The organism is Streptomyces sp. NPDC093225, assembly GCF_044753805.1.
Lineage (GTDB): Bacteria > Actinomycetota > Actinomycetes > Streptomycetales > Streptomycetaceae > Streptomyces.
The window spans coordinates 133279-187823 of record NZ_JBIVNX010000005.1; the positions used below are offsets into that span (position 1 = coordinate 133279).

The 54545-nt window shown below is 75.4% G+C and carries 57 protein-coding genes (1 of these 57 running past the window's edge); 29 read left to right on the plus strand and 28 right to left on the minus strand.

Going from position 1 to position 54545, the window contains the following annotated elements; translation table 11 throughout:
* The first annotated feature begins 242 nt into the window (after positions 1-242).
* Both ACIQCH_RS07500 and ACIQCH_RS07505 read left to right on the plus strand, forming a co-directional pair.
* Positions 243-1019 (plus strand): hypothetical protein, encoded by a 777-nt coding sequence (locus ACIQCH_RS07500; RefSeq protein WP_402578944.1) that lies wholly within the window; start codon positions 243-245, stop codon positions 1017-1019.
* Positions 1020-1387: 368 nt separating this feature from the next.
* On the plus strand, positions 1388-2878 hold the full coding sequence (locus tag ACIQCH_RS07505; RefSeq protein WP_402578946.1) for a cellulose binding domain-containing protein: 1491 nt from the start codon (positions 1388-1390) through the stop codon (positions 2876-2878).
* A gap of 173 nt (positions 2879-3051) precedes the next feature.
* Here the strand turns inward: ACIQCH_RS07505 and ACIQCH_RS07510 are convergent, their stop codons facing one another.
* From ACIQCH_RS07510 to ACIQCH_RS07520, 3 genes are all read right to left on the minus strand, one after another.
* Complete coding sequence (locus ACIQCH_RS07510) at positions 3052-4356, minus strand: serine hydrolase domain-containing protein (protein ID WP_402578948.1); 1305 nt, start codon at positions 4354-4356, stop codon at positions 3052-3054.
* 168 nt (positions 4357-4524) lie between these two features.
* Positions 4525-5412: a serine protease gene (locus ACIQCH_RS07515; RefSeq protein WP_402578950.1), complete on the minus strand. Its 888-nt coding sequence runs from the start codon at positions 5410-5412 to the stop codon at positions 4525-4527.
* A gap of 186 nt (positions 5413-5598) precedes the next feature.
* The gene (locus ACIQCH_RS07520; protein WP_402578952.1) at positions 5599-6489 is read right to left on the minus strand and encodes a peptidoglycan recognition family protein; all 891 of its coding nucleotides are present in this window, start codon (positions 6487-6489) and stop codon (positions 5599-5601) included.
* 353 nt (positions 6490-6842) lie between these two features.
* Between ACIQCH_RS07520 and ACIQCH_RS07525 the strand changes: the two genes are divergently transcribed.
* The 4 genes from ACIQCH_RS07525 (at position 6843) to ACIQCH_RS07540 (ending at position 11628) form a co-directional block, all read left to right on the plus strand.
* Positions 6843-8456, plus strand: a complete 1614-nt coding sequence (locus ACIQCH_RS07525) for an MFS transporter (protein ID WP_402578954.1) — start codon at positions 6843-6845, stop codon at positions 8454-8456.
* A 338-nt stretch (positions 8457-8794) separates the two neighbouring features.
* Positions 8795-10312: an NAD(P)/FAD-dependent oxidoreductase gene (locus tag ACIQCH_RS07530; protein WP_402578956.1), complete on the plus strand. Its 1518-nt coding sequence runs from the start codon at positions 8795-8797 to the stop codon at positions 10310-10312.
* 357 nt (positions 10313-10669) lie between these two features.
* Positions 10670-10909 (plus strand): DUF6296 family protein, encoded by a 240-nt coding sequence (locus tag ACIQCH_RS07535; RefSeq protein WP_402578958.1) that lies wholly within the window; start codon positions 10670-10672, stop codon positions 10907-10909.
* A gap of 56 nt (positions 10910-10965) precedes the next feature.
* A complete protein-coding gene (locus tag ACIQCH_RS07540) occupies positions 10966-11628 on the plus strand; it encodes a nucleoside/nucleotide kinase family protein (RefSeq protein ID WP_402578960.1) in 663 nt (220 codons plus the stop codon).
* 12 nt (positions 11629-11640) lie between these two features.
* Here the strand turns inward: ACIQCH_RS07540 and ACIQCH_RS07545 are convergent, their stop codons facing one another.
* Complete coding sequence (locus tag ACIQCH_RS07545; RefSeq protein WP_402578962.1) at positions 11641-12024, minus strand: VOC family protein; 384 nt, start codon at positions 12022-12024, stop codon at positions 11641-11643.
* A 276-nt stretch (positions 12025-12300) separates the two neighbouring features.
* Here ACIQCH_RS07545 and ACIQCH_RS07550 point away from each other — a divergent pair, with 276 nt between their 5' ends.
* Both ACIQCH_RS07550 and ACIQCH_RS07555 read left to right on the plus strand, forming a co-directional pair.
* Entirely contained in the window at positions 12301-13500 is a 1200-nt protein-coding gene (locus tag ACIQCH_RS07550) for an alpha/beta hydrolase family protein (protein WP_402578964.1), read from the plus strand.
* Positions 13501-13688: 188 nt separating this feature from the next.
* Positions 13689-14063, plus strand: a complete 375-nt coding sequence (locus tag ACIQCH_RS07555; RefSeq protein WP_402578966.1) for a VOC family protein — start codon at positions 13689-13691, stop codon at positions 14061-14063.
* Between the two features lie 50 nt (positions 14064-14113).
* On the opposite strand, the gene ACIQCH_RS07560 is transcribed toward ACIQCH_RS07555, so the two are convergent.
* Positions 14114-14653 (minus strand): NUDIX hydrolase, encoded by a 540-nt coding sequence (locus ACIQCH_RS07560; RefSeq protein ID WP_402578968.1) that lies wholly within the window; start codon positions 14651-14653, stop codon positions 14114-14116.
* Between the two features lie 22 nt (positions 14654-14675).
* The gene (locus ACIQCH_RS07565) at positions 14676-15278 is read right to left on the minus strand and encodes a hypothetical protein (protein ID WP_402578970.1); all 603 of its coding nucleotides are present in this window, start codon (positions 15276-15278) and stop codon (positions 14676-14678) included.
* A gap of 282 nt (positions 15279-15560) precedes the next feature.
* On the opposite strand from ACIQCH_RS07565, the gene ACIQCH_RS07570 reads away from it, so the two are divergent.
* Both ACIQCH_RS07570 and ACIQCH_RS07575 read left to right on the plus strand, forming a co-directional pair.
* The gene (locus ACIQCH_RS07570) at positions 15561-16382 is read left to right on the plus strand and encodes a class I SAM-dependent methyltransferase (protein WP_402578972.1); all 822 of its coding nucleotides are present in this window, start codon (positions 15561-15563) and stop codon (positions 16380-16382) included.
* The gene (locus tag ACIQCH_RS07575; RefSeq protein WP_402578974.1) at positions 16379-16876 is read left to right on the plus strand and encodes a DUF3052 domain-containing protein; all 498 of its coding nucleotides are present in this window, start codon (positions 16379-16381) and stop codon (positions 16874-16876) included. Before ACIQCH_RS07570 ends, ACIQCH_RS07575 begins: the two co-directional genes overlap by 4 nt.
* A 72-nt stretch (positions 16877-16948) precedes the next feature.
* Here the strand turns inward: ACIQCH_RS07575 and ACIQCH_RS07580 are convergent, their stop codons facing one another.
* On the minus strand, positions 16949-17452 hold the full coding sequence (locus ACIQCH_RS07580) for a hypothetical protein (RefSeq protein WP_402578976.1): 504 nt from the start codon (positions 17450-17452) through the stop codon (positions 16949-16951).
* Positions 17453-17756: 304 nt separating this feature from the next.
* Here ACIQCH_RS07580 and ACIQCH_RS07585 point away from each other — a divergent pair, with 304 nt between their 5' ends.
* The 4 genes from ACIQCH_RS07585 to ACIQCH_RS07600 all read left to right on the plus strand — a co-directional run bounded on the left by ACIQCH_RS07585 (position 17757) and on the right by ACIQCH_RS07600 (position 20077).
* The gene (locus tag ACIQCH_RS07585) at positions 17757-17945 is read left to right on the plus strand and encodes a DUF1272 domain-containing protein (RefSeq protein ID WP_402578978.1); all 189 of its coding nucleotides are present in this window, start codon (positions 17757-17759) and stop codon (positions 17943-17945) included.
* Between the two features lie 223 nt (positions 17946-18168).
* Positions 18169-18603, plus strand: a complete 435-nt coding sequence (locus tag ACIQCH_RS07590; protein WP_402578980.1) for an Ig domain-containing protein — start codon at positions 18169-18171, stop codon at positions 18601-18603.
* A gap of 271 nt (positions 18604-18874) precedes the next feature.
* Positions 18875-19570: a PP2C family protein-serine/threonine phosphatase gene (locus ACIQCH_RS07595; RefSeq protein WP_402578982.1), complete on the plus strand. Its 696-nt coding sequence runs from the start codon at positions 18875-18877 to the stop codon at positions 19568-19570.
* A 321-nt stretch (positions 19571-19891) separates the two neighbouring features.
* Positions 19892-20077 carry a hypothetical protein gene (locus ACIQCH_RS07600; RefSeq protein WP_402578984.1) on the plus strand — a complete coding sequence of 62 codons (186 nt, stop codon included), beginning with the start codon at positions 19892-19894 and terminating at the stop codon, positions 20075-20077.
* Between the two features lie 45 nt (positions 20078-20122).
* On the opposite strand, the gene ACIQCH_RS07605 is transcribed toward ACIQCH_RS07600, so the two are convergent.
* From ACIQCH_RS07605 to coaD, 12 genes are all read right to left on the minus strand, one after another.
* Entirely contained in the window at positions 20123-20740 is a 618-nt protein-coding gene (locus ACIQCH_RS07605; RefSeq protein WP_402578986.1) for a GNAT family N-acetyltransferase, read from the minus strand.
* A 431-nt stretch (positions 20741-21171) separates the two neighbouring features.
* Positions 21172-22512, minus strand: coding sequence for an MFS transporter (locus tag ACIQCH_RS07610; RefSeq protein ID WP_402578988.1), 1341 nt, complete (start codon positions 22510-22512; stop codon positions 21172-21174).
* Between the two features lie 255 nt (positions 22513-22767).
* The gene (locus ACIQCH_RS07615) at positions 22768-23739 is read right to left on the minus strand and encodes a TauD/TfdA dioxygenase family protein (RefSeq protein WP_402578990.1); all 972 of its coding nucleotides are present in this window, start codon (positions 23737-23739) and stop codon (positions 22768-22770) included.
* A gap of 88 nt (positions 23740-23827) precedes the next feature.
* Positions 23828-24637, minus strand: a complete 810-nt coding sequence (locus ACIQCH_RS07620) for a hypothetical protein (RefSeq protein ID WP_402578992.1) — start codon at positions 24635-24637, stop codon at positions 23828-23830.
* 91 nt (positions 24638-24728) lie between these two features.
* The gene (locus tag ACIQCH_RS07625) at positions 24729-25082 is read right to left on the minus strand and encodes a hypothetical protein (protein WP_402578994.1); all 354 of its coding nucleotides are present in this window, start codon (positions 25080-25082) and stop codon (positions 24729-24731) included.
* 111 nt (positions 25083-25193) lie between these two features.
* Positions 25194-26579, minus strand: a complete 1386-nt coding sequence (locus ACIQCH_RS07630) for a histidine-type phosphatase (RefSeq protein WP_402578996.1) — start codon at positions 26577-26579, stop codon at positions 25194-25196.
* Positions 26580-26839: 260 nt separating this feature from the next.
* Positions 26840-27652: an ammonia-dependent NAD(+) synthetase gene (gene nadE, locus ACIQCH_RS07635; RefSeq protein WP_402579161.1), complete on the minus strand. Its 813-nt coding sequence runs from the start codon at positions 27650-27652 to the stop codon at positions 26840-26842.
* Positions 27653-27794: 142 nt separating this feature from the next.
* Positions 27795-28712 (minus strand): isocitrate lyase/phosphoenolpyruvate mutase family protein, encoded by a 918-nt coding sequence (locus ACIQCH_RS07640; protein ID WP_402578998.1) that lies wholly within the window; start codon positions 28710-28712, stop codon positions 27795-27797.
* 14 nt (positions 28713-28726) lie between these two features.
* Complete coding sequence (locus ACIQCH_RS07645) at positions 28727-29332, minus strand: disulfide bond formation protein DsbA (protein WP_402579000.1); 606 nt, start codon at positions 29330-29332, stop codon at positions 28727-28729.
* 102 nt (positions 29333-29434) lie between these two features.
* Positions 29435-29593: a DUF6126 family protein gene (locus ACIQCH_RS07650; protein ID WP_199922705.1), complete on the minus strand. Its 159-nt coding sequence runs from the start codon at positions 29591-29593 to the stop codon at positions 29435-29437.
* 403 nt (positions 29594-29996) lie between these two features.
* Positions 29997-30509, minus strand: a complete 513-nt coding sequence (locus tag ACIQCH_RS07655; RefSeq protein ID WP_402579002.1) for a GNAT family N-acetyltransferase — start codon at positions 30507-30509, stop codon at positions 29997-29999.
* Between the two features lie 361 nt (positions 30510-30870).
* Entirely contained in the window at positions 30871-31299 is a 429-nt protein-coding gene (gene coaD / locus ACIQCH_RS07660) for a pantetheine-phosphate adenylyltransferase (protein ID WP_402579004.1), read from the minus strand.
* 396 nt (positions 31300-31695) lie between these two features.
* On the opposite strand from coaD, the gene ACIQCH_RS07665 reads away from it, so the two are divergent.
* Positions 31696-32286, plus strand: coding sequence for a DinB family protein (locus ACIQCH_RS07665; RefSeq protein WP_402579006.1), 591 nt, complete (start codon positions 31696-31698; stop codon positions 32284-32286).
* A gap of 46 nt (positions 32287-32332) precedes the next feature.
* Here ACIQCH_RS07665 and ACIQCH_RS07670 read toward each other — a convergent pair whose 3' ends face one another.
* Complete coding sequence (locus ACIQCH_RS07670; RefSeq protein ID WP_402579008.1) at positions 32333-33523, minus strand: FAD-dependent monooxygenase; 1191 nt, start codon at positions 33521-33523, stop codon at positions 32333-32335.
* A 287-nt stretch (positions 33524-33810) separates the two neighbouring features.
* Here ACIQCH_RS07670 and ACIQCH_RS07675 point away from each other — a divergent pair, with 287 nt between their 5' ends.
* Together ACIQCH_RS07675 and ACIQCH_RS07680 are read left to right on the plus strand one after the other, a co-directional pair.
* A complete protein-coding gene (locus tag ACIQCH_RS07675) occupies positions 33811-35223 on the plus strand; it encodes an MFS transporter (RefSeq protein ID WP_402579010.1) in 1413 nt (470 codons plus the stop codon).
* 14 nt (positions 35224-35237) lie between these two features.
* Positions 35238-36476, plus strand: a complete 1239-nt coding sequence (locus tag ACIQCH_RS07680; protein ID WP_402579163.1) for an anhydro-N-acetylmuramic acid kinase — start codon at positions 35238-35240, stop codon at positions 36474-36476.
* A gap of 18 nt (positions 36477-36494) precedes the next feature.
* Here the strand turns inward: ACIQCH_RS07680 and ACIQCH_RS07685 are convergent, their stop codons facing one another.
* Complete coding sequence (locus tag ACIQCH_RS07685; RefSeq protein ID WP_402579012.1) at positions 36495-37025, minus strand: hypothetical protein; 531 nt, start codon at positions 37023-37025, stop codon at positions 36495-36497.
* 236 nt (positions 37026-37261) lie between these two features.
* On the opposite strand from ACIQCH_RS07685, the gene ACIQCH_RS07690 reads away from it, so the two are divergent.
* Positions 37262-38566, plus strand: a complete 1305-nt coding sequence (locus ACIQCH_RS07690; RefSeq protein WP_402579014.1) for an alpha/beta hydrolase — start codon at positions 37262-37264, stop codon at positions 38564-38566.
* Between the two features lie 25 nt (positions 38567-38591).
* On the opposite strand, the gene ACIQCH_RS07695 is transcribed toward ACIQCH_RS07690, so the two are convergent.
* Both ACIQCH_RS07695 and ACIQCH_RS07700 read right to left on the minus strand, forming a co-directional pair.
* Positions 38592-39578 (minus strand): calcium-binding protein, encoded by a 987-nt coding sequence (locus tag ACIQCH_RS07695; RefSeq protein ID WP_402579016.1) that lies wholly within the window; start codon positions 39576-39578, stop codon positions 38592-38594.
* A gap of 204 nt (positions 39579-39782) precedes the next feature.
* A complete protein-coding gene (locus ACIQCH_RS07700) occupies positions 39783-40211 on the minus strand; it encodes a hypothetical protein (protein WP_402579018.1) in 429 nt (142 codons plus the stop codon).
* A gap of 188 nt (positions 40212-40399) precedes the next feature.
* On the opposite strand from ACIQCH_RS07700, the gene ACIQCH_RS07705 reads away from it, so the two are divergent.
* Positions 40400-40999: a hemerythrin domain-containing protein gene (locus ACIQCH_RS07705; RefSeq protein ID WP_402579020.1), complete on the plus strand. Its 600-nt coding sequence runs from the start codon at positions 40400-40402 to the stop codon at positions 40997-40999.
* A 3-nt stretch (positions 41000-41002) separates the two neighbouring features.
* Complete coding sequence (locus tag ACIQCH_RS07710; protein WP_402579022.1) at positions 41003-42055, plus strand: NAD-dependent epimerase/dehydratase family protein; 1053 nt, start codon at positions 41003-41005, stop codon at positions 42053-42055.
* 82 nt (positions 42056-42137) lie between these two features.
* On the opposite strand, the gene ACIQCH_RS07715 is transcribed toward ACIQCH_RS07710, so the two are convergent.
* Positions 42138-42494 (minus strand): hypothetical protein, encoded by a 357-nt coding sequence (locus ACIQCH_RS07715; protein WP_402579024.1) that lies wholly within the window; start codon positions 42492-42494, stop codon positions 42138-42140.
* Between the two features lie 144 nt (positions 42495-42638).
* Positions 42639-43364, minus strand: a complete 726-nt coding sequence (locus ACIQCH_RS07720; protein ID WP_402579025.1) for an HAD family hydrolase — start codon at positions 43362-43364, stop codon at positions 42639-42641.
* A gap of 131 nt (positions 43365-43495) precedes the next feature.
* Here ACIQCH_RS07720 and ACIQCH_RS07725 point away from each other — a divergent pair, with 131 nt between their 5' ends.
* Entirely contained in the window at positions 43496-44266 is a 771-nt protein-coding gene (locus tag ACIQCH_RS07725) for an SDR family NAD(P)-dependent oxidoreductase (RefSeq protein WP_402579027.1), read from the plus strand.
* A gap of 40 nt (positions 44267-44306) precedes the next feature.
* Here ACIQCH_RS07725 and ACIQCH_RS07730 read toward each other — a convergent pair whose 3' ends face one another.
* From ACIQCH_RS07730 to ACIQCH_RS07740, 3 genes are read right to left on the minus strand one after another with little or no spacing between them, the layout of a single operon-like run.
* Positions 44307-45137 carry a dienelactone hydrolase family protein gene (locus tag ACIQCH_RS07730; protein ID WP_402579029.1) on the minus strand — a complete coding sequence of 277 codons (831 nt, stop codon included), beginning with the start codon at positions 45135-45137 and terminating at the stop codon, positions 44307-44309.
* Positions 45138-45139: 2 nt separating this feature from the next.
* Positions 45140-46795, minus strand: a complete 1656-nt coding sequence (locus tag ACIQCH_RS07735) for an FAD-dependent oxidoreductase (RefSeq protein ID WP_402579031.1) — start codon at positions 46793-46795, stop codon at positions 45140-45142.
* A 15-nt stretch (positions 46796-46810) separates the two neighbouring features.
* Positions 46811-47773 (minus strand): diiron oxygenase, encoded by a 963-nt coding sequence (locus ACIQCH_RS07740; protein ID WP_402579033.1) that lies wholly within the window; start codon positions 47771-47773, stop codon positions 46811-46813.
* A gap of 184 nt (positions 47774-47957) precedes the next feature.
* Between ACIQCH_RS07740 and ACIQCH_RS07745 the strand changes: the two genes are divergently transcribed.
* The 8 genes from ACIQCH_RS07745 to ACIQCH_RS07780 form a co-directional block, all read left to right on the plus strand.
* Positions 47958-48191, plus strand: coding sequence for a hypothetical protein (locus ACIQCH_RS07745; RefSeq protein ID WP_402579035.1), 234 nt, complete (start codon positions 47958-47960; stop codon positions 48189-48191).
* Between the two features lie 304 nt (positions 48192-48495).
* Complete coding sequence (locus ACIQCH_RS07750) at positions 48496-48861, plus strand: amphi-Trp domain-containing protein (RefSeq protein ID WP_402579036.1); 366 nt, start codon at positions 48496-48498, stop codon at positions 48859-48861.
* Positions 48862-48954: 93 nt separating this feature from the next.
* Positions 48955-49167, plus strand: coding sequence for a hypothetical protein (locus ACIQCH_RS07755; RefSeq protein ID WP_402579038.1), 213 nt, complete (start codon positions 48955-48957; stop codon positions 49165-49167).
* 150 nt (positions 49168-49317) lie between these two features.
* Positions 49318-50901 carry a N,N-dimethylformamidase beta subunit family domain-containing protein gene (locus ACIQCH_RS07760; RefSeq protein ID WP_402579040.1) on the plus strand — a complete coding sequence of 528 codons (1584 nt, stop codon included), beginning with the start codon at positions 49318-49320 and terminating at the stop codon, positions 50899-50901.
* A gap of 73 nt (positions 50902-50974) precedes the next feature.
* The gene (locus tag ACIQCH_RS07765) at positions 50975-52330 is read left to right on the plus strand and encodes an LCP family protein (RefSeq protein ID WP_402579042.1); all 1356 of its coding nucleotides are present in this window, start codon (positions 50975-50977) and stop codon (positions 52328-52330) included.
* A gap of 145 nt (positions 52331-52475) precedes the next feature.
* Positions 52476-52874: a BlaI/MecI/CopY family transcriptional regulator gene (locus tag ACIQCH_RS07770; protein ID WP_402579044.1), complete on the plus strand. Its 399-nt coding sequence runs from the start codon at positions 52476-52478 to the stop codon at positions 52872-52874.
* Positions 52875-52880: 6 nt separating this feature from the next.
* A complete protein-coding gene (locus ACIQCH_RS07775; protein WP_402579046.1) occupies positions 52881-53822 on the plus strand; it encodes a M48 family metalloprotease in 942 nt (313 codons plus the stop codon).
* Between the two features lie 80 nt (positions 53823-53902).
* A protein-coding gene (locus ACIQCH_RS07780) for a CHAT domain-containing protein (protein ID WP_402579048.1) crosses the window boundary here: on the plus strand, positions 53903-54545 show its beginning. 2141 nt of this gene lie beyond the right edge of the window; 643 of the gene's 2784 nt are visible here — the first part of the coding sequence; the start codon lies at positions 53903-53905; its stop codon lies beyond the right edge, outside the window.

Consider the following 54545-nt stretch of genomic DNA (forward strand, 5'->3'; position numbering starts at 1 on the left):
TCGCCGCCCGCCCGGCCCTGCCGTGCACCCACCGAATGGCCGCGTGCCCGCAGGCCCCGCCCCCCACCCCCCCCGGGCCGGACCCGCGGCGATCGGGCGGGAGCGGCGGTGGGCGGCCGTCGGGGGGCGGCCGCCCACCGCGCAACCCCTCATTCGCCCCGGGCCGCGTGCCCCCGGCCCCTCGGGCCGGGCCCGCGGTCCGGCCACGCCGGAGTTCCATCCCGGAGAGGACAGCGACACCCATGCGCATCCGAAGAACCGTTTCCGCTCCGTCCGCCGCCTCCACGGGCCCCGTCCGCGGCGGGAGCGTCCTCCCGACGCCCGGACCGTCCCTGACCGTGGTCGTGGCGCTGTTCCTCGCCCTGATCCTCGGGGCCGGTCCCGCGCACGCCCACGGCGACACCCTGAAGATCACGCTCACCGGTCAGCGCCAGGGCCACGTGACCACCACCGTCACGTGGGAGAACGACGGCGACGCCCTCGACGAGGAGGTGGCCGCCACCGTGTTCGCCACCAGCCCCGACGGCTCGCGCACCGCGGGCCCCTGGAAGCTGGTCCGCGACGCGGGCACGCCCGCCGGCTGGACCACCGCCGAGACGCTGCCGCCCGGCACGTGGCAGGTCACGGTCGAGGCGGGATTCCCGGCCCTCGGCCGCGCGGCCGGTCGGGTCGACGTCCCGGTCGTCGACACGACCGCGGTGACCCGCCCTTCGGCGGGCGCGACCGCCGCCGCATCCGCCGGTGCTTCCGCGGGCACGTCGACCGGCGCCGCCGGCGGCCCGGGCGTGCCGCCCGCGACGGGCTCCGCGGCCTCGCCCGCCGCGTCCACGCCGCAGGTGCCCGCCACCGCGGCCCGCACCTCGCGGACCGGTGCCGACACGGACGCCGACGCCGAGGCCGACTCCGGCCGGGGCGCCGCCTGGTGGACCACCGCGGGGGTGGTCGTCGCCGCCCTGATCGGTGCCGCCGCGGGCGCCGCCTGGCGCCGGCGCCGGGGTGACCGGGCCGCCCGCGGCTGATTCCCGGCGCCGCTCGCACGCGGGCCCCGAACCCGGGGCCGCCCCGGGCACCCCACCACGTGCCAACCCGTCCCGCCCCTGCGGCCACGAGCCGTTCGGAGGCGGGACTGGCGTTTTCCGGGGGCGGACGACGGAGCCGAACGGGGCGCCCCTCCCGCACGGGGAAACGCACCCCCGCACGACGGGTCACGCACGCCGTGCGACGGCCAACGCACCCCGCGCGACCGGCGGTTAATCCGCCCCGATGCCCACCTTAAGCCAGCCTCAAGATCCCGGCCGGTGCAGCTGTACGACCGTTTTGCCGGATTCCGCGCCGCTAGCGTGCTGCTCCTGTCCCCACCACCGCACCGCAGCAGAGGCAGGCACTCATGGCTCCGAACTCACACCGCCGCAAGGCGAGCGGCAAGGCCAAGGCGGCCGGCGCCCTCGCGGTCGTGGCCGCCGTCGGCGGCACCGCGATCGTCCTCACGGGCACCGCGAACGCCGCCTCGGTCGGCGCGACCTTCACCCGGTCCAGCAGCTGGACCACCGGCTACACCGGCCAGTACGCCGTCACCAACAACGGCGACAAGCCGCTGAAGGACTGGACCCTGGAGTTCGACCTGCCCGCCGGCACCTCCCTGGCCTCCCTCTGGAACGGGGAGCAGACCGTCAGCGGCCGCCACGTCACCGTCCGGCCGCCCCGCTGGGACACGGCGGGACTGGCCCCCGGCGCCACCGCCACGGTCGGCTTCGTCACCTCGGCCGCGAGCGGCCCCGGCAACCCGACGGGGTGCCTCATCAACAAGGAGCGCTGCTCGGCCGATTCGGGCACCACCCCGCAGCCCACCGGCCGCCCGACCACCCGGCCCACCGCCAAGCCCACCCCGACGGCGACCACGCGCCCCACCGGCAAGCCGACGGCCACCGCCAAGCCCACCGCCACCCCGCGGCCCACCTCCACCTCGACCGTGCCGCCCGGCGGCGGCACGAACGCCGCCTTCGCGCCGTACGTGGACACCTCCCTCTACCCGGCCTTCGACCTGGTCGGCACCGCGGCGGCGACCGGCGTCAAGGAGTTCAACCTCGCCTTCGTCACCTCCGGCGGCGGCTGCAACCCGCTGTGGGGCGGCGTCAGCGCCCTCGGCGACGACCGCGTGGCCTCCCAGATACCGGCCCTGCGCGCCAAGGGCGGCGACGTGCGCGTCTCGTTCGGCGGCGCGGCCGGCTCCGAACTGGCCCTGGCCTGCTCCTCCGCCGCGGACGTCGCCGCCGCGTACGGCAAGGTCGTCGACACCTACCGCCTCACCAAGGCCGACTTCGACATCGAGGGCGCCGCGCTCCCGGACACCGCGGCCAACACCCGGCGCGCCCAGGCCATCGCCCAGCTCCAGCGCAAGCACCCCGGCCTCAAGGTCTCCTTCACCCTGCCGGTCATGCCCGAGGGGCTGACCCAGCCGGGCATCGACCTGCTGGCGAACGCCAAGCGCAACGGCGTGGACATCGACGCCGTCAACATCATGGCGATGGACTACGGCCCGGCGTACAGCGGGGACATGGGCGGCTACGCGATCCAGGCCGCCACGGCCACCCAGGCCCAGATCAAGGGTGTGCTGGGGCTGTCGGACGCGGCGGCGTGGAAGACGGTCGCGGTGACCCCGATGATCGGCGTGAACGACGTCGCGAGCGAGGTCTTCACGGTCGAGGACGCCACCCAGCTGGCGAAGTTCGCCCGCTCCAGGGGCCTGGGCTGGCTCGCGATGTGGTCCGGCGCCCGCGACAAGCAGTGCCCGGGCGGCGCCAAGAACTCGGCCGACCCGACCTGTTCGTCGATCCTCCAGTCGCCGCTGGCCTTCACGAAGGCCTTCGCCGCCCGCTGACCCGCACTCCGGGGAGGACGACGCGACCCCCCACGCGTCCCGCCCCGGTCCCCGGCGCCACCCGGCGCCCCACCCCGCGCCCGTACCGCCCGTCCCCCCTCCGGGCGGTCCGGGCGCGGGGCGTTGCACCGCCCCCGGCCGGGGGCCGAGGGCGGTGGGGGGAGCGGGTCGGGCTATCGGGGGCCCGGCGACTTCGGCGTGGTCGGGCTGGCCGAGGCGCTGGCGGCGTTGCCGGCCGGGAGGAAGTAGACGTGGTCCGGCGTCACGACCTGCGTGATCGCCTGGCCGAAGAGCGTGCTCGGCTCCTGGACGCCGTCCACCAGGATGTCGGTGTTGAGGAGCACCACCAGCGTGGCGTCCGCCTCCGGCAGGTACATCGAGAGGGCCTCGTAGCCGGGCAGCGAGCCGTTGTGCCCGATCCAGCCCTGGACGTTGAAGATGCCCAGTCCGTAGCCCGCGCCGGGGATGGTCGTGGGCGGGAAGGTGAGCCGCTGCTTCTGCGTCTCCTTGCTGATCAGGCGGTTGCCGTTGGGCAGGACGCCCGTGGCCATCACCTTGGCCCAGGTGTGCAGGTCGTCGAGGGTGGAGATCATCGCGCCGGCCGCCCAGCCCCAGGAGGGGTTCCAGTCGGTCGAGTCCTCGACCTGGCCGCTCAGGGTCTGGTTCGTGTAGCCCTGCGGGTGCGGCGAGGGGAAGGCGGCGTCGGTCGGGAAGATGGTGCGGTTCATGCCCGCCGGGTCGGTGACGTCGTCCTTGATGACGTCCTGCAGCGGCCGGCCGGTGAGCTTCTCGACCACCAGGCCCAGCAGGATGAGGTTGGTGTTGCTGTAGAAGAACTCCTTGTTCGGCGGGGACATGACCGGGTGCTTCCAGGCGTAGTCCAGGAGCTCCTGCGGGGTGAACGGGCGGTCAGGGTTCGTGAAGAAGGCCTGCTGGAAGCCCGGGTCGAACGAGTAGCTGTAGAGGCCGCTGCGCATGCCCGCGAGGTCCCGGATCGTGATCTTCTCCAGGTCGGCCATGGTGGTCTTGGAGCCGGCCGGCAGGTCCGTGTAGTACTTCGAGATCGGGTCGTCGAGCGAGATCTTGCCCTGGTCCACCAGCTCCAGCAGCGCGGTGACGGTGAAGGTCTTCGTCAGGCTGCCGATGCGCGAGTAGAAGTCGGTCGACATCGGCTCAGGGGTCGCCGCCGGGGCCGCTCCCGGTGTCCGGCCCGAGGGGGGCGGGACGTTGGAGAAGCCGAAGGTCTTGACGTAGCTGCCCTTGCCGGGGGCCCAGAGGCCCACGATCGCACCGGGCACCTTGGTCGTGCGCATCGTCTCCCGCAGGACCCGGTCGAGCTTGCGCGCGACCTCCGGGGTGAGCTGGGGGAATCCGGTGTCGTCGGCGTTCTGGGAAGCCGATGTCGAAGGGGACGGGGTATCCGCCGCGTACGCCGCCTGCGCCGACAGGGGCGCGATCAGCAGGCCGGTTGTCGCCAAGGCCGCCAAGGTGCGGCGCGATCGCCTGTTCCAGCAGCTCACGGCGGTCCTCCTCCCGCAGGGGTCAGAAATCCACCCACCAGCGTAGGCATGCCGGAGCCGGGGTCGCGCGCCGAGTGCGTGGCGGCCGGGGATCCCGCGGGCCCCGGCCGCCACGCGCTCAGGGCACTACGGGCGCGGGAGCGTGCAGCCCGGGCGGGTCAGGTCGATCTGGCTGCCCGCGCCGATGCAGGGCACGATGATGTACGTCTGCTGGGCGTAGTTGATGCCCTGACGCACCGTCACCACGCCGTTCTCGTCCACCTCGCACGGGTTGTTGACCGTGCACCGCTGGCCGTCCTCGTTGCCCGTGTTGTTGACGGCCACCACCTTGCCGGTGGCGGTGTCGACGACGGGGGAGCCGGACGTGCCGCCGATGGTGTTGCAGGCGGAGGTGTAGCGCAGCGAGTCCTTCCAGGTCCAGTCGCCCTCCTTCAGGCGGTAGACGAACCCGTCGGCGTTGCAGCTGTAGATGCGCTTCCAGTAGCCCGAGACCACCTTGATGGCGGTGCCCTGCACGGGGTGCGCGTCGTTGAGGGTGAGGGCGCCGATCCCGTACTGGCTCTGGATCTGGGCGTACGTCTTGGTCAGCTGGTAGATCGAGATGTCCGTGTCGGTCATCGTGCCGTACGAGATCTTGTTGGCGCGCAGCGTCGCGACCCGGGTGCCGGCCGAGTTGAGCAGGCCGAACGACCGGCTGGACGAACGGTTCACGACGACCTGACCGGCGCCGGGCATGCCGGTCTCCAGGCAGTGGCCGTTGGAGAGCACGAGCGCGGGGTCGGAGGCCAGCGAGTTCGGGGTGCGGACCAGCGAGCCGGAGCAGTTGCTGAGCGAGACGGTGCCCGCGAAGTCGACCGCGCGCACGGCCGCGGCCTTGGTGGCGGTGGCGGTGGCGGTCGTGGCCGTCCGCCCGGCCTGCGGGGCCTGGTCCCGGGGTACGGAGGCCATGGCCGGGGCGCCGGCCGCTCCCACGAGGAGCAGGGAGAGCAGCGCGCTGGCGAGAGGCTTGTTCATGTGGGGGTTCCCCTCTGATGGCGGTGCAACCGAAGATCCTTCGATTGTCATGCGCATTGTTGGGGTGTACGCGTCAAGTCACAAGGGGGCCGGGGGGTTGACGCGAGCGGTCCACTTGGTGTGCCAACAGCCGCGCCGACAGCGGCTGTTGGCGATCGCGCCGGCCCCGTGCGGGGCGGGCCTCCCCTACGGGGCGGGGTGCGGTGCGAGCCCGCTCAGGGGCCGGATGAACTGCCGGGTCAGCTCCCGCTCGACGGCCTCCGTCGGCGGGTACTCGGGTCGCCCGATCCAGGGGGTCAGCTCGGGCCATGCCAGTTGGACCAGCGGTTCGCCCAGGGGCTGGCCGAGCGCGTCGGCGACGTCCTGCCGGAGCTTCGGCAGCATCGCGTACAGCTTGTCGCCGGGGCAGTCGGTGCTGTTGAAGTCCCGGTGGCCGTAGATCTCGGACGGGGCGATGCCGTACTGCGAGCAGATGTAGGCGCACAGCTCGGTCAGGGTCCGGTACTGCGCGGCCGGGGGCGAGACCGTCATGTACGTGCCCTCGTTCTCGATGCCGATGGCCGTGCTGTTCTGTCCCACGCAGTGGGCCGCCCGCACCTGCCGCTCCCCGTCCTCCAGTTCGCCCAGGCTGCGGTGCCGCCCCTCGGTGACGAACGCCCCCCGGCTGATCGTGAAGTGCTGGCCGGTGTCGATCCAGCCCTGGGTGTCCATGTGGTAGTTCTGGATCGCGCGGGAGAGGGCGAACGCGCGCTCCTTGGAGTAGTCGGTCACGTTCGACGTCGAGGTGTGGTGGACGACGATCCGCTGCGGGGGAGCGGACAGGATCGTGACCGGCTCGGCCGACTCGCGCGCTCCCCAGGCCTCGCAGTCGTGGATCTCCGGCGGGGCGCCGGGCACCCACCCGCCCGCCGGTGGCGCCGCGGCGCGCCCGGCCTCCCGTACGCCGCTCCGTACGCCCGCGTCGCCGGGCGGCGCGGCCGCCAGGGCCGCCGGAGCGGCGGTGACCGCCACCCCGAACCCCAGCGCACCGGTGAGCAGCCTGCGCCTGCTGACCTGCGGTTGACCGTACGACCCCATGGGTGAGCCTCCTCGGACGTCGGGGCGTATGAGGCGCTCATTGGACGGTCGGGCCGGCCGCCCGGCGTGACGCCACTCCGCTGCGCGGGCCAGAGCAACCGCTTCGTACCAGCGCGTTTCCCGCCATCGGCGGTCCCGGGACCGCCCGAGTGGGGTGGGTGTGCGGGGTCGTTCCCCAGGGAAGGTCAAGGAACCTTCAAGCCCTGAACCATTTACTTGACTAAGTGAACTAACCTCGCCTACCTTCGTGAAGTACTTAAAGCGATGAAACATATCTGTCGTGAAGCAAGTAGCCGGAAGACCGCGGGCCCGCCCCGCGCCCCGGCACCGCAATCGAGAAGGTCATGCCTCCCATGAGTCACCCCGCCCCCTCGGCCGCCGCCGCAACGGCCGCCACCGACCGCGGCGCCACCGCCGCGCAGACCGGCACCGCCGGGCGCCGCAACGAGACGGTCATCGTCTTCGCGCTGAGCCTCGCCGCCATGGTCGTCTCGATGATGCAGACCCTGCCGGTGCCGATCCTCGGTCTGATCCGCGCCGACCTGGGCACGACGACGGCCAACGTCAGCTGGGTGACCACCGCCACCCTCCTGTCGGCCGCCGTGTTCACCCCGCTCCTCGGCCGCTTCGGCGACCAGCACGGCAAGAAGCCCACCCTCGTCGGCGTCCTCGGCGTGATGGTCCTCGGCTCGGTGCTCGCCGCCGTCGCGAACTCCCTCCCGCTCCTCCTCGTGGGCCGCGTGCTCCAGGGCGCCGCCACCGCGATCTTCCCGCTCGCCCTCTCGGTGCTGCGCGAGGAGGTCCGCCCGCAGAAGCTCCCCGGCGCCATGGCGCTGGTCAGCGGCACCCTCGCGTTCGGCAGCGGCCTGGCGCTGGTCGCCACCGGCCTGCTCACCTCCGGCTCCGACGCCGACTACCGCAACGCCTTCTGGATGGCCACCGGCTTCGCCGTGCTCGCGCTGCTCGCCGTCCTGTTCCTCGTTCCGGCCACCCGCACCAAGACCGGCGGCCGCACCGACGTCCTCGGCGCCCTGACCCTCGGCCTCACGCTGCTGCTGCTCCTGCTCGGCATCTCCCAGGGCCACGAGTGGGGCTGGTCCTCCGGCCGCACCCTCGGCAGCTTCGCCGGCGCCGTCGTCATGGCCGGCCTGTGGGTGTTCACCGAGCTCAAGGTCCGCGAGCCGCTCGTCGACATGCGCATGTTCGTCCACCGCCCGGTGCTCATGGCCAACCTGGCCGGCATCCTCGTCGGCTTCGGCATGTTCGCGAACTTCCTCGGCATCTCCTACCTCGTCCAGATGCCCGAGGCCCTCACCGGCTACGGCTTCGACGCCTCGATCCTGCGCGCCTCGGTCGAGTTCCTGCTCCCCGGCGCGATCGTCTCGCTGCTCGCCTCGCCCATCGGCGGCCAGCTGGTCCGCCACCGCGGCCCGCGCGCCGCGCTCGGCCTGGCCGCCGCCCTCGGCGCCGCCGGCTTCGCCTGGCTCGCCCTGGACCACGGCCACACCTTCTCGGTGATCGGCGCCGGCGTGATCACCGGTGCGGCCGTGAGCTTCGGCTACGCCGCCATGCCCGCGGTGATCATGTCGAGCGTCCCGCCCCACCAGAGCGGCATCGCCAACGGGATCAACTCCATCTCCCGCTCCACCGGCAGCGCGATCGGCAGCGCCGTGGTCACCACGATCCTGGCCTCCAAGACGATCGAGCACCTGCCCGCGGGCGTGCCCCCGCTGCCCCAGGAGTCCGGCTTCACCCTGACCTTCGTCGTCGCCGCCGTGGCCTTCGGCCTGGTCGCCGTCATCGGCGGGGTGGGCCTGCGCGCCCGCCACGCGGCCACCGCGACCGTCGCCGGCGCCCCGGCCGCCACGAGCGGGCCGGCCCCCGCCGGGGCCGCGGACGCCGAGACCACCGCCGACGCGGAGCCGACCGCCGAGCCGGAGACCGCCGGCGCCGCCAAGTCCGCCTGACCCCCGGCCGGCCGGGGCGAACCGCCCGGCCGACCACGACACCGCCCGCCCCGCACCACGGGGGCGGGCGGTGTCGTCGTACGGACCGGTGGCGGGTCGGCTGCCCGGCGCGGGCGGCCGACGCCCGGGTGGCCGGCGTCGCGGCCGGGGTCCCGGTGGCCGGCGTCGCGCTGGCCGGCGTCCGTCACACGGCGGCAGCCGCCGGCCCGACCCGTGGCCGGTGCCCCCGCCCGTTCCCCCGTCCGCCCCCGGAGCGCCCCCGGTCCGCCTCCGGGCGCCCTGCGTGCTCCGGCGTGCGCACTGGCAGGCCGTTCGCGGCGGACTGGAGACTCGCCGCCATGACCACGATCAACGCCATGAACGGCGGCGGAGGCACGGAGCCCGCGCCCGGGCCCGTCCCTAGCGCCGGGCAGCAGCCTGCGGCCGGTGCCGGCGCCGCCGACCGGGCCGCCGACCACGCCGTCGTGCTCGGCGCGGGCATGGCCGGCCTGCTGGCCGCCCGCGTGCTCGCGGAGCGCTTCCCGCACGTCACCCTGGTCGAGCGCGACCCCCTCGACGGCGAGGCACCCGGCTTCCGCCCCGGCGTCCCGCAGTCCCGCCACTGCCACGTCCTGTGGTCCCGCGGCATCCACCTGCTCGAGTCGCTGCTGCCCGGCATCCGAGCGGAGCTCGAGGCGGCCGGCGCCCGGGAACTCCAGACCCCGCGCGACTTCCTGTGGCTGAGCCCCGCCGACTGGTTCGCACCGGTCCCCGGCGCGACCGTGCTCAGCGGCAGCCGCGAACTGCTCGACTGGACCGTGCGCCGCGCCGTCCTGCGGGACGGCCGGGTCCGGCTGCTGGCCGGAGCCGAGGCCACCGGCCTGCTCGCCACCCCGGACGGCCGCGCCGTACGGGGGGTGACGCTGCGCGCCCGCCGCGGCGCCCCGGACGTGCCGGCCGAGCTGCGCGCCCACTTCGTGGCCGACGCCAGCGGCCGCACCTCGCGCGCGCCCGACTGGCTCGCCGCCCTGGGCCACCCCGCCCCCGCGGTCACCCGCTACGACTCGCACCTCGCCTACTCCAGCCGGTGCTACGAAGGCCTGTCCGAGACCGGCCGCGGCTGGCAGGGCATGTACATCCAGGGCCGGCCGGACACCCCGCGCGGCGGAGTGCTGCTGCCGCTGGAGGGCGGGCGCTGGATGGCCACCCTCATCGGCAACGGCCGGCACGCCCCGCCGACGGCCGACGGCGCGTTCCTGGACTACGCCCGGAGCCTGCGCAGCGCCGCCCTGTACGAGGCGCTGCGCGAGGCGAAGCCCCTGTCCTCGGCCACCGCCTTCCGCGCCACCGCCAACGAGTGGCGCCACTACGAGCGGCTCGACCGGCAGCCCGACGGGTTCGTCGTCCTCGGCGACGCCGCCTGCCGCTTCAACCCCGTCTACGGCCACGGCATGACCGTGGCCGCCACCGCCGCCGAGGCCCTCGGCGCCGCCCTGCGCGGGCTCCCCGTACGGGAGGTCCCGGCCGCCGCCGGGCGGATCCAGCGCGCGATCGCGGCCACGGCGGAGGTGCCGTGGCAGATCGCCACGAGCGAGGACCTGCGCTATCCGGAGACGGAGGGGCCGCCGCCGGACCGCGCCACCAAGGTCATGCAGCGCTACATGGCGCGCGTGACGGCCGGCGCCAACCGCGACCCCGAGATCGCCGGCCGGTTCTTCGGGGTCCTGTCGCTGACCGCCCCGCCGCAGACCCTGCTCAGCCCGGCCACGGTGGTGCGGGTGCTGGCGAACTGGCGGCTGCCGACGGCTCCGGCGACCCCCGACTACCCGCCCCACCACCGGCCGCCCGCCCCGCGCCCACCGGCACCGGTCGACTGAGCCGGCCCGACCGGTCGACCGGGCCGGCCCGACCGTGCCACCGGGCCGCACCGACCGGTTGACCGCGCCGCCCCGACCGACCGTCCCACCGGGCCGCCCCGACCGGTCGACCGGGTCGGCCCGCGCCGGTCGACCGGCCCCCCGCCGCACGGTCGTCCGCCCGCCTGCCGGACCCGCCCCGTACGCCGTGCTCACCCGGACGGCGGACGGGCGCGGTCCGCGCGCCCCCGCCGACAGGCGCCCAGGTCACCCGGTCGGGCTCGGCCGCACCGGGACGGGCGGCCGGGCACCGGGGAGCCGCCGCGTGTGGCGGCCCCGGCACCGGCGGCGCACGATCGTCTGGACGGGAGGCAGCGGATGACGGTGCAGCGGTACGAACTGATCTTTCCTGACGGGGACGACGCGGGCGAGGACATCGTGGTCGTCACCCGGACCGAGCTCAAGGGCCCGGGCGGCCACCCGGTCTACCAGGACCCCACCGGCATCGTGCGCGCCGAGATCGCCGTCATCGGCGACCGCCCGGAGGTGCGCATGCTGGCGTCGGGCGGCCACCAGAGCCCGGCGGCGGGCGTCCAGGCCCGCCCCCTCCCCGACTGACCGGCCCCGACCACGGGTACCGGACGAGCTGACCGCCGGTACCGGATGATGGGGGCATGGACATACCAGACCTGGTGGCCCGGGCCCGCGCACTGGCGACCGCGGGGGGCCGTCGCGTCCTCGGCATCGTGGGCCCGCCGGGCGCCGGCAAGTCCACGCTGGCCGCCCGCCTCGCCGGGGCACTGGGCCCCGGGCTGGCCGTGGTCGTGCCCATGGACGGCTTCCACCTCGCCCGGGCGGAGCTGGTCCGGCTCGGCCGCGCCGACCGCAAGGGCGCGCCCGACACGTTCGACGCCGCCGGGTACGCGGCCCTGCTGCGCCGCCTGCGCGAGCCCGCCGCACCGCCGTACCCGTCGGACTCCGCCGTACCCGCGTGCGCGCCGGACTCCGCCGCACCGGTGTACGCGCCGGCCTTCGACCGTGCGCTGGAGGAGCCCGTCGCCGGGAGCATCGCCGTCGGCCCGGACGTACCGCTGGTGATCACCGAGGGGAACTACCTGCTGTACGGGGCGGGGGAGTGGCGGCACGTCCGCCCCCTGCTCGACGAGACCTGGTACCTGGCCCCCGACGACTGCGTCCGGGTCGAGCGACTGGTGGCCCGGCACGTCCGGCACGGCCGCAGCCCGGACGAGGCCGCGGCGTGGGTCTCCCGTTCCGACGAGGCCAACGCCCGCCTGATCGCCGCGACCCGCCGCCACGCGGACCTCGTGGTGCGCTGACCGGGCGGTCCGCTACTCGGCGTCCTCCGGGTACCAGCGCAGCTCGACCGTGTTGCCGTCCGGGTCGCGCACGTAGATCGACTGCGCGCTGCCCCGGGCACCGTAGCGCGGCACCGGGCCCTCCAGCACGGTGAAGGCCCCCGAGTCGATGACCTCCTGCCAGTCCAGCGGGTCCACCGTGAGGCAGATGTGGTCCACGTTGGACTCGCCGCGCGGCCGGCTGAACAGGTCGATGATCGTGGCCCCGTTGACCCGCACCGACGGGAACGGGACCTTCCCCGCCCGCCACTCCTCGACCCGGACCCCCTCCAGGCCGAGCGGCCCGGTGTAGAACTCCAGCGACTTCTCCACGTCCTGCACGTTCAGCACCAGGTGGTCGAACGCCTTGACCCGCATGCTCCCCATCCCCCGTCGTCTCGTGTTCCTCGCACGTCGCGAACGTTCGCGGTGCGAAATGATCTGATCAGGTGTCGGCGGAATCGGTCAAGGGTGCGGATCGCGGGGGGACCCGGTGCGGCCGGGGCGCCGGCGCGACCGCGGCGGGCGGTCGGGGTGCGACCGTGAACACCCCGTCTCAGACCGGAAGATGATCTGGTGTCAGCACAGCGGACGAGGCGGTGTCCCCCTCGACGACGATGCCCCCGCCGTCGTCCTCCGCCTAGCGTCCCCGTCATGCAGAAGATCCGACGTACCGTCCTGGTCACCGCGACCGCGCTGGCCCTGCTGCTCCCCGCCGCCGGTGCCGTCCCGGCCCTCGCCGCGGACGCCCCCGTCACCGGGGCGGCAGTCACCGCGGCCGCCGTCCGCACCGCGGCCCCGGACGGCGCTCCCTACACCGCCGCCGCCCGACTGCCCCGCCCCACCGGCCCGTTCGCCGTCGGCCGCGACGTAGTCGAACTGACCGACCGGCACCGGACCGACCCCTGGGTGCCGGCCGCCGGTCCGCGCCGGCTGATGGTGTCGATGTACTACCCGGCCCGTCCCGGCACCGGCAGTCCGGCCGCGTACATGACCGAGGCCGAGGCCCGGTCGATGCTCGAGGGCAAGGCACCCGGCTCCACCACCCCGCCCAGCCGGATCAGCGGCATCCGGACCTGGTCGCGCACCGCGGCCCGGCCCCTCCACGGACGCTTCCCGCTGGTGGTGCTCTCGCCCGGGTTCACCCTGCCCCGGGCCACCCTGACCGGCCTCGCCGAGGACCTGACCAGCCGCGGCTACGTCGTCGCGCTGGTCGACCACACCTACGAGAACACCGGCACCACCTTCCCCGACGGCACGACGCTGCCCTGTGCGATCTGCGAGGAGGGCCCCGGCCGCACCCCGGACGTCGTCGCCCGCAGCCGCGCCAAGGACGTCCGCTTCGTCCTCGACCGGCTGACGGGCCGCCGCGCGGACTGGAAGCGTGCCGACCTGATCGACCGGAGCCGCATCGGTATGGCGGGCCACTCCCTCGGCGGGACCGCGGCGGCCGCGAGCATGGCCACCGACCGACGGATCCGGGCCGGCGTGAACATGGACGGCGGCTTCTTCGTCCCGGTCCCGCGCGACGGGCTGGACGGCCGCCCGTTCCTGCTCTTCGGTCAGCAGGACTCGGCCGAGGACGCGTCCTGGAAGCGGGCCTGGTCGCGCCTGGACGGTTGGAAGCGCTGGCTGACGGTGACCGGCGCCAACCACCTCACGTTCACCGACGGGCCGCTCCTGGCCGACCTGGCCGGCATCCCGTTCCCGGACGACATCGGCCCGCAGCGCTCGGAGCGGCTCACCCGCACCTACGTGGCCGCCTTCTTCGACCGGCACCTGAAGGGGATCGCCCGGCCGGTGCTGGACGGCCCCTCGACGTCCTTCCCCGAGGTCCACGTCCGCCGGCCCTGAGAACCGGTCCGAGACCCGGTCCCGCGCGGGCCGTCCCGTCACACCGTCGCCGCGCCGGGCATGCGTGCCCGCCGCGGCGACGGCACGATGGACCACGGCAGCGTACGACCACCGCCGCGCGCGGGGTGTACGACCACCACCGGGCGTGCCGCGACCGTGCGGGCCCCAGGAACCGGAGGCGATCGGCCATGCTGGGAGACAGTCCTGCCTTCAGCGGCTACTCGGTCGGCAGCATCGAGAGCGTGAAGGGCTTCTACAGCGACACCCTGGGCCTGCGGGTGACCGAGGAGAACGGGATGCTTTTCCTCGAGCTCGCCGGGGGCAACCGGGTGCTGCTCTACCCGAAGGACAACCACGAGCCTGCGACGTTCACCGTGCTGAACTTCCCGGTGCCCGACGTCGACCGGGCCGTGGCCGACCTCGGTGCGAAGGGGGTCGCCTTCGAACGGTACGAGGGGTTCGCCCAGGACGACCACGGCATCGTCCGCGAGGAGGGCGGCCCCGCCATCGCCTGGTTCAAGGACCCGGCCGGCAACGTCCTCTCGGTGCTCCAGGAGGCCTGACCCGCGTCGGCCCCGCTCCGGCGTCAGGAACCGCCGGCCCCGTCCCGGCGTCAGGAGCCGCCGGACCGACCGGACGCGGTGCGCAGGGTGGCCGCGACCAGGTCGTGGATGAAGTACTCGCCCGGGGCGCAGTTCTCCTTCAGTCGCGGCAGCTCGGCCCGGCCGAACCAGTCGTAACCGCTGTGCTTGGCCCACTCCAGCGCGGGCCGGTCGAGGTCGCCCGCCACCTCGACCAGGTAGTCGGCCTCGTGCCGCAGCCCGCCGCCGTCGTCCCCGGTCCACGTCGAGACGCCGAGCAGCCGCCGTACCCGGCGCAGCCGCCACCCGGTCTCCTCGCCGATCTCGCGGGCGAGGGCGTCCAGCAGGGCTTCGCCGGGCTCGACGTGCCCGCCGACGATGTCCCAGCAGTCCGGGAACAGCCGCCGGTCAGGGGCCCGGCGCTGGGCGAAGGCCCGGCCCGCCGGGTCGAGGATCACGGCCCCGACCGCCCACACCTCGCCCGCGCGCGGCACCGGCACCTCCACACCGGGGTCGACGGCCACCTCGTACGCGTCCGGGGACGCACCCTCGTGCGCGGGATCGCTCGGCATGCTCCGAGCCTACGTCGGCGCCTCAACGGCCGTACGCCGCACGGCACAAGCGGCTGACGGACGGGTCCGCCACGCCCTCGGCGGCCCGGCACAGCCCCCGCATGTCGACGGACCGGGGCGCGGGCGTCCGCGCGGCCGGCGGCTTGCGCTTCCGGTGCCGCGGCGCGGGGCGGGAGGCGGGCGGGCGGACCGTGTGGGGCGGCCGGACCCGGGTGGTGCCCCCCGGCCGGGCGGGTGCACGGTGGTCCGGGCGGGCCCGCCCGGAGGCTTCCTCGGAGTTCGACCCCGAGCCCGAGCCCGACTCCGCCCGCGAGCCCGAGTCCGAGCGCGCGTTCGTTCCGGTCGCCGGTCGGCCGGGGGCGTCGGCTCCGGCGGGCGGTCGGGCGTCCCCCGCCGCCCGGGAGGTGCCGGTCGACCCGCCCGGCCCCGCCGCGGGATCGGGCACGGGCCCCCACTCCTCCCGCGGGCGGTCCGGCCGCACGGTGGCCCCGTACCCCGCGAGCGGCCGCTGCCCGGCCGGGGCGGGAGCGGGGGCGGGCGCGGCGGTGGGGGAGAGGCTCACACAGCCGGGCAGGACGAACAGGGCGACGAAGAGGGCCACCAGGCCCGCGGTACGACGTGGCACCCGCCCCACTGTGCCGCAACCGGACCGGCGCGGGGCCCAGCCCGGGCGGGCTTCGCACGGAAGGGTGGTCCCGCGCCCCCGCACCCCGGCCCGACCCGCTCGGGGCGAGCCTCCGCCGGTGTCCCACGAAAGGGTGGTCGGAGTGCCGAGGACGCCGTCGTGCGCCGGTGGTCCCAGTGCCGAGGACGCCGTCGTGCGCCATTGGTCGCAGGGCCGCGGACGCCGCCGTGCCCCCGTGTCGTGCGGGCCGCGGCCGGGGCCCCGGCCCGATAGTGGGGAGCTGTGAGCAGTGACGACGTTTCCTACGAACAGGCCCCGGAGGACCGGGCCGACGCCGGGCGCCCGGCCGCGGACCGGGGCACCGACTGGACCGGCGCGGCCGGTGCCCGCGCCTTCGCCGCGGTGACCGCGGACACGGACTGGCTGCTCGGCTACCCCTTCGTCTTCGAGGCGCTCGCCCGTCGCGTCCGCGAGGGCGACGTGCTCGTCGACTTCGGGTGCGGACCCGGCCGGGTGGCCGACCGCGCCGCGGCGCGGCTCGGCGTCCGGCTGGTCGGCGTGGACACCAGCTCCGAAATGCTGGCGCTGGCCCGCGGACTGGGCACGCCCGGGGCCGAGTACCACCTCGTCGAGAACGGCCGGGCCACCGGCCTCCCGGACGGCTGCGCCGACGCGGTCATGTGCAACCACGTGCTCGCCTCGCTGCCCTCCGAGGACGCGGTGCTCGGGGTGTTCGCCGAGGTGCGGCGGCTGTTGCGGCCCGGCGGCCTGTTCGTGCTGCTGAGCACCGACCCCGCCTGCGCCGGCCGCCCGTACGCCTCGCTCCGGATCGGCGACCCCGGCCGGGCGTACCGGCCCGGCGAGGAGCTGACCCTGCGCCTGCTGCGCACGGACGGCACCTGGCAGGAGGCGCACAACCGCGCCTGGCCCGTCGAGGTCTTCCCGCGCCTGCTCGAACGCGCCCGGTTCCGGGAGGTGGTCCAGCGCCGGCCCACCGTGGACGAGGCGGTCGGCGTGTCCGAAGCGGCGCTCGTGCAGGGCCGCACCTGGGAGGCGGAGCGGGCCTGGCCGCCCCTCGTGGTCACGTCGGCGGTCGCGACATGAGTCGCGACGGCGGGGCGGGCGGCGTAGCGGCCGGCGGGGCCGCTCCGGGCGGTGCGGCCGGCGGCGGTACCCCGTTGGCCAGGAAGCTCGGCATCGGGCCGGGCGCCGAGGTGCACCTGCGCGACGCCCCGGACCCGTGGCCGATCCCCGGTCTCCCCGCGGACTGCACGGTGGTGGCGGGGGACCCGCCCGGCGCGGACGTGACGGTGGTCTTCCACCGCAGCCGCGCCGAACTCGCCGCCGACGCCCCGGCGCTGGCGGCCGCCCTGGCCGATCCGGCCGCGCTGTGGATCGCCTGGCCCCGCCGGGCCGCGGGCCACGACAGCGACATCACGGAGAACGACCTGCGCGAGGCGTACCTCCCGCTCGGCCTCGTCGACGTCAAGGTCGCGGCCCTCGGCACGGACTGGTCGGGCCTGAAGTTCGTCCGCCGCACCGAGCTCCGGGACGGCGGCGGGCGTCGGGCCTCCGGGCCGCGCCGCGCCCGCCGCTGACGCGGCCCGGCCCGGGGGGTCGGGCCCTGCCCGAGGGTGGGCCGTGCCTGCGAGCCGGCCCCGGGACGCGGCTCAGTGGAAGAGCAGAGAGGCGTCCCCGGCCGCCGTGGTCACCGACCCCGGGCACAGGAAGCTGCCGGAGGTCTTCGTGGCGGTGAAGGCCTGGTTGACGTACTTGCGGGTGGCGCCGTCACGGTTCCAGACGACGTTGGTCACGCGGTAGCGGCAGGAGATGAAGCTCTGCTTGCCGGTGATGTCGATGGCGTCGGCCTTGGCCGTGCCGGCCGCGTCGTCGAACGTCACGGCGGGGTTGTTGTTCAGCGACGCGGTGATGCCGCCGCCGCAGGCGAGGTTGCCGCCGGGCCTGTTGATGGTGGCGCGGTCGATCGTCAGTGCGCTCGGGGGGTTGGCGCTGGTGCGGGCGTTGGTCCACGTACAGGTGTTGCCCGCCACCACGATGACGCCGTCGACCTGCTGGTCGGCCGTGGGCCCCAGGGCGCTCGCCGCGGTGGCGGCGCCGGCGGTGGCGGCGAGGAGCAGGGCGGTGACGCACGACAGCTTCGAGATCGTCCTCATGTCGCTCCTTCTGGACACGTCCTTGTGGGGGTGTGCGGAGCCCGGACTCCGAGTCCGGCGGGCGGAGCCGTGCGCGGATCCGGGTGCGTCAAGGAAGGTCCCACAGGGGTCCGTAATTGTCAGGGCCTCGTCAAGTCATTGGCCGGAAGGAGCCGTGCCGCGCGGGCCGGTGGCAGGATCGGTGGGGAGCCCGGCAGGACCCGCGCTGTTCCTCCAAGATCGAGTGACCGAGAATCGAGGGGTCGAGTCCGGTCCGGCCCGCCGAGGGCGGCCGCCGACCGGTGACCCACCGGTGAGGAGAGTCATGGCCCTGGAGATGCGCACCCTGTGCGAGAAGTGCACGAGCACCGAACTGGCACCGGACGGGGCCGCCTTCATCTGCTCGTACGAGTGCACCTTCTGCGTCCCGTGCGGCGAGGCGATGCACCGCACCTGCCCCAACTGCGGCGGTGAACTGGTCCCCCGCCCGCGCCGCGGCACGGCCACCGCCTGACCCCGTCGCCCCGGCCCCGAACCACGCGCCCGCCCCCGGCGCCCGTGGCCGGGCCCGGGCACGGGCGCGGGGGAGGCCGGCACGGTCGGCGGGGCCGCGCAACCCCCCAGTTCTGCGGGGATCCGCCGCTCTGGTGAGGGGTCTGGCCGGATTCCTATGCTGCGGGCGCAAGCCGACGTACCACCGCACGTCCACCCGGCACGAGCCCGACTCGGAGGTCATCTTGAGTACGTCCCCGCGCACCCGCCGGCGGTTCGCCGCCCTGTTCGTCAGCCTGTCCGCGACGGCCGCCCTGCTGGGCGCGACGGGCGGCACCGGCAACGCCGCCACGCTCACCGAGGCCACTGCCACGGCCCCCACCGCCCACCGCGCGCCGCTGGGCGTGGTCGTCGTGGGCAACCCCGGTACCCAGACGAATCTCCAGTACGACGACGTCTACCTGCAGATGACGGTCGGCGGCGGCACGTACCCGTACACCTGGTCCGCGTCGAACCTGCCCCTCGGCACGTCGATCAACGCGAGCACCGGCCTCATCACCGGCCTGGCGCGCGGCTCCGGCACGCGCACCGTGACCGTCACGGCCACCGACGCCGCAGGCATCCCCGGCAGCACGACCTTCACCTGGCGCGTCATCCGCGACGCCTGCCCGCGCTGCTGATCGGCGGCACCGGTTCGCGAGGTCGTGAAGTCGCGAAGTCGTGAGGTTGCGGGGGGTGGGCGTCGGCGAGCTCCCACCCCTCGTGTGCCGACCGGGTGTCCTGGGTCGTCCGTGCGTGCGTCCGAGCGTCCGTGCGTCCGTGCGTGCGTGCCTCCGGAACTGCGCCGCCGGGGTGGGCGGGCGCGGTCCGCTCCGGCGATCTTCGGGCGAGCCTGTCGCCCCGGCGCCCGTGCCGGGCCACTATCGGTACTCCGCCCCGACAGGAGACCGCATGCCCGGCCACGCCACCGCCCAGCTGATCGGCGACCGTTCGCACCAGTGCGACGCCACCGCCACCTTCACCCACGAGGGCAGGCGGGCGTACGTCCTGCTGGACGGCATCGGCAGCAACGACGAGGTCCGGGCCTGGACGCGCGGCACCGCCCGCCGGCTGGCGGGCTCGGCGGCCCGCTCGGGCGCCGGGGCGGGGTTGCGCGCGGTCCACGCGGCTCTCGCGGCCGAGCCCGCCCGCCGGGCCGAGGGCGCCGAACCGCCCTGCGCGGTCGCCGTGGTGGCCACGACGGAGGCCGGCGGCGAGCTGGAGGTGGCCTGGTGCGGCGACTCCCGCGCGTACCTCCTCGCGCCGGACGCGGTGGCGGCCGTACGCCTGACCACCGACCACAACATGCGCCGCCACCTGCTGGAGATGGGCATGGACCCCGGCCCGTACGCCCGCAACGTCGTGACGTCGTTCCTCGGCGACCCGCGGCCCGACCCGCTCATCGACGTCGTCCGGGTGCCGGCCCTCGGACGGCTGCTGCTGGCCAGCGACGGGGCGTACGAGCCCCTCGAGGACGCGGGGCGGGGACTGGAGGAGTACCTGCGGGGTCCGGTACGGCGCGTCGCCCGCGAGCTGGTCGCAGCGGCGGTCGGCCTCGGGACGGGCCATGCGGACAACGCGACCGTCCTGGTTGCGGACCTCGGTTGAGGTTGAACCTCGGGTGCCGGCCGTCGGGTGAGGCCGACCCTCGGCTGGTGCAGCGCGAGACCCCGGGAGACGACGACGGATCCCGGGGTCTCTTTTGCACTTCGCTTGACCGGACTGTTCAACGACGGCCGGCCGGGGAGGTCACGGCCGCTGCGCGGAAATCTTCCCGCGCAGCGGCCTGCGGCGTCCGGTGGGGTCCGCTCGGGACCGCTGGGCATGCGGGTCGGTGCGCGGGGCCGCACCATGGCGGAGGACCCTACACGCGTCCGACCCGGCCCCCGCTCCCCGCGGCGGGCCGCCGGACATGGGAGGTGCGTGGGCATGTACGAGATACACGCGGGCCTGGCCGAGGGCGGCCAGCCGGTCTGGCACCTGGTGGTGGCGGGCCAGAACGTGGCGGCCCTGTGCGGGGGCCTGCTGGACGCCGGTGCCCCCGACGCCGGCCAGACGTACTGTTCGGTCTGCGTGGACGCGGTGGCCGCCCCGGCCCCTGGCCGCGCCCGCTGACGCCCCGCCCCCGGCCCCTCTGCGGGGCTCGCCCGGGTACCTACCTCAGAGGGCCCCGGTGGCCTGCTCCGGCCGGCCCCGGTGCCGGGCCCATTCGGGTGCCAGGACGGACATCACCGTGGCGTCCACCCGTTCACCCTCCCAGAGCAGTGCGTGGCGCAGGACGCCCTCGGCGACGAAGCCGACCTTCTCGTACGCGCGGCGGGCGCGCGGGTTGAAGGCGTACACCTCCAGCGAGACCCGGTGCAGGCCGAGGCCTTCGAAGGCGTGGCCCACGATCAGGCGCGTGGCCTCCGTGCCGAGGCCGCGTCCGAGGGCGGCCGGTACGAGGCTGATGCGGAATCCGCAGCTCTCGTTGTCCGGGTCCCAGTCGTTGAGCACGGCCTCGCCGACGACGCGGTCGGACGCCCGGTCGACGACGGCGAGGTCCAGCCGGTCGTCCTGGTCGCCGCGCGAGCCGTACCAGGCGCGCAGCCCCTCCGGGTCGGCCGGGTGGTCGCCGTGACTGCCGGTCAGGCGGGTGGCCTCCGGATCGAGGAACATCGGCAACAGTGCGGGGACGTCCTCCGCCGTGACCGGGCGGAGCTGGACAGCCTTGCCGGTGAGGGTGGGTTTGGTGCGGAAGTCGGGGGCTGCGGCGGAGTCGAAGCCATGATCGTTCATGGTGGCATTCTCTCCGGCCGGGGGGTGGGTGTCCCGTGGATTACGGGGGCGGGGGGAGGGGGCGGGGGGAGGGGGCGGGGTGGGCTTGCTTTCGGCTGGCTTCGTGGGGGACGCGGGTGTGGGGGTGGGCTCGCTTCGGGCGAGCCGCCGTGGTGTGGGGGCCGGTGTCGGGGTGGGGTGGGTGGCGGGCCGTCCCGTGGTGTGTGGGTCCCCTCGGCGCTCGACAGGGGCGGCCTGCAGGCCCTGCGGCAGGCCCACCCCGAGGGCTTCGGGGCCTTCGGCCCTGGCCTTCGGCCCTGGCCTTCGGCCACCTCCGGCCCGGGCCTGCCTCCGGTCCAGCCTGCCACCCCTGTCAAGCGCCTCCCCCACACACCACGGGACGGCACTCTCGTGAGTTGGCGGCCCGGGTGTCCGCACCGGTGCGCCCCCCTTTACGGCCGGGAGCTTGCCAGCGTGTCCGGGGAACCCGCGTCCGTGGGGCCCGCGCTCGCGGGTCCGGCGGACGCCTTGGCGGCGCGGCGCGCCAGTGCGTCGGCGTCGGTCCGGGCGTCGTACGTGAAGAGCTTCGGCAGCAGCGCGGCCAGCACCGCCACCGACGCCACGCACGCCACCCCGCCCGTCCAGAAGGCGGCCCGCGTACCGGTCCAGCCCGCCATCGTGCCCGCGCGCACCTGGCCGAGCTGCGGTCCGACGCTGTACGACAGCACCTCTATGCCTGCGAGCCGCCCGCGCAGTGCGTCCGGGATGGTCTGGTTCCAGATGGTGGCCCGACCCAGTCCGCTCAGCATGTCCCCGGCGCCCGCGACGGCGAGGCACAGCAGTACCAGCCAGACGTTCGCGGACCAGCCGGCGGCGGCGATGGCCAGGCCCCAGACCGTCGCGCCGCACAGCACGAGGAGGCCGTGCCGGCGCACCTTCGACGTCCAGCCGCTGGTGAGGCCGAGGAGCAGAGAGCCGACGGCCCCCGCCCCGTACATGAGGCCCAGCGCCCACACGGCGTCCAGCTCGTCGGCGAGGAACGGGAAGATCGTGTTGGGGAAGGCGAAGAACATCGCCGCCAGGTCCACGGCGTACGTGCCCAGCAGCACCGGCCGGCTCCACGCGTAGCGGGCGCCTTCGGCGATGCCGCGCAACGACGGGCGTTCGGCGCCGTGCGCGGGCGGCGCGGGGGAGAGGCGGGAGCACAGCAGCACCGAGACGGCGAAGCCGGTCGCCGTCACGACGTACGCGGCGGCGTAGCCCGCGTACGCCACGACCAGGCCGGCGAGAGCCGGGCCGGCGACCGCGCCGATGTTGTAGCGGATCGAGTTGAGGGCGGCGGCCGCCGTCATCTGGTCGTGCGGCACGATCCGGGCCATCAGGGAGTCGATCGCCGGGCGTTGCAGGCCCGCAAGTCCGGAGACGCCGGCGGCCACCACGTACAGCGGCCACAGCAGCGGGTCCGGCAGCAGGGCGTTCACCAGCAGGACCAGCGCGAGTACGCCCAGCGCGGCCTCGGTGAGGAGGATCAGCCGCCGCCGGTCGACCGCGTCCGCGAGCGCGCCGCCGTACAGTCCGCACACCACCAGGGGCACGAGCTCCACGGCGCCCATCGCGCCGACCGCGAGTGGCGATCCTGTCAGTCCCTTGATCTGCAGCGGTAGCGCGATCATCGCCATGAACGAGCCGAGGAACGTCACCGTGCCCTGCCAGAACAGCAGGCGGAAGTCGCGGCTGGAACGCCACGGGGACAGGTCGGGCAGGAGCGCGGTCAGGCGGCGGGGGGTACTCACAACGGGCCATGCTCCGGGAGGGCTGTGGGGCCCCGCAAACGGTTAATCCGGGGAAGGGTGGGTTTGCGTCCCCCCTCGTGGACCGGCCCCGGATTCGTTGTGGATCGGTTTCGGGTCGGCTCCGGATGTGTTGTGGACTGGACTGGACTGGACTGGACTGGTCCGGTCCGGGGCCTGGCCGGTTCCGTGCCGGCCCGTTCCGGTCCCGGCCCGGCCCGGCCTGGTCCCTGTCGGTCCCGGTCTTCCGTGGTGGTGTCACCACCGCCCCGCTTCGGTGCCCGTCACCGGCTCCGACGGTGTGCCGTCGACCCCCACCGGTACCTCTCCGGCGAGCATCACCCGGTGCATGATGCGCGGGTGGTCGAGCCGACCGGTGTCGCTCGGTGCGAGGTGGACGGTGGCGCGGTTGTCCCAGAAGGCCACGTCGCCGGGCCGCCACCGGAAGCGCACCGTGTACTCGGGCCGGACCGCCTGCTCCACGAGCAGCTCCAGCAGCGGCGCGCTCTCGGCCTGGGTGAGGCCCAGGATCCGTTGCACGTAGTACCCGTTGACGAAGAGCAGCCGCTCGCCCGACTCCGGGTGCACGCGCACCAGCGGGTGGTGGGAGGCGGTCTGGTGCTCCAGGAGGTGCCGCACGTACGCGTCCTCGCCCGGTCGGGGCTCGTAGCCCACCCCCTGCCGGTGCTCGGCGCGCAGTCCGTCGACGAAGTGGCGCAGCGGCTCGGACAGGCCCGCGTACGCGGCCGCCAGGTTCGACCAGCAGGTGTCGCCGCCGTACGGGGGGACGGTCTCGGCGCGCAGGATCGTCGCGGCCGGCGGGTCGATCCGGGCGCCGTGGTCGCAGTGCCAGCCCCGCAGCAGCGTGTGCCGGCGGCGGTCGAGCCACTCCGCGCGGTCCATGCCGAACCGGCCGCCCAGCTCCAGTCGGTCCGCGGTGGTCTCGATCTCGGGGTGCTCCGCCGGTGAGTACCCGCCCCGCCGGGGGAGGGCGATCGGCTCGCCGAAGCGCCGGGCCACGGCGAGGTGGCCGTCGTGGTCGAGGTGCTGGCCGCGGAAGAACACCACCTTCCAGCGCAGCAGCGCCGACCGGATCGCGGCCGCGGCCGCGTCGTCCAGGGGCTTGGCCAGCTCCACCCCGCCGATCTCGGCCCCGGTGTGCCCGGACATCGGTCGCACCTCGATGCCGCCGGCCCTCTCGACCCCGTCGTCGGCGTCGTCGTCCGCCATCGCGCTCCCTCCGTCGGCACCCCAGCATGACCCCTCGTGCGCGAGCGGGACAGGGGGCCCCGCCGGGGACGCCGCCGTCCGGCCGTGCTCAGACGGCGGCGGGGAAGGGGTCCGGCGCCAGCCAGGTCGGGGCGTCCGCGCAGGAGGGGCAGTCCGCCGGTTCGAGGCTGCGTTCGAGCAGCGTGCGCCGGCGAGCGCCGACCGACTCCGGGACGGGTGCGTCGATGCCCGTGCAGAACGCGCGGACGCGGTCGGCGCGGTCCGGTCGGGGTCGGACCCGCCGCCATGCCTTCGGGAGCACGGCCAGCAGGGCGAGGGCGCCGAGCGCGGCCCCGGCGGCCGGCACGTCGTCGGGGCCGTACGGCGCGAGGTCGGTCAGGAGGCCGAGCAGCATCCCGTAGTGCACCGCCGCGTAGTAGAGGTAGAGGACCATCACGAGGCAGGTGGCGGCGCCGCTTTCCCGTGCCTGCGCCCAGCGGGGCAGGTTCCGGGTGTACGTCAGGGCGAACGCCTGGAACTGCACCGGCAGTCGGCCGTTCGCCACGAGATGGCCGAGCCGCACGGGGTAGTGGCGCTCCCGGACCATGCCGAGGAGCAGGGCCGGCGCCGGGCGGTCCGGCGTGCGCCCGGGGTCGCGGCCGGCCGCGGTGGGCCGCACCTCGCCCTCGGCGTCCACCTCGAGGAGTCCGGCGGCCAGCAGCTCGGCCGCCGCGGCCACCACCGCCTCGTCCTGCCGGTCCGTCAGGAGCAGGGCGTAGTACGGGTCGACACCGCGCCCCGCCAGGCGCCGGGCGACGACCCGGTTGCGCCACCACCGCGCCGCCCACAGCAGCGCGAGGGCGGCGCACGGTATCAGCGCCGCGCGCAGCGACAACGTGATGAGCTCCGAGTGGTCCACCCGCCGAGGCTAGGCCGGTCCCCGCGCCCCCGTCGAACGGATTGCCGATGGTGGTGGGGGTGAGGGGGAGGGAGGGGGAGTGCGCGGGGCTTCACTGGAACTCGTGCGTCACCCGGATCGGTCCGATGATGTGGGCGTTGAATTCGTCCAACTCCTCTGCGGGCACCCACGGTTCGAGGATCGTGCGACCGCCTGCCTGGTGCACGGGATAGCGGCTGACGAACGCGGAGTCGACCTCGAAGCGCGTGACGTACCCCGCGCCGCTGTGCGGCACGTTCCACTCGCGCGCGATGCGGATGGCGTAGTCCTCGTTCAGTACCGGATAGAAGACGGGCTGCTCGGGCAGCCGCGGCGGCCAGGCGCGCCAGCCCGACCGCCGGACGAGATCGAGCTCCGCGGGGCCGGTGGGGCGCCACAGGGTCGTCGTCGGGGCGGCGGTGGTCATGGCGGTCGCTCTCTCGGTGCGGGGACCGGCCGCCGGTGCGGCTGGTCGGGGGCCCGACGCTACCCGTGGCCGACGGCTGCCGGCCACGGGATTTCGGGCCCCACCGCCTCGCTACGCGCGGCCGAAGCAGCGCTCGAGTTCCGCCAGGTCGTAGAAGCGGCTGCCCGGGGCGACCGGGCGGCACGAGGGCTTGAAGGCCGTCGCGCGCTCGTTGTAGAGCATCCGCACGAGGTACCGCGGCGCCTTGGCGGGGGCCCCGGCGGCGTCGGGGGCGGTCCGGGCGTACAGCTCCCACTGGACGTTCACCGCCATCGGGGCCACCCGCTCGCCGCGCCAGGCGTTGTTGGCGTAGGAGTACGGCTCGTCGGCGGCCGCGGGCCGCGTGCTGCCCGGCAGGCCGAGCTGCACCGCCAGGGGGATCAGCTCCTCGGCGTGGGTGAAGCGCAGTGCGACGGCCTTGTCGCTGCGTCCCGTCGCCTTGGCCTCGACCTGCGCGAAGAGGTCGTCGAGCAGGACGCCCGCCATGCCGTAGGTGATCGTGCGGCCGCGGAAGGCGGGCCCCTTCTCGTAGAACTCCTCGGCGTCGTCGAGGTACGCCAGCCACTCGGCGTCCCGAGGCGTCAGGAACGGGTCGAGGTCCACGTCCGGCACCTCGTCCGCGAGGTCGGGCGCCGAGCTGTACAGCGCGTGCAGGGACCGGGCGAACGACACCCGGTCCGCGGCGGGCAGCGCCGCGGCGAACTCCTCGTCGAACAGCCGGGAGACGACGTGCGCGGCCGTCCGGCCGGTCCGCGGGTCGGCGTCGATGCGGGCCAGGACCGCGGCCAGGTCTGGGTCGCCGGCGACGTACGCCTGGTAGTCGGCGTTCTGCGGCTGCTTGTGGAAGTACAGCAGGTTCTTGTCCGTGACCGGGGCCTGTACGAGCCCCGCCAGGTCCGGGTCGCCCGCCGTCAGGCCGTCGGTGAACGAGCGGCCGCTGGCCACGGCCCGGCCCTGGCCCGAGGTCCTGACCTCGATCGGCTCGTGGCCGGCGACGGCCGCCTCGAACAGCTCCGGGAGCCGCTCGTGGAGCCGCCCGGCCATCTCCCGGTGCTCGCGGGCGCCGCGGCCGGACAGGTTGCCGTACCCGAGAGCGGCGGCCGCGGTGTTCAGTGCGCGCACCGGGGGGAGCAGCCGCTCGCCGAGGTCGGTCAGGGCGCCGGTGCCGTGCGCGGACTCCAGCAGCGCGAGCACCGCCCCCGCGTCCTCGCCGTCGGACATGGCCCGCGAGCCGTGCCGGGCGACGACCTCGGCGAAGACCGGGGCGTAGCCGCGCGGCGCCGGCCGCAGGTCCTCGGGCCGCTGCTGGGGCGCGTACGGGGTCTTCGTCCCGTAGAAGTGGGGGCGGCCGGCGTGCACGGGCCGGTCGAGGTCCTGTGCCGAGGCGCTGCTGCCCGCGGTCGCGACGGCGAGCAGGGCCGCGGCGGAGGCGACACCGCGGGAGATGGTGCGGTTCACATGGGGTCCTTCGGGTGGAGGGACGCTGATGTCTTCAGCGCGCACGCACCCTCACCGGCGCGGGGGACGACCCGCCCACGCGCCGGTGTGATCTTCATGATCCCGAAGTGAACAACCCGTGCGGCGGGGGATCCGGCTCGGGATCCGCTCGGGTTCCGTGCCGGTTCCGTGCCGGTTCCGTGCCGGTTCCGTGCCGGTTCCGTGCCGGTTCCGTGCCGGTTCCGTCCGGGATCCCGCTTGGGATCCCGGACGTTCCCGCCTCAGGGAGCGATCGGCAGCTGCCGCTTGTGCTCGGTGCGGCGGTAGCGGTCCACGATGGCGGTGAAGGCGGGCTCGCCGACCGGCTTGCCCTCCAGGAAGTCGTCGATGTCGTCGTACGTGACGCCGAGTGCGTCCTCGTCCGGCTTGCCCGGGTCCAGCGTCTCCAGGTCGGCGGTCGGGGTCTTCCAGACCAGCTCGGCGGGCGCGCCGAGGGCCTCGGACACGGCCCGTACCCGGCGCTTGGTCAGACCGGTCAGCGGCACCACGTCCGCGGCGCCGTCACCGAACTTGGTGAAGAAGCCGGAGATCGCCTCGGCGGCGTGGTCGGTACCCACCACCAGGCCGTCGTGGGCGCCGGCGACGGCGTACTGGGCGACCATGCGCTGGCGGGCCTTGATGTTGCCGTGGACGAAGTCCTGGTGGTGCGCGTCGCGGAAGGCGGTGCCGGCGGCCACTGCGGCCTCCAGCGCGGCGTCGCTGGCCGGCCGCACGTCCACCGTCAGGACCCGGTCGGCCCGGATGAAGTCCAGCGCCAGCTGGGCGTCCTTCTCGTCGGCCTGGGTGCCGTACGGCAGGCGCATCGCGAAGAACGTCGCCTCCCGGCCGGTGGCGCGGACCCGCTCGACCGCGAGCTGGCACAGCCGGCCCGCGGTCGTGGAGTCCACGCCGCCGCTGATGCCCAGCACCAGGGAGCGCAGGCCCGACTCGAGGAGCCGGTCGGCGAGGAAGGCCACCCGGCGCTCGATCTCCTGCTGGGCGTCGAAGGTCGCGGGCACCTGGAGATCCCGGGCGATCTCCTGCTGCAGGGTCATGGGCGCCAGGTCGGTCACGGTGGTTCCTCCGTCGGTTCTGCGGTCGGTTCTGCGGCCTGCTGAGGTCCGTAGGGGGAACTCTAGAGGAGGACCGTGGAGGTCACGCCGGGGGAGCCTGGCGGGGGGAGGGGCGGGGCGCCGGTCAGGGCGTCGGGCGGGGGGCCGGGTGGGGAGCCGGGCGGGCACGCTCCGCGGACGCGAGCAGGAGGGTGTTGAGGGTCGGGTAGTCCAGGCCGCCCTCCAGGCTGGTGGTGGTGCCCTCGGTGAGCAGTTCCCGCGCGGCGCGCGCGGCCAGTCCGTACGCCGCCTCGGCGAGCGCCGCGCCCGCGCTGATCCTGGCGGCACCGGCGGCGGCGAGCTCCGCGACCGGGAGGCTGCCGGGCCCGGCGGACACGTTCACCGGCAGCGGCGAGGCCGAGACCAGGGCCCGCACCTCGTCCGCGCGGAGCGTGCCGAGGACGAAGACGCCGTCGGCGCCGGCGGCCGCGTAGGCGTGGGCCCGCTCCAGGGTCTCCGGCAGCCAGCGCCCGCGCGTACCGGCGGGCAGGAGCCGGTGGGTGTCGATGCGGGCGTTGAGGTACAGCGGGACGCCCGCCGCGTTCGCCGCGGCCCGGGCGGCGGCCAGCCGCTCCGTCTGCTCCGCCACGGGGCGCAGCCCGTCCTCCAGGTTCACACCGACGATCCCGGCGGCCAGCACGCGGCGGACGGTCTCGGCCACGCCCGCGGGGTCCTCGGCGTACCCGGCCTCGATGTCGGCGGTCACCGGGATGTCGACGGCGTCGGCGATCCGGCCGAGGGCGGCCAGCGCCTCGTCGCGCGCGAGGTGGCCGCCGTCGCCGTGGCCGAGGGACCAGGCGACACCGGCGCTGGTGGTGGCCAGCGCGGCGGCGCCGGCCCCGGCCACCAGGCGGGCGGAGGCGACGTCCCAGGCGTTGGGGAGGACGAGGGGTTTGCCCGGGACGTGCAGCGAGTGGAAGAAGGCGGCGGTGGCGGCGGTCCGGGCAGTGTCGGTGGCCCGCGTGGTTCCGGTGGTGCTCGTGGTGTTCGTGGTGTTCGGCACCGTGCGGTCCCTCCTCACGAGAAGTCCAGCGACCCGGTGCGGGTCCGCTTGAGCTCGAAGAACCTGTCGTACCCGGCCAGGAGCCGGACCCCGTCGAAGACGCGCAGCGCGTCCTCGCCCCGCGGGATCGCGGTGAGCACGGGGCCGAAGAACGCCGTGCCGTCGATGTGCAGGGTGGGCGTGCCGACCTCCTCGCCGACCGGGTCCATGCCCTGGTGGTGGCTCTTGCGCAGCGCCTCGTCGTAGTCGGTGCGGTGTGCCGCCGCGGCGAGCTCCACCGGCAGCCCGGCCTCGGCCAGCGCTTCGCGGAGCACCGCGTCGTCGGCGGGCCGGTCGGCGACGTGCAGCCGGGTCCCGAGGGCGGTGTACAGGTCGCGCAGCACGTGCTCACCGTGCTCCTGGGCCGCCGCGATGCAGACCCGCACCGGCCCCCAGCCGGTCTCCATGAGCCGCTGGTAGCGCTCGGGGAGGTCCTCGCGGCCCTCGTTGAGTACGGACAGGCTCATCACGCGGAAGGTCAGCTCGAGCTCCCGCTGGCGCTCGACCTCCAGGATCCAGCGCGAGGTGATCCAGGCGAACGGGCAGATCGGGTCGAAGTAGAAGTCAACGGTGTTGGTCACGCTGCCGAGCCTAGGCAGCCGGTGGCCTCCCCAGTAGGGCCAATCCGATGCCGTGACCCTGGTCCAATCGACCGCCGGGGGGCTCGCAGGCCCGGGGTGCGGTCACTTCTTGGCGTGCTCGCCCACGTAGAAGAGCAGCCAGACGAAGCCGGCGAACAGGTGCGTGCCGAAGATGTAGAAGAACGCGCGCAGCGCGACCCCCCTCTGCAGCCACCTCTCGTGCCGCTCGGCGGCGCCGTCTCCGGGCTGGTCGGCCTTCACTCCCTCGGCTCCTCGCCTCGTTCGGTCGGTACGGGACGCCGCAAGTCTAGGGGGCGGCTCCCCCCCGGGGCCCTCCGGAGGCGCCGGGCTCACCGTGGCGCTGCTGCCCACGATGCAGCAGTACGCGCAGCAGGGACGCCCGTACGCCCTGGTCACGGCTGCGGTCGCGCTCGCCACCCGGCTGTTCGTGATGTGGGGGTGGGGGTGCGGGTGGGTGCTGGTGCCCGTGCGGGTGCGGGCGCGGGCGCGAGGACGCCGGGTAGTCGGGATCGGGTCGAACTTCGTGTGCTGGAGGAGGAGTTCATCGTTCGACACGCGGCTGAGGCGGGAGGTCGGAGTGTCACCGGGTACGAGCGTCCCGGGGCGGTGGGCCCGTCGTGCCGCGCCCCTGTTCCCGGCGCGGTCAGTCCGGCAGCTCGTCGGCCAGCAGGTCCATGAGCAGGCCGTCGTGCCAGGTGCCGTCCGGGCCGCGCTCGTACTGGCGCATGATGCCGACGGGCCGGAAGCCGACCTTGGTGTAGCAGCGGATCGCGGGGGCGTTGTCGGCGGCCGGGTCGATGACCAGGCGGTGGAATCCGCGGTCGTGGACGAAGTGGCGGGCGAGCGTGCGCACGGCGTCCGTGCCCAGCCCCCGGCCGTGCACGGCCGGGTCGACGAAGAGGTCGATGCCCGCGTGCCGGTAGTCGGGCTCGTCCTCGGAGTGCCACTGGATCATGCCGACGATCGTGCCCCGGTGGAGGATCGTCAGGCAGACGACGTCCGGGTCGGCGAGGTCCTCGGCGACCTCGCCGGCCAGGTCCGCGCCGCCGCGCCAGCGGGCCCGGACCTCCGGCGTGGCCCGGATGACGGCCAGGGCGGGCACGTCCTCGGTGGTGGCGGGGCGCAGGTCGAGCGCGTCGCCGTGCAGCACGGTCATCGGGCCAGCCTAGGCGACCCGGCTCCGCCGTCGTGGTGACCGGTGTGGGGGTGGGCTCGCTTCGTGGGAGCCGCCGTGGTGTGGGGGCCGGTGTCGGGGTGGGGTGGGGTGGGGTGGCGGGCCGTCCCGTGGTGTGTGGGTCCCCTCGGCGCTTGACCCGGTATGGCCTGCAGGCCCTGCGGCAGGCCCACCCCGGAGGCTTCGGGGCTTCGCCCTGGCCTCGGCCACCTCCGGCCCGGGCCTGCCTCCGGACCAGCCTGCCACCCCTGTCAAGCGCCTCCCCCACACACCACGGGACGGCACTCTCGTGGTGCGGTGCCCCGGGGTGTCCGCCTGCTTGGCCGCCGCGCGTTACGGCGGCTCAGGGCTCCTCCTTGGGGGACCGCTGATTCATCGTGGTGACGAGGGTGGAGGAGATGTGGGCCAGGGCGGGGTCCGCAGAGATGAAGAGCGTTTCGACTCCAACCAGTTCGCGGTTCATGCGGGCCATCGGAATTTCGTAGTCCAGGTCGGCAGCGTCGCGGACTCCGCGGACGACGACGTCGATGCCGGCTCGGCGGCAGTAGTCGACCAGCAGGCCGCCGGTGTGGGAGTCGACCGTGACGTTGCTCAGGTCGGTTGCTGCTGCGCGGAGCCGGTCCAGTCGTTCGGCGATGGGGAAGCGGCCGGACTTGCCCGAATTGAACATCACGCAGACGACGACCTCGTCGAACAGGAGGGCGGCGCGGTGGAGAACGTCCTGGTGCCCTTGCGTGACCGGGTCGAAGGATCCTGGGAAGAGGGCTCGCATGATCGGAAAGAGTAACAAGCGGCCAACTCCGTTGGTGGAGCTCGTGCTTCAGCCGTCGCTGTCGAATCCGAGGCCGCGGTCCTGGATCTTCTGGGAGCACGATCTCGTGTAGGGCCGCTCAGGGCGGAGTGCGGCGGTGACGAGGCCCTCGACCGCCTCGGGGGCCACTCGTGGGTGCGTGTCTCCGGGTTCGGTACGCCGCGCGCTGCAGGAAGGCCCGGACGGCCTCGCGGCCCGCGTTGTCCCCTGCTGGCCGCCACGCGCCCCGGGGCGGTGCTCCATCACGACGTGTACGGACCGGCCGTGCCGCTGCCCGGGGTCCCGGGTGCCGGGTGGTGGTCCTCCGGAGGCGAAACACCGTGGAGGGAGACGGCGTTGAGGCGTCAGACTGGGCCGATGACCGGAACGGATCCGAAGACGGACCTGCAGACCTATCTCCAGGACGCCCGCGACGCCCTGCTGTGGAAGCTGGAGGGCCTGTCCGAGTACGACGTGCGCCGCCCGATGACGCCCACCGGCACCAACCTGCTCGGCCTCGTCAAGCACCTGACCGGTGCGGAAGCGCTCTACTTCGGTGCCACGTACGGGAGGCCGTTCGCCGGTACGCCGCTGTGGATCACCGGGGACGCCGAGCCGAACGCGGACCTGTGGGCCCGGCCCGACGAGACGCGCGAACAGATCACCCTGCGCTACCGCGAGGCCTGCGCCCACTCCGACGAGACGATCGCGGCCCTGCCCCTCGAAGCGATCGGCCGAGTGCCGTGGGGCGGGCGGGCGGAGACCACGCTCCACCGCAGCCTCGTCCACATGATCGCCGAGACCGACCGGCACGCCGGCCACGCCGACATCGTCCGTGAACTCGTCGACGGAGCCGCGGGCCTGCGCACCAGCGACTCGAACCTCGCCCCCGGCGACGCGGCGGCCTGGGAGGCCCACCGCGTCCGCGTCGAGGAGGCGGCACGGCAGGCCCATCGCAAGAGCCCGTGACCCGGTCGGCCGTGGCTCGTCGGCTCGGGCCCGGTGACGGGTGCGGCTACCCGGGGAGCCGGAAGCCGTTGAAGAGGTCGTCCATGCCCCGCAGGGCCAGGCGGGTGGGCGTGACGTGCGCCGCGAGGTCACGGGCCGCGGTCGCGAGCGGGTTGCGGAGGGCGCCCAGGCGGCCGACCCGGCGGGCGCGGACCCGTACGGCGTCGGTCCGGTCGCGGCGGGCGGCGGTGTACGCGGTCAGGGCCGCCGGTACGGCGTCCGGGCCGTCCGCGTCGTCGCCCGCGGGGAGCAGGTGGGCGAGCACCGCCGCGTCCTCGATGCCCTGGCAGCCGCCCTGGCCGAGGTTGGGGGCCATGGCGTGGGCGGCGTCGCCGAGCCAGGCGATCCGGCCGTGGTGCAGGCGCGGGAGCGGGGCGGCCAGGTCGTAGAGGTCGTTCTGGAGGACGTCGGCGGCGTCGAGGCGGCCGATGCGGTCCAGCAGGGCCGGGATCGGGTCGTGCCACGTGTCGAAGCGGCGGCGGAGTTCGGCGCGCGCGTCGGACGGCCGCGTGCCGGCGGGCACGACGGCGGTCGCGTAGACGTAGTACCGCCCGTCCGAGAGCGGGGTCACGCCGAAGCGCTCGCCCCGCCCCCAGGTCTCGGTCATGGCCGGTAGCCGGAGGTCCGGTGCGTCCACGAGCGCCCGCCAGGCGGTCTCGCCGAGGTAGTGCAGACCGGGGTGGTCGGGGAAGAACGCGCGCCGCAGCGGGCTGTGGATGCCGTCGGCGGCGACGACCAGGTCGGCGGGCAGGTCCGGGCCGTCCGTGCCGTCCGCCGTACGTACGGTCGGCCGCCCGGCGGCGTCGTCGACCGCGGTCACGGCGGTTCCGTAGCGCAGGGACCCCGGCGGCAGTGCGGCGGCCAGGGCGGTGGTGAGGGCCGGGCGCGGAACGGCGATGGGGGCGGTGCCGTAGCGGGCCGCCAGGTCCGCGGTGGCGGAGCGGACGAGCCACCGCCCGCCGGCGCCCCGCACGCCCATCGTCGCGGGCACGGCGCGGCCCGCGGCGTACGCGGCGTCGACGCCGATGGCTTCGAGGGCGCGCAGGGCGTTGGGGGCGAGGCCGATGCCGGCCCCGGTGACGGGGGGTTCCGGGGCGCGTTCGCAGACGGTGACGTGCCAGCCGCGGCGGTGCAGTGCGACGGCGGCGGTGAGCCCGGCGATACCGGCCCCGGCCACCACGGCGTGACGTTTCGGCATGGAAGACCCCCTCGTTGGGTGCTCGCCGGCCTGCCGGACGGGGCCGCGCGGGCCGGTCGGTCGGGCACCTGGTCCGACTGCGGAGGCCTCACTCTGCCACCCCGTCGGAAGGGTCGTCCCGGAGGCGTCCTCGCCGGCCGGCCGGCCGGCCCGACCGTCACCGACTCCGCCGGGCCGCTGTGCTGCGGCGGTGCGGTCGTACGCGCGTCCGGTACGGCGTCGGCCGGTCGGTGGAATGCCGGGCGGCACGCGGTTGGGCGGCCCGGCCCGGCGGGAAGCGTGCCCGCGTGACGACCTCCGCGCTCCCGCCGCCCGCGGCGCGCCCCGCCCCGCCGCAACGCGCCGGGCCGACGGCGCGGCAGGCGGTCCTCGCCGGTGCCGTCGGCAACTTCGTCGAGTGGTACGAGTTCGGCGTCTACGGCTACTTCGCCACCGTCATCGCCGCCACGTTCTTCTCGCCGACCGGCACGGTCGACACCGGCTCGCTCGTCGCCACCTACGCGGCGTTCGCCCTGGCCTTCTTCTTCCGGCCGGTCGGGGCCCTGCTCTTCGGCCGGCTCGGCGACCGCGCGGGCCGCCGCCCCGCCCTGCTCGCCTCCCTCACCCTGATGACCCTGGCCACCGCGGCCATCGGAGTGCTGCCCGGCCAGGCCGCGGCCGGCCCGGTCGCTCCCGTCCTGCTCACCGCGCTGCGCGCGCTCCAGGGCCTGTGCGCGGGCGGCGAGTTCGGTGGGGCGGTCTCGGTCCTCACGGAGTTCGCTCCGCCCGGTCGGCGCGGCCGGTACGGGTCCTGGCAGTCGTGCACCGTCGCGCTCGGGCTGCTGGCCGGCGCGGGCACCGCCGCCGCCCTGGCGACCGTACTGCCGGAGGGCGAACTGTACGGGTGGGGCTGGCGGATCGCCTTCCTGCTGACGCTCCCGCTGGGTGCCGCCGCGCTGGCGCTGCGGGCCCGGCTGCCGGAGAGCCCGGAGTTCCTCGCCGCCGCTGCCGTGTCCGCAGGGTCCGGCGGGGCGACCGCACCGGGGGCTCCGGCCGTGCCCGAGACCGCGGCCCCGCCCGGCGTCCCGGCCGGGACGCCGGGCGGCACGTCCCCGTCGCCCCGCCCCGCTGCGGCCGTCGGGGCGGTGCTGCTGGGCAGCGGTCGCATCGTCGGCTGGTCCGGCGCCGGGTACGCCTTCCTCGTCGTCCTCCCCTCCCACCTCCAGACCGCGCTCGGCACCTCCTACCGCGACGCCCTGCTCGCGACCCTGCTCGCCAACGTCGGGTTCGCCGCGGCCATCGTGCCCGCCGGCGTGCTGAGCGACCGGGTCGGCCGCCGCGCCGTCATGCTCACCGGTACCGTGCTGGTCATCGCGCTGGCCCTGCCGCTGTTCGCCCTCATCACGGACCCCGCCGTGGCCACCGCGGGCAAGGCCGCGGCCGTCCTGCTCGCCGGGGCGCTGGTGGGCCTGCTGGCCGGGCCGGGGCCGGCGATGCTCGCCGAGATGTTCCCGGCCCGGGTGCGCTGCACGGGTCTGGGCACGGCGTACGCACTGGCCAACGCGGTGTTCGCGGGCTGCGCCGGCCTCACCGTCACCCGGCTCGCCCAGAGCACCGGACGCACGGACGTACCGGCCCTCTACGCGGCCGCCGCCTGCGCGTTGAGCCTGCCGGCCCTGTGGACCCTGCGCCCCGACGACCACCTGCGGCCCCTGCGGTGACCGCGGCGCACGGCCTGCGGGTGATCGGCCTGATGTCCGGGACGTCGTACGACGCCGTCGACGCAGCGGCCGCCGACCTTGCCGTGGACGGCGGCACGCTGCGGCTCACCCCGCTGGGCGCGCTCAGCCGGCCGTACCCCGCCGACCTCGAGGCCGCCCTCGTCCGGGCCCTGCCCCCCGGGGCCGTCACCATGGCGGACGTCTGCCGGCTCGACACCGGCATCGGCCGGGCCTTCGCCGACGTCGCCGTGCTCGCCGACCGCGAACTGTGCGGCGGAGCGGCGGAGCTGATCGCCTCGCACGGCCAGACCGTCTACCACTGGGCGGACCCGGACGGCCGGGTGCACGGCACCCTCCAGCTGGGCCAGCCGGCCTGGATCGCCGAGGCCAGCGGCCTCCCGGTGGCGGCCGACTTCCGGCCGCGGGACGTCGCGGCCGGCGGCCAGGGCGCCCCGCTGGTGGGCCTGGTGGACCGGATGTGGCTGCGCGGCCGCCCCGGCCGGCCGGTGGCGCTCAACATCGGCGGGATCGCCAACATCACCGCGGTCCGCCCGGCAGGCGGCACCGCGGGCGGCCATGGCGCGGACGGCGACGGCAGCCCCCGCGCGGGCGGGTCCGGCGACGGCACCGTGGCCTTCGACACCGGTCCCGGCAACGCCCTGATCGACGCCGCCGTGCGCGAACTCACCGACGGACGCCGCGACCACGACGAGGACGGCCGGCTCGCCGCGGCCGGCGCGGTCCACGAGCCGCTGCTGCGGCACCTGCTGGCCGAGCCCTACTACCGGCTGCCGGCTCCCCGGACGACCGGCAAGGAGCTGTTCAACGGCGGTTATCTGCGCGCGGCCCTGCACGCCGCGGGACTCGACGGGCCCGACCGGGACGTCGTCGCGACCCTCACCCTCCTGACCGCCCGCACGATCGCCGACGCGGTACGTCCGCTCGGCGCGACGGAGGTGGTGGCCTCGGGCGGCGGCGTCCGCAACCCGGTCCTGATGGACCGGCTCCGCCGCGAGCTGCCGGGCGTACCGGTGCGGGAGTCGGACGGCCTGGGCCTGCCCGCGCAGGCCAAGGAGGCGTACGCCTTCGCCGTGCTCGGCTTCCTCACCGCCCTGGGACTGCCGGGCAACGCGCCCGCCTGCACGGGCGCCGCCGGTCCCCGCGTGCTCGGCTCCCTCACCCCCGGCCGGCGCCCCCTGCGCCTGCCCCCGACCCCCGCGGCCGCCCCGCACACCCTCGTCGTCACCCGGTGACCACGCGCCGCCGTGCGTTCAGTGCCCGGCGGCCTTGACCAGCGCGACCAGGGTGCCGATCGCCGCGTCGACGGCCCCGCCCACCAGGGCAGCGACCGTGCCGCCGCCCATCCTCAGCGCTCCGGAGCAGCCCCAGGCGAACAGCCCGGCCACGTTGACGCCGGCCGAGGTGAGCAGAGCGGTGTCGAGATCCATCAGGCCCAGTCCCGCGGCGCCGATGAGGATCAGGGGGCCCACGGCCGACAGCAACAGCGGACTGGAGACGAACAGCAGGCGGCGCAGCTCGCGGACGCCGCCCGTGCTGCCGTGCACGACGCGGTGCGCCTGCGCGTCCGCCACCAGTGTCGCCAGCCACAGGCCGACCGAGGTCGCGCCCACCGAAGCCGCGGCGGCGGGCGCGGTGGTGTGCTCGGCCCCGGCCAGGCCGATGGCCACCGCGATCATCGTGATCGCCGCGTACAGGCGCTCCTTGAGGCGCGCCGACTCCAGCTGGGGGTCGTGCTCCGGGGCCGGCTCGGCAGCCGCGCCGGGGGTGGGCTCGTGGGCCATGCGGCCACCGTAGGACGGCGGGCGCCGCGGGGCCCGTACCCGGCGGGCGCGGCCCCGCGTGTCCCTCCGGACGCGGCGTCCGGCGACCGCCCGATCGGGCGGGGCACGAGGGGCACGCGGGGCGGGAGGGGCGGGTGCCGGGGCCAACCCCTCCACGGGGACGGGGGTTTACCCCACCTCGGGTGGGCGGTCGGCCGGATGTCGGGGGCGGGGCGGCCCTCCGTAGCGTCGGGGTCATGACGAACGACATCGACACCGACGACTCCAGCACGTACGCACGGGATGTGACGGGACGACAGGGCGGCCTGCGCGCCCCGGGGTTGGTGCGGCGAGCGGCCGCCGCCGTGGCGCTCGCGGCCGTGCTCGCGGGTGCGGTCGCCCCCGCGGCGTCCGCCGCGTCGCCCGACCGTCACCCGGCCGTCGCCCACGCCGGGCGCGGCACGCTGCTCGCAGTGACCCCGGTCGGCTCGTTCGACCGGCAGCAGGTCGTGGCGTACGAGACCGAGGCCGGGATCGAGGGCGCCCCGCTGCGGTACGGCGTCCGTGCCTACCGGCTCACGTACGCCACCGTCACCCCGCACGGGCGCCCCACCACGGCGACCGGGCTGCTGGTGCTGCCCGTCGGCGGGCCGCGCCGCCTCGACCTGGTGTCCGACACCCACGGCACCGTCACCCACCGCGACAGCGCCCCCTCCGGGGGCATCGGCGACAACCGGCTCACCGCTTACCTGCACGCCTCCGCCGGGCGGGCCGTCGCCGCGCCGGACTACCTCGGGCTCGGCGGCGGCCCCGGCCGGCACCCCTACATGGACACCCGCTCGTCCGTCACCGCCTCGCACGACATGCTCCGCGCCGCCCGCGCGGCCGCCGCCCGCCTCGGCCGCCCCGTCAGCCGCGACGTGTACGTCACCGGCTTCTCGCAGGGCGGCCAGGTCGCGATGGCCCTCGGCCGCGAACTCGCCCGCCCCGGTTCCGGGTTCAGGCTCCGTGCCCTCGCCCCGATCGCCGGCCCGTACGACATCGCGGGCGAGCAGGTGCCCGCGCTCTTCGACGGCCGCGTCGACCCGCACAGCGGCGTCTTCTACCTCTCCTACTTCCTCACCGCGCAGAACCGGCTCCACCCGCTGTACAAGAGCCCGTCCGACGTGTTCAAGGCCCCCTACGCGTCCTTCGTGGAGGACCTGTTCGACGGCCGCCACCAGGAGGAAGCGGTCCTGGCCGCCCTGCCCGCGGACGCCGGCCGGCTCCTCACCCCGGCCTGGGCCGCGAAACTCCGCCACCCGCACGGTGTCCTGAAGGCCGTGCTCACCTCCAACAGCCGGGCCTGCGACTGGAAGCCGACCGTCCCGGTCCGCCTGTACGCCGCCACCGGCGACCGCGACGTGCCCATCGGGAACTCCCGCTCCTGCGCCCGCGACCTGGCCGCACACGGGGCCCGCGGGGTGCGGGTGGTCGACCAGGGGGCCGACGCCACCCACTTCGTCAGTGCGTTCCGGTCGGCGCCCCGGACGGCCCGCTGGTTCGACTCCCTCGCCGACTGAGCGGTCCCCCCACGGGAGTCCGGCCCTATGGCACGTTCGTGGCCGTCTCGCAGCCGACGGCCAGGTCGGTGCCCTCCTTGCCGTCGCACGTGTCGGCCGTGCCCTCGCCGGCGTCGAGCACGTCGTTGCCGCCCGCATCGGCCGCCGCTGGTGCGGGCGCCGGCGGCGCGGCGGGGGCGGTGCTCCCGGTGGGGGCCGGCCCGGCGCCCGCTCCCTTGCCGGAACCGGTGCCCGCACCAGCACCCGTGCCCGCACCGGGCTCGTCGCGGCCGTGGGCGGCGTGGCCCGAGTTGCTGTCCCCGATGAGCGCGTCGTCGCCCCCGCCGCCCACGATGACGTCGTTCCCGCTGCCCGTGGCCCGGGACTCGGCGGAGGAGTCCCCGGTGATCTGGTCGTCCCCGGCGCCCCCGTCGAGGAAGTCGTTCCCGCCGCCCGAGGCGTCGATGCCGCCGCGGCTGTCGCCCACCATGTGGTCGTCGCCGGCGTCGCCGTAGACGGCGTCGTTGCCGCCGCCGGAGGCGCTCGCACCGAAGGCGATGCTGTCGCCGCCGACCCGGTCGTTGCCCTCGCCGCCCCGCACGACGTCGTTGCCGCCGCCCTCGACCGGCGTCCGGGTGGAGATCAGGTCGCCGCGCACGAGGTCGTCTCCCGACCCGCCGTCCACCCGGTCGTCGCCCAGTCCGCCGGCGAGGCTGTCGTTGCCGGCGTCGCCGTGCACGACGTCGTCGCCCGTCCCGGCGTCCACCTGGTCGTCCCCGTCACCGCCGCGGACCGTGTCGTCGCCGGCTCCCGAGCAGACCAGGTCGTTGCCGGCGCCCGCGTCGATCGTGTCCTCGCCGGCCCCGGCGAGGATGACGTCGTCCCCCGCGGTGCCGGTGATCGTGCCGGTGCCGGTGAGCGTGACCGGCTTGCCCAGGCAGGTGGCCGCCGGCGCGCCGGTCGCCGAACAGGGGAAGGCGAGGGCGAGCAGCACGACGGCCGTCGCCACCGTGAGCGTCTTGCGGCGGGACATGGGCGGCCTCCGGTCGATACGGCCGCACGCGCGGCCGGCCCCGGGCCTGGGGCGAGGGACGCTGGAGACCCGGGGCCCGGCACGGGAACCCGGCCCGGGGTCGCTGTGGACCCTAGGCCGGGTCGCCCCCCGGTTCAATCAAATCCTGATGGTTGGAGCAGATTCATCCCCTATTGGCCCTGTGGGGGAGTGCGGAGCCCGGGGTCAGTGCCTTCGGGCGGGCGGCGGCTGATGCACGATGCGGAAGCCGTGGTACTCGCTGGCCAGCACCTGCCCCGACCCGTCCGTGAACACCCCCGTGACGTCGTACGTCACATCGCCCGTGCGGCTCTTGGGTAGGCGCTCCGGCCGCAGGTGGATCTCGTACGGGCCGCCCGCCCGGAACCCGCCCAGCGGCGTCTGCGTACTGGCCGCGACCCGGCCCTCGCAGCTCCGCGTGTCGGTGAACGTCAGGCCGTCGACGTCCGTACCCAGTCGGAACGTGAGCGCGACGGTGATCACCACCCCCTCGGGCAGTTCGACGGGCGTCCGTACCGGTCCGGGGCCCAGGGCGATCCGGATCCTGTCGAGGCCCTCCGGGATGACGGAGATGTCGAGCAGCTCGAAGTCGGTGGCGACGCCTGTGACGTTCATATCCGGCCAGTTCCCGGTCGGAATGTCCGGAAACCACCGCCTTCGGTCTGCAGCGGGATCCACCGTCGATCCGTAGGGGCGGGCGCGCATGTCCGGCGCCGTACCGGGCAGCCGCGCACCCGTACGGCCGCCCGGTGCGGGCCCCTGCCCCCGGGACGGCGCAGGCACGAACACGAGGAGCACGGATCATGGGCCACGGCGGAGACGTCATCGCAGAGCTGACCGCCGACCACGGCGAGGTCAAGGACTTCTTCCAGCGGATCGACCGCACCACCGCCGCCGACGAGCGGCGCACCCTCGCCGACAAGATGACGATCGAGCTGGTGCGCCACTCGATCGCCGAGGAGATGTACCTCTACCCGGCGGTGCGCGAGCACCTCGACGGCGGTGACTCGATCGCCGACAAGGAGATCGAGGACCATGCCGAGGCGGAGGGACTCCTCAAGGAACTCGAGGACCTCGACCCTTCCGGCGCCGCCTTCACCACCACGATGCGGCGGATCGAGACCGAGGTGCTGGACCACATCGCCGACGAGGAGGAGAACCTCTTCCCCGCGCTGCGCCGGGCCTGCCCGGCCGGGATGCTCCACGACCTCGGCGACAAGGTCCGGACGGCCAAGAAGACGGCCCCCACCCGCCCGCACCCCGGCATCCCCTCCACCCCGCCCGCGAACAAGCTGGTCGGCCGCGGCATCGGACTCGTCGACCGGGTCCGCGACCTGCTGTCCGGCCGCGGCAAGGGCGACGACGACGAGTCCGAAGGCGCGGACCGGAGCAGGGCGGCCTGAGCCATGAAGGCCGTCGTCGTCGGAGCCACCGGAAACGCCGGGACGAGCGTCGTCCGGCACCTGGCCGGAGAACCGCAGGTCACCGAGGTCCTGGGGCTGGCCCGCCGGATCCCCGACTGGCACCCCCCGGGCGTCCGGTGGGCCGAGGCCGACGTCGACCCGGGCGGCACCTCCCTGGAGCCGCTCTTCGACGGGGCCGACGCCGTGGTCCACCTCGCCTGGAGGTTCCAGCCCGCCCGCGACCCGGTGGAGACCTGGCGCACCAACGTCCTGGGGACCGTCCGCGTGTGCGAGGCGGCCGCGGCGGCCGGCGTACGGGCGCTGGTGTACGCGTCCTCGGTCGGGGCGTACGCGCCCGGTCCGCCGGACGGCCGCCCCGTGGACGAGTCCTGGCCGACCCACGGCTGGCCGGGGGCGGCGTACACGCGCGAGAAGGCGTACGTGGAGCGCTACCTCGACGGGTACCAGCTGGCGCATCCGGAGCTGCGGGTGGTCAGGATGCGGCCCGGCTTCCTCTTCAAGGAGACCGCCGCCTCCGAACAGTGGCGGATCTTCGCCGGCGGGCTGCTGCCGCAGCGGCTGATCCGCCCCGACCTGCTTCCGTTGGTGCCCGACCTGCCGGGCCTGCGCTTCCAGGCGCTGCACACCGACGACGCGGCGGCCGCGTACGCCGCCGCCGTGCTGCGGCCGGTGCGGGGACCGTTCAACCTGGCGGCCGACCCGGTCGTGGACGCCCGGGTGCTGGCCGACCTGCTGGAGGCGCGGACGGTGCCGCTGCCGGCGGCCGCGGCGCGGGCGGCGCTGGCCGCGGCCTGGCGGCTGCGCCTGGTGCCGGCCGACCCCGGCCTGTTCGACGCGGTCCTGCGGCTGCCGCTGCTCGACACCGCGCGGGCGCGCGAGGAACTCGGCTGGCGGCCCCGGCACACGGCGACGGAGGCGCTGGCCGCGTTCCTGAGCGGGCTGCGGGCCGGCGCGGGCCTGCCGACCCCGCCGCTCCACGCGGCCGCACCCACGCTGCACCGACGGCCGTACGCCCGCCCGCACGCGACCGGGTGACCGGCCGGCGCACGGCGGGGACCGCGGCCCCGTCCGGGAGGGACGGGGCCGCGGTCGCCGTGTGCCTCACGGTCGCTGCGCCTCACGCGTTGCCGCTCACCGAGGTGTCCTCGGGCGGCCCGCACGGGGCGGTGATGCACACCCACTCCGGCTCCTTGTGGTGCTTCTTCGAGCCGTCGCCCTTGTGCGGACGGTGCTTCTTGAGGGGACCGTCGCCCTTGCCGGGGTCGATCTGGATGGTGCCGGGGGCGCCGGGCTCCACCCTGTGCTCCAGCGTGGAGCTGCTGCCGGCGCCGTCGACGGCACCGTCCGCCACGACCACGTGCGCCGTCGAGGGGGTGGCGGCGAAGGCCGTCGCGGGGACCAGGACGCCGCCCGCGGCTATCGCGGTCGAGGCGGCGAAGAGAACGAGACGGTGGGGGCGAAAGGGACGGGTCACGGTGCTTCTCCTCTGACGGAAGGGGCGGGCCGGGCGGGTGGTGCACCTCCAGTACGCCCTGCCGCGCGCACTCCGTCATGCCCCTGGATGTCGTGTCTTGACGCCGGGGAGTGACCTTGGTAGCCGTCCCCTCAGCTGGTCGCCTCAGCTGGTCGCCGCCGGGTCCGCCGCCGGTTCCCGCCCGGCGAGCGGGCTGGCGTCGAGTCCGCGCAGCAGCGCCCCGGGCCCCTCGTACACCGTGACCGGCCCGGCCGCGGCGAGCTCGGCCCGCGAGACCCCGCCGGTCAGCAGCCCGACGCAGGTGACGTCCGCCCGGGCGGCCGCCCGGACGTCCCAGACGGTGTCGCCGACGAACACCGCCCCGGCCGGCTCCGTGCCGGCCAGCTCCAGTGCGCGCACGACGAGGTCGGGCGCCGGTTTCGTGGCGTCCACGTCCGCCGCGGAGGTGGCGGCGGCCACCACGTCGTCGGCGTCCAGCGCCGCGCGGATCGCGGCCACCTCGTCCGCCGAGGCGGAGCTGGCCAGGACGACGCGCAGCCCCCGGGCGGCGAGCGCCCGCAGCAGGTCGGCCGCACCGTCCAGGACGGGCAGCGCGTCGAACCACGTGGCGTACAGGGCGTGGTGGGCGTCGCGCAGCGCGTCGTCCCGGCGGTGGTCGTGCTCGGGGCCCAGCAGATGGTCCAGGATCCGGTCGCCGCCCATGCCCACGGCCCGGTGGATCCGGGCCATCGGGACGTCGTGGCCGTGCTGGTGCAGCGCCTGCCACCACGTCACCGTGTGCACGTAGTTGGTGTCGACGAGCGTGCCGTCCAGGTCGAACAGCGCGGCCCGCGGCCGGTGGCGCCCGGCGGAACCCGTGGCCATGGACATGGTTCGCTCCTGTCCCCTCGGCGGTCCGTACCCCGCGCGGCTGCCCGCCGGCGGGCCGTCCATGCGTCGCCGGCCCCGAGCCGCGGCGTTGCGGTGGCACGGAACGCGTCCGCACCGGCACGATGGGTGACATGCCACCTCACTCGCCCCGCCTCGACGGCCGGGTCTGCCTGGTGACCGGCGCCGCCTCGGGGATCGGCAAGGCCACCGCGACGCGTTTCCACCAGGAAGGCGCCCACGTCGTCGCCTGCGACATCGACGCCGACGGGCTGGACCGGCTCGCCGCCGACCTGCCCGGCCCGCCGGTCACCCGCGTCGTGGGGGACGTGTCCCGGCCCGAGGACGTGCGCCGCATGGTCGAGGCGGCGGTCGCCGCGCACGGCCGACTCGACGTGGCCGTCGCCAACGCCGGCGTCATCCCGCTCATGGACATCCGCGAGGCCGGCGCCGAGGACTTCGACCGCGTGATGGCGGTCGACGGCCGCGGAATGTTCCTGACGTGCAAGTACGCGATCGAGGCCATGCTGGCGCAGGGCGACGGCGGCGCGATCGTGTGCGTGTCGTCCATCTCCGGTGAGGCGGGCCAGAAGGGCCAGGCCGTCTACGGCCCGGCCAAGTTCGTCGCCAGCGGCCTGACCAAACACCTGGCCGTGGAGTGGGCCGGGCACGGCATCCGCGTCAACGCCGTCGCCCCGGGCACGATCCGCACCGAACGGGTCGCACGGCTCCCGGAGGAGCCCGGAGGGCCCGAGTACCTCGACGCCATCGTCCGCCTGCACCCGCTGGGGCGCCTCGGGCTGCCGGAGGAGGTCGCCGCCGCGATCCTCTTCCTCGCCTCGCCCGAGGCGTCCTTCGTCACCGGCGCGGTCCTCCCGGTCGACGGCGGGTACCTGGCCCAGTGACGCGCGGGCGTCACCCGGGCCCCGCCCCGGCGGAACCGGGTCAGGCCGTCGGCGCCCCGAGCAGCCGGGTGCGGAACAGGTCGAGCACCTGGTCCAGCGCCTCGCGGGTGGGCTGACCCGGCGCGTCGATCAGGTGCTCCGTCAGCACGGAGTGCGGCGCGAGCACGGCGTCCGGGTTCGCGGTGGCGTCGTCGAGTTCGACGGCGACGAACGCGTCCCCGAGCTCGCGGCGCAGGAACGCGAACCGCTCCCCGGGCACCAACCGGTCCCCCTCGAACCGCAGTCCCAGGACCTGGAGCCCCTCGCGCTCGCAGCGCCCGCGGACCACCGCCAGCTCCGCCGGGCCGATGTCGATGGTGCCGGCCCGGCCGGGCAGGCCGGCCAGCGGCAGCGACGGCTGGGACAGCACCGGTGCCAACAGCCGCTCGTCCGTGGCCATCGCCAGGGCGAACCCCCCGGTCAGGCACATGCCCACGGCCCCGACGCCCGGGCCGCCGCACCGCTCGTGCTCGTGCGCGGCCAGCGCCCGCAGCCACGTCACCACGCGCGAACTGCGGCCCGTCGCCATGAGCGTGAACTCGCGGCTCACGCACACCTGCGTGACGGTCCTGGCCAGGTAGCGGGCGGCCGCGACCCGGCCGTGCGCGTCGGGGTGCGGATCGCGGCCCGGCGTGCCGAACAGCACCGGCAGCACCGCCGTGCACCCCACGTCCGCCACGCGGGCGGCGAACTCGAGCACCTTGGGGGTGATGCCCGGTATCTCCGCCATCACGATCACCGCGGGACCGGTACCGCGGCGCAGCACGCGGCGCCGCACGCCGTCGTGCGTGAAGGTCGTCTTCTCGAAGCCCGTCAAGTCGTGGTCAGCCATGCTCACATCCTCCACGGTGCCCGGCGCGCCGCCGCCACGAGTTCGCCGACTGTGGCGAACTTCGCGCGGGGCCGCCCCACTCGGCGGCCGCGGACCCGCTCGGCCCGGTCGATCGCCGCGAGTCCGCGGGCGTCGACCAACCGCCGCACCCGCCGCCGGGCCAGCCGCCGGAACCCCTCCGCCGGCCGTGCGGGGGCGGGCAGCGCACCGGCCACCGCGTCGGCCAGGAGGGTGGCGACGGTCTCCGCGGCGCAGGTCCGGTTGGCTCCGATGCCGCCCGTGGGGCCGCGTTTGATCCAGCCCACGACGTACGTCCCGGACCGGCCGACGACCCGGCCGCCCACGTGCGGGACGGTCCCGGAAGCCTCGTCGAAGGGCAGACCGGCGACGGGTGCGCCACGGTGTCCGACGGCCCGGACCAGCAGTCCTGCCGTGATGTCCCGGGTGCCCCGCTCAGGGCCCGTGACCCGTACGGTCTCCACCCGGCCCGCGCCCAGCACCTCGACCGGGGCGCTGTGGAACCTCAGGACGATCCGCCGCCCCGGAGCGGGTGGGCGCGCCCAGTCGACCGCGGCGCGCGGCAGGCCGTGCAGGAGCGCCGCCTTGTCGCCGGGTCCCGCGGCGTCGACCGCGGCGCCGGTGCGCGGGTCGTGGCCGTCCACGACCAGCTCCACGCCCGGCAGGTGGCGCAGGGCGAGGAGCTCCGACCGGGTGTACGCCGCCTCCGCGGGCCCGCGCCGTCCGAGGACGACCACCTCCCGCACCCGGGAGGCCCGCAGTGCGGCCAGGGCGTGGTCGGCCATGTCCGTGGCGGCCAGTGCGGCCGGGTCGGTGAGCAGCAGCCGGGCGATGTCCAGGGCCACGTTGCCGTTGCCCACCACGACGACGCGCTCGGTGTCCGCGGGGTCGACGGCGTCGGCCGGCACCTCGGGGTGGGCGTTGTACCAGGCGGTGACGACCCGGGAGGAGAGGCAGCCCGGCAGTTCCTCGCCCGGGATGCCGAGCCGCCGGTCGTCCCCGGCCCCGACGGCGTACACGACGGCGTCGTGGTGCGCCGCGAGCTCCTCGGCCGAGACGTCCCGGCCGACCTCCAGCCCCAGGAACAGCCGTACGCGCGGGTGCGCGTGGAAGCGCGCGAAGGCGTCGGCGACCTTCTTGGTCCCCTGGTGGTCGGGGGCGACCCCGTACCGCACCAGGCCGCCGGCGACCGGCAGCCGGTCCACCAGCGTCACCCGGGCGCCGGTGTGCAGCAGCAGGTCCTCGACCGCGTACATGCCGGCGGGGCCGGTGCCCACGACCGCCACCCGCAGCGGCGCGAAGTCCGCGGGGAGGACCCGCCGGAACGCGGGCGCGTCCCAGGCGTGGAAGTTCGGCCCGGTCGCCCGCGGCGCCGGCGCGCGGGTCGGCTCCTCGAAGTAGGCCGCGTTGACGGCGGCGTACTCCCGCAGCGGGCCCGTCAGGGCGTCCACCGGGAAGATCGCGTCCGCCGGGCAGGCATCGGCGCAGGCGCCGCAGGAGATGCACGACCGCGGGTCGATGTGCAGCATCTCCGTGCTGCCGAACTCCCGCTCCTGCGGGGTCGGACGGATGCAGTTGACCGGGCAGACGGCCACGCAGGACGCGTCGTTGCAGCAGGTCTGGGTGATCGCGAAGGTCATGGACGGTCCCGCTCGTCAGATCAGGTGGGCGCGCTGGTAGAAGGCCAACGCGGGCCGGGTCAACAGGCCGGCGGAGGCGAGGAACTCCATCAGCCCGGCGCAACTGGCCCGCAGCATGGCCTTGTGGTGCTCGTTGGCGCGCGCCTCGGCCACGGCGCGCCGCTCGTCGAGGCCGGCGGCGGCGTACACCCGCCGGTTCACCATGCTGGTGACGATGACGTACGAGGCGGACGCCACCACGAACGCGTTGATCTGCCGCCGCACCCGGCCCGCGCCCGCGAGCCGGCGGCGAGTCTCGTCGCGCGCGAACTTCATGTGCCGGGACTCCTCGACCACGTGGATGTTGTTGATCGTCCGGATGAACGGCGCCACGCGCTCGTCGCGCATCCAGTCGCGCTGCATGACGTCGAGGACCTCCTCGGCGACCAGGATCGCGGCGTAGGCCGCCTCGCCGAAGGCCAGCGTCTTGAAGGCGCGGCCGAGTTCGAGCGCGAGGCGGCCCGGACGGTAGGCCGGCGCGCCCAGCTTCCGCGCGCCCCGGGCGAACATGATCGAGTGCCGGCACTCGTCGGCGATCTCGGTCAGCGCCCACTGGAAGCGTGCCTGCGTGGGGTCCTTCGCGTAGAGGTCGCGCAGCACCAGCTGCTGGAGGATCATCTCGAACCAGATCCCCGTGCTGGCCACCGACGCGGCCTCCTGCCGCGTCAGCTCCTTGCGCTGGTCCTCGGTCAGTTCGTGCCAGTAGCCGGTGCCGTAGAGGGTGCTCCACTCCGGGCTCGCGCCGTGGAAGTCCTTGTCGAGGGGGGTCTCCCAGTCCACCTCGGTGGCCGGGTCGTACGACAGGAGCGCCGCGGAGTCCAGCAGCCGGCGGGCCGCGTCGTCCGGGGCGGCCGACGACCCGGGGGCCGACCGCGGGGTCGGGTCGGCGGGGGGCGGGACTGTCGCGTGCGGGGCGGTGCCCGCGCTGGTGCGTGTCATGGTGCGGCTCCTTGGGCGTCGAACGGCGGTCCGAACCGGCCACTCGCTTGTTAGACAGGCCGTATAACAAGCTTGTTGGACGGACCGTATAACAAGCGCCCCCGCGCGGCCTACCCCCGAGTAGGAATTCGGACTCCGAATCCGCGCCGGGGCGTTGTCGGTGGTGGCTGGCAGGGTGGCCCCCATGGACGAGCGGATGGACGGGCGGATCACGCGGGACCCCGCGTGCGGGCCCGGACGGGAATGGGTGGAGCTGGTGGGCGGGCCGCTGGACGGCCTCGTCCTCGACGTGGCGGGCTGGCCCGCGGCCGAACGGGCCGCGGGCACGCTGCTGATGACGGAGGTCGACGACCCGGGCGGCCGCGCCGCGTACGAGGCCCGACCGGGTGACGCGCACCGGTTCGACTGGCGCGGCTGACGGCCGCGGGCGCACGGGGTGCGGGGGCGCGGGCGCGGCCACCGTGCCCGGCGGGTCCATCCGATGGCCCAGCCCGCCCCGGTGCGCGTCACGGGGTGCGTCACGGCGCCGCCCCGCCAGGCCGTCGCCCCCGCCCACCTGCGCGAAGGTCGGCACGAGGACGCGCCGGGCCGGACGGTGGTGGGCGGCCGGGACGGCGACGGGCGGGCCGCACGGGAGCGTGCGGATGTCCCCTCCGGTGTCCGGCCGCACAATGAGCGCTGTCCGCTGTTCGTGCCCGTCCGCGCCGAATCGGAGTCAGCCCATGAAGGACCTCAAGTTCGAGCAGAAGCGCTCGCTGTCGCGCGTCGAGGCCGCCGACCAGCTCGCCGCGCTCGCCGACGCGCTGCGCGAGGGCGGGGACGCCGAGCTGGAACTCGGCGACGTGACGCTGAGCCTGCGGATCCCCGACGACCTGCGCAGCGAGGTGGAGGTCGAGGTCGGCAACGGCGAGATCGAGCTGGAGATCGAGCTGAAGTGGCCGACCACCCGCCCCCGGACCGCGCCCCGCCCGGCGGCGGCCGCCGCCGACGAGGCCCCCAAGCCGCGCAAGCGCACGCCCGCCAAGCCCCGGCGGACCGGCACCGCACGGACCACCGCCGCGAAGCGCCCCGCCGTGAAGTCGACCTGAGCCGCGCGGGGAACCTTTGCCCGTGACCGGTCGTCCTTCCGTACGGGGGCTGGCTCCTCAGCTCGTATGCGACGTCCACGGAAGAGGGCCGACATGCAGGCGAACGACCCGGGCACACTCGAGACCACCCTGGCCGACGGCCGTCGGATGACGCTGTCCCTCCCGCGGACGGACGCGCCCTGGGCCGCCGACGGCATCGGCGCGCTGCGCGTCGTCCCGCCCACGCACACCGGCCGCGCCGCGGAGCCCGCACCGCTGCCCGAACGCCCCGTCCTGCCCCTCGAAGTGGCCCTCCTCGCCCTCTGACGCCCTCCGGCCGGCCCCGCCACACGCGCCCTGCGGCCGGTCCCCGCGGCGCGCCCGGGGTCGGCGGGCTGCCCGGCGTGCCGCACCGCCGTCCGCTACACAGAAGGGGGCGGGGCCGGGCGGCGCGGGGGCACAGTCGAGGTGGGTGTCATGGCGCACGCAGAAGGACCGGACCGGGACGGCAACGGCTCCACGGGCGCGGGACGCCGGCGCGTCCTCGGGCTGGCCGCCGCCTCCCTGGCAGCCGCCCACCCCCTGGTCGCGGCGGCGCAGACCGCGGAGGGCGCCGCGCTGCCGCCTCACCGGGGCCTGGACGTGCGGGCCGAGAACGCCCGCCCCGGACACCCCGACTGGCGCGTCGCCCGGACCGGTGCGCAGTACGACGTCGAGGGGTTCGCCGACCGTACGAGCGTCCTGCCGGGGGAGCCCTTCACCCTCCGCGTCTCGACCACCGCACCCGCCTACACCGTCTCCGCCTACCGGATGGGCTGGTACGGCGGGGCGCGGGCCCGGCTCGTGTGGCGCTCCGAGCCGCTGCCCGGAACCCGGCAGGCGCCGGCCCGTACCGACCCCGCGACCCGGATGGTCCGCACCGACTGGGAGCCGTCCGCGCTGATCGACACCACCGGCTGGCCCGAGGGCTGTTACCTCCTGCGGCTGGACACCCGCGACGGGCGCGCCCAGCGCTACGTGCCGATCACCCTGCGGTCCCGGAGCACCGCGGGCCGCACCGTGCTCGTCAACGCGGTCGCGACCTGGCAGGCGTACAACCGCTGGGGCGGCGCCGAGCTGTACCAGGGGAGCACCGGCCGGAACGACTCGCGCTCGCTCGCCGTCTCCTTCGACCGGCCTTACGTCAACCGCAAGGGCGGCGGCCAGTTCATGTTCTTCGAGGCGCCGCTGCTCGCCCTGGCCGAACGCCTCGGCCTGCCCCTCGCGTACGCCACCGGGGTGGACGTGGCCCGTGAACCACGGCTCCTGCGGGCGGCGGCGGCCGTGCTCTCCCCCGGCCACGACGAGTACTGGAGCCCCGAACAGCGGCTGCACGTCACGCGCGCCCGCGACCGCGGAACGAACCTCGCCGTCTTCGGCGCCAACTGCTGCTACCGGCGCGTCCGCTTCGAGCCCTCGCCGCTCGGCCCCGACCGGATCGTGGTCTGCTACAAGGAGGACTACGCCCGGGACCCCGGCTACCGCCGTGGACTGCCACCCACCCACGACTTCCGGGACGGGCCGGCCGCCGACCCCGAGAGCGCGCTCCTCGGGGTGATCTACGACGGCTACCCGGTGGACGCGCCGTACGTCGTCTCCACGCCGGAGCACTGGCTGTTCGCGGGCACCGGCGTGCGCGCCGGGGAGTCCTTCCCGCACCTGGTGGGCATCGAGTACGACCGGGTCGACACTGCCCGTCCCACCCCGCGGCCGATCGAGATCCTGGCCCACTCCCCGGTGGTGTGCAAGGGCCGCCGCAGCCACGCCGACTCGGCGTACCTCACCCTGCCGGGCGGCGCCGCCGTGTTCGCCACCGGCACCATGCGCTGGGTCGAGGCCCTGGACGCCCAGGGGCCCGGCAGCGGGGCGAACCACGGCATGGACGGCCGTACGGGGCGGTTCACCCGCACCGTCACCGAGAACGTGCTGCGGGCCTTCGCGCGCGGCCCGGTGGGCCGGCTCCGGCCCGCCGCCGACAACGTGACGGCCCACTACCCGAACGGCCCGCACCCCGGCGCGTAAGCCGCCGCCCGCGCATCCCCCCGGTTACTGTCCGGAAATCGTCTGATACGTTCCTTTCCTCCGGGGGTGTGCGTTGCGGAAGACCACCGTTGCCCTGACCTTCCTCGCCACGCTCGCCGCGGGCACCGGCCTGACGGCCATGGCCGCCCCGGCCGACGCCGGCGCACCGGAGCGGGGCAGGGGCACGAACATCCTCGTCGTCGGCATCGACAGCCGGGCCGGCCTGTCCGCCGCGGAGAAGCGCCGCCTCAACGTCGGCGGCAAGGGCTGCAACTGCACGGACGTCATGCTGCTCGTCCACCTCTCCCAGGACGAGCGCCGGGCCAGCGTCGTCTCGATCCCCCGCGACTCGTACGTCGCCTACGCGCAGGACACCGAGCCGGCCCGGCTCGGCAAGATCAACGGGGCGTACGCCCTCGGCGGCCGGCCGCTGACGGTCAAGACCGTCGAGAAGGCCACCGGACTGCGCATCGACCACTACCTGGAGACCGGCTTCACGGGCTTCGAGGCGACGGTCGACAACCTCGGCGGGGCGGTCGTGTGCAGCACCGAGCCGCTCAAGGACGAGAACTCCGGCCTCGACCTCACCGCCGGCGTCCACCGCGTGGACGGGCGCGGCGCCCTGCGATACGTACGGGCCCGGCACATCACCAACCGCCCCGGAGACCTCGGCCGGATGCGCCGCCAACAGCGCACCGTGTCCGACCTGCTGACGAAGCTGACCGGCGAGGGCGCCCTGGCCGACCCGCTGAGCACCGCCCGTACCGTCCGGACGCTGCTGAAGACCGTGCGCACCGACGACCGGACCGACCTGCAGGACCTGGTCCGCATCGGATGGGCGGTCGGGCGGCTGTCCACCCGGCAGACCGAGTTCGCCACCGTCCCGCTCAAGGAGTTCGACCACCGCGTGCCCGGTGTCGGATCCACCCTCCTGTGGCACGACGCCCGCTCGCAGGCGCTGTGGGCCGCGCTGGCGGCGGACCGGCCGATCACCGGCGATCCGCGCATCCAGCCGGTCGGCGAGGCCGCCACTCCGGCCAACCCGCTCTGGATCGCCGTGCGCGTCGACCACGCGAAGACCGCCGCCGCCCTGCGCAAGAGCAAGTTCGCCGTCACCGACACCTCCAAGAACGCACCGGCCGCCCGCCCGGCGGGCCCGCCCGTCATCCGGTACGCGCCCGGCCGCGACGACGAGGCGGCCACCCTCGCCGCGGCCCTGCCCGGCGCCCGCCTGGAGGCCGTACCGGGCCACGACGCCGGCTTCGACGTGGCGGTCGGCACCGGGCCCGCCGCGGTGCGGACCGTGACGTACGACCGCAACGTCGCCGACGGCGCGCCCGCGACCGGCGACCGGGTGGGCTGCGCCGGCACGATGGGCCGCCCGGGTACGCCGCCCGGACCGGCCCCCGCGAAGCCGCACGACGGCTGACGGGCGGTCGGGCCGAGGACGCGGGCCCCGGGAGGGGACGGGGCGGCCCCGGGCAACGGGGAGGGGGCGTGCGCGCGTCGGTACGATGAACCGCCGTCCGCCCGACGGCCCCCGACCGACCGATGCCCTGCCCCGGAGGCCCCCGATGACCGTCCGCCGTACCCCGGCCGGCCCGTCGAAGCGGCGCGGCCAGGGCGAGCTGGAAGCCCAGGTGCTCGGGGCGCTCGGGCGGGCGCCGGGGCCGGTGACCGCCGCGTGGGTGCAGGAGCGCCTGCCCGACGGGCTCGCGTACACCACGGTGGTGACGATCCTGACCCGCCTGCACGCGAAGGGCGCGGTGACCCGGGAGCGCGCCGGCCGGTCCTTCGAGTGGGTACCGGTGGCCGACGAGGCCGGCCTGGCGGCGCTGCGCATGCGTCGGGTGCTCGACGCGGAGGCCGACCGGCAGGCCGTGCTCGCCAGCTTCGTCACGGCACTGCCGCCGGGCGACGAGGAGCTGCTGCGCGCCCTGCTGGCCCGCACCGGCGAGGACGGGCGGGGCTGACCCGGCGTGGGGATCTTCGTCTTCCTGCCCCTGGTGCTGCCGCTGACCGCCTGGCCGGTCGCCCGGCTCGCCGAGCAGCACCTGCACCCGCGCACCGCGACCCGGCTGCTGACCGCGATCGCGGTCGTGCTGGCCGTGTGCAGCACGCTGTGCCTGGCCCTGCTCATGGTGGTCGGGACCGCCCAGCTGCCCGGCAACCCGCTGCCCGACGGGTGGTCCGACCCCGAGGTGCGCGCGGCCGTGCCGTACGACGAGGTGGCCGGCCCGGTCGCCGTTCCCGCGCTGCTCGCCGTGCTGGCCGCCTGCACCGCCACCGCCCGTCGGCACCGTCGGGTGCGGCGCGCGGCCGTACGGGCACTGGCCGGGCTCCCGCCGCGCGGCGTGGTGGTGCTGCCCGAGGCGGCGCCGTACGCGTACGCGCTGCCGGGCGGTGGCCGCGGGCGGGACCGGATCGTGGTGAGCGCCGGCATGCTCGGGGCGCTGACCGGACCCGAGCGGCGGGCGCTGTTCGCCCACGAGCGCGCCCACCTGACTGCCCGTCACCACCGCCACCAGCTGGCGGTGCGGCTGGCCTCGCGCGCCAACCCGATGCTGCGGCCGCTGGGTTCGGCGGTGGCGTTCACCACCGAGCGGTGGGCGGACGAGGCGGCCGCGGCCGCGGTCGGCAGCCGCAGCGCGGTGGCCCGGGCGGTGGCCCGGGCCGGGCTGCTCGGCGCCGGGCCGGTACCGGCGGGCGCCCTCGCGCACTTCGCCGCCCCGGGGCCGGTGCCCCGCCGGGTGGCCGCCCTGCTGGCGCCGGCCCCGCCGCGGCCGGCCTGGCCCCCGCTGTTCACGACGGTCGGGCTGGCCGTCTGGGGCGCGGCGGCCGGCGCGGTGGTCTCCGCCCTCTCCTCGGCGAACTCGGCCGTCACGCTGATCGCGCTGCTCGATGCGGCCACGCCGCTCTGAGCCCGGACCGACGTGCGCCGGGGGATCTCGCGGGCGCACCATGGTCGTGTAGGCAGTCCCGGCCGTTCCCAGAGGCAGCGATGGCCACTGACCTCGAACTGGAGATCTCGGGCACGTACCCGGGCGGGTACGACGTGCGGGTGGTGCACGCCGCGGCCGGCGGTGAACCCCACGCGGCGCTGCTGCTCGACGTCGAAGCCCTGCTCGACCGACGTCGCGAGCTGGAGGCGACGGTGCTGGCCTCCTCGGTGCAGGCACGCCGCGCGGTGTCGGCCACGGAGGAGCCGGTGCGGCAGGTCGGGCGACAGCTGTTCGAAGCGCTCTTCACCGGGCCGGTCTACGGGAGCTACCGGGCGAGCAGCGGTGTGGCCCAGGAGCGGCAGGAACGGCTGCGGATCGTGCTGCGGCTGAAGACGCCCGAGCTCGCGCTGCTGCCGTGGGAGACGCTGTTCGACCCGGACGCGGACGTCTACCTGTGCCGGCAGGAGCCGCTCGTCCGGCACGTACCGGCTCGGTACACACCCGAGCCGCTGCAGGTGGAGCCACCGTTGCGGATCCTGGCGGTCGTCTCCTCCCCGCGCGGGATGCCCCTGCTGGACACCGACGCCGAACGCGCCCGGCTCGAGGAGGCGCTGGCCGAGCAGATCGAGGCGGGGCGGGTCCAGCTGACCTGGGTACCGCAGGCCAGCTGGGACCGGGTGCACGGGTACATGTTGGAGGGCG

Coding starts and splice junctions, on each gene's coding strand:
- ACIQCH_RS07500 (WP_402578944.1), top strand. CDS start 243: ATGCGCATCCGAAGAACCGTTTCCGCTCCGTCCGCCGCCTCCACGGGC.
- ACIQCH_RS07505 (WP_402578946.1), top strand. CDS start 1,388: ATGGCTCCGAACTCACACCGCCGCAAGGCGAGCGGCAAGGCCAAGGCG.
- ACIQCH_RS07515 (WP_402578950.1), bottom strand. CDS start 5,412: ATGAACAAGCCTCTCGCCAGCGCGCTGCTCTCCCTGCTCCTCGTGGGA.
- ACIQCH_RS07520 (WP_402578952.1), bottom strand. CDS start 6,489: ATGGGGTCGTACGGTCAACCGCAGGTCAGCAGGCGCAGGCTGCTCACC.
- ACIQCH_RS07525 (WP_402578954.1), top strand. CDS start 6,843: ATGAGTCACCCCGCCCCCTCGGCCGCCGCCGCAACGGCCGCCACCGAC.
- ACIQCH_RS07530 (WP_402578956.1), top strand. CDS start 8,795: ATGACCACGATCAACGCCATGAACGGCGGCGGAGGCACGGAGCCCGCG.
- ACIQCH_RS07535 (WP_402578958.1), top strand. CDS start 10,670: ATGACGGTGCAGCGGTACGAACTGATCTTTCCTGACGGGGACGACGCG.
- ACIQCH_RS07540 (WP_402578960.1), top strand. CDS start 10,966: ATGGACATACCAGACCTGGTGGCCCGGGCCCGCGCACTGGCGACCGCG.
- ACIQCH_RS07545 (WP_402578962.1), bottom strand. CDS start 12,024: ATGCGGGTCAAGGCGTTCGACCACCTGGTGCTGAACGTGCAGGACGTG.
- ACIQCH_RS07550 (WP_402578964.1), top strand. CDS start 12,301: ATGCAGAAGATCCGACGTACCGTCCTGGTCACCGCGACCGCGCTGGCC.
- ACIQCH_RS07555 (WP_402578966.1), top strand. CDS start 13,689: ATGCTGGGAGACAGTCCTGCCTTCAGCGGCTACTCGGTCGGCAGCATC.
- ACIQCH_RS07560 (WP_402578968.1), bottom strand. CDS start 14,653: ATGCCGAGCGATCCCGCGCACGAGGGTGCGTCCCCGGACGCGTACGAG.
- ACIQCH_RS07575 (WP_402578974.1), top strand. CDS start 16,379: ATGAGTCGCGACGGCGGGGCGGGCGGCGTAGCGGCCGGCGGGGCCGCT.
- ACIQCH_RS07580 (WP_402578976.1), bottom strand. CDS start 17,452: ATGAGGACGATCTCGAAGCTGTCGTGCGTCACCGCCCTGCTCCTCGCC.
- ACIQCH_RS07585 (WP_402578978.1), top strand. CDS start 17,757: ATGGCCCTGGAGATGCGCACCCTGTGCGAGAAGTGCACGAGCACCGAA.
- ACIQCH_RS07595 (WP_402578982.1), top strand. CDS start 18,875: ATGCCCGGCCACGCCACCGCCCAGCTGATCGGCGACCGTTCGCACCAG.
- ACIQCH_RS07600 (WP_402578984.1), top strand. CDS start 19,892: ATGTACGAGATACACGCGGGCCTGGCCGAGGGCGGCCAGCCGGTCTGG.
- ACIQCH_RS07605 (WP_402578986.1), bottom strand. CDS start 20,740: ATGAACGATCATGGCTTCGACTCCGCCGCAGCCCCCGACTTCCGCACC.
- ACIQCH_RS07615 (WP_402578990.1), bottom strand. CDS start 23,739: ATGGCGGACGACGACGCCGACGACGGGGTCGAGAGGGCCGGCGGCATC.
- ACIQCH_RS07625 (WP_402578994.1), bottom strand. CDS start 25,082: ATGACCACCGCCGCCCCGACGACGACCCTGTGGCGCCCCACCGGCCCC.
- nadE (WP_402579161.1), bottom strand. CDS start 27,652: ATGACCCTGCAGCAGGAGATCGCCCGGGATCTCCAGGTGCCCGCGACC.
- ACIQCH_RS07655 (WP_402579002.1), bottom strand. CDS start 30,509: ATGACCGTGCTGCACGGCGACGCGCTCGACCTGCGCCCCGCCACCACC.
- coaD (WP_402579004.1), bottom strand. CDS start 31,299: ATGCGAGCCCTCTTCCCAGGATCCTTCGACCCGGTCACGCAAGGGCAC.
- ACIQCH_RS07665 (WP_402579006.1), top strand. CDS start 31,696: ATGACCGGAACGGATCCGAAGACGGACCTGCAGACCTATCTCCAGGAC.
- ACIQCH_RS07670 (WP_402579008.1), bottom strand. CDS start 33,523: ATGCCGAAACGTCACGCCGTGGTGGCCGGGGCCGGTATCGCCGGGCTC.
- ACIQCH_RS07685 (WP_402579012.1), bottom strand. CDS start 37,025: ATGGCCCACGAGCCCACCCCCGGCGCGGCTGCCGAGCCGGCCCCGGAG.
- ACIQCH_RS07690 (WP_402579014.1), top strand. CDS start 37,262: ATGACGAACGACATCGACACCGACGACTCCAGCACGTACGCACGGGAT.
- ACIQCH_RS07695 (WP_402579016.1), bottom strand. CDS start 39,578: ATGTCCCGCCGCAAGACGCTCACGGTGGCGACGGCCGTCGTGCTGCTC.
- ACIQCH_RS07700 (WP_402579018.1), bottom strand. CDS start 40,211: ATGAACGTCACAGGCGTCGCCACCGACTTCGAGCTGCTCGACATCTCC.
- ACIQCH_RS07705 (WP_402579020.1), top strand. CDS start 40,400: ATGGGCCACGGCGGAGACGTCATCGCAGAGCTGACCGCCGACCACGGC.
- ACIQCH_RS07710 (WP_402579022.1), top strand. CDS start 41,003: ATGAAGGCCGTCGTCGTCGGAGCCACCGGAAACGCCGGGACGAGCGTC.
- ACIQCH_RS07720 (WP_402579025.1), bottom strand. CDS start 43,364: ATGTCCATGGCCACGGGTTCCGCCGGGCGCCACCGGCCGCGGGCCGCG.
- ACIQCH_RS07725 (WP_402579027.1), top strand. CDS start 43,496: ATGCCACCTCACTCGCCCCGCCTCGACGGCCGGGTCTGCCTGGTGACC.
- ACIQCH_RS07730 (WP_402579029.1), bottom strand. CDS start 45,137: ATGGCTGACCACGACTTGACGGGCTTCGAGAAGACGACCTTCACGCAC.
- ACIQCH_RS07735 (WP_402579031.1), bottom strand. CDS start 46,795: ATGACCTTCGCGATCACCCAGACCTGCTGCAACGACGCGTCCTGCGTG.
- ACIQCH_RS07740 (WP_402579033.1), bottom strand. CDS start 47,773: ATGACACGCACCAGCGCGGGCACCGCCCCGCACGCGACAGTCCCGCCC.
- ACIQCH_RS07745 (WP_402579035.1), top strand. CDS start 47,958: ATGGACGAGCGGATGGACGGGCGGATCACGCGGGACCCCGCGTGCGGG.
- ACIQCH_RS07750 (WP_402579036.1), top strand. CDS start 48,496: ATGAAGGACCTCAAGTTCGAGCAGAAGCGCTCGCTGTCGCGCGTCGAG.
- ACIQCH_RS07755 (WP_402579038.1), top strand. CDS start 48,955: ATGCAGGCGAACGACCCGGGCACACTCGAGACCACCCTGGCCGACGGC.
- ACIQCH_RS07760 (WP_402579040.1), top strand. CDS start 49,318: ATGGCGCACGCAGAAGGACCGGACCGGGACGGCAACGGCTCCACGGGC.
- ACIQCH_RS07770 (WP_402579044.1), top strand. CDS start 52,476: ATGACCGTCCGCCGTACCCCGGCCGGCCCGTCGAAGCGGCGCGGCCAG.